This window comes from Streptomyces sp. NPDC085927 (assembly GCF_044540975.1).
Taxonomy (GTDB): Bacteria; Actinomycetota; Actinomycetes; order Streptomycetales; family Streptomycetaceae; genus Streptomyces; species Streptomyces hirsutus.
This window is the reverse complement of the sequence record NZ_JBITSN010000024.1, coordinates 29883-70691: the sequence shown is the minus strand read 5'-3', so window position 1 is coordinate 70691 and position 40809 is coordinate 29883. Positions and strand designations below refer to the sequence as shown.

38 protein-coding genes, 1 pseudogene and 1 riboswitch are annotated in these 40809 nt (G+C 73.3%); of the genes and pseudogenes, 21 read left to right on the top strand and 18 right to left on the bottom strand.

Translation table 11 applies throughout. The annotated features are described in order from the left end of the window. Nucleotides 1-179: 179 nt before the first annotated feature. The 9 genes and pseudogenes from cobC to ACIF80_RS35410 all read right to left on the bottom strand — a co-directional run bounded on the left by cobC (nt 180) and on the right by ACIF80_RS35410 (nt 10563). The gene (cobC, locus tag ACIF80_RS35450) at nt 180-1223 is read right to left on the bottom strand and encodes an Rv2231c family pyridoxal phosphate-dependent protein CobC (RefSeq protein WP_399812569.1); all 1044 of its coding nucleotides are present in this window, start codon (nt 1221-1223) and stop codon (nt 180-182) included. Between the two features lie 43 nt (nt 1224-1266). Beyond that, a pseudogene (locus ACIF80_RS35445) lies at nt 1267-1665 on the bottom strand (cobalamin biosynthesis protein); the annotation flags it as partial. A 38-nt stretch (nt 1666-1703) separates the two neighbouring features. Continuing rightward, a complete protein-coding gene (locus ACIF80_RS35440) occupies nt 1704-3134 on the bottom strand; it encodes a cobyrinate a,c-diamide synthase (protein WP_399812582.1) in 1431 nt (476 codons plus the stop codon). After that, entirely contained in the window at nt 3131-3730 is a 600-nt protein-coding gene (cobO, locus tag ACIF80_RS35435; RefSeq protein WP_399812567.1) for a cob(I)yrinic acid a,c-diamide adenosyltransferase, read from the bottom strand. The genes ACIF80_RS35440 and cobO overlap by 4 nt, the downstream gene beginning before the upstream one ends. Beyond that, the gene (locus ACIF80_RS35430) at nt 3730-5763 is read right to left on the bottom strand and encodes a putative cobaltochelatase (protein ID WP_399812565.1); all 2034 of its coding nucleotides are present in this window, start codon (nt 5761-5763) and stop codon (nt 3730-3732) included. The genes cobO and ACIF80_RS35430 overlap by 1 nt, the downstream gene beginning before the upstream one ends. Before the next feature lie 145 nt (nt 5764-5908). Next, the gene (locus tag ACIF80_RS35425; protein ID WP_399812579.1) at nt 5909-7444 is read right to left on the bottom strand and encodes a cobyric acid synthase; all 1536 of its coding nucleotides are present in this window, start codon (nt 7442-7444) and stop codon (nt 5909-5911) included. A 20-nt stretch (nt 7445-7464) separates the two neighbouring features. Next, complete coding sequence (locus tag ACIF80_RS35420; protein WP_399812562.1) at nt 7465-8451, bottom strand: cobalamin biosynthesis protein; 987 nt, start codon at nt 8449-8451, stop codon at nt 7465-7467. A 124-nt stretch (nt 8452-8575) separates the two neighbouring features. Continuing rightward, nucleotides 8576-8707, bottom strand: a riboswitch (cobalamin riboswitch). A 324-nt stretch (nt 8708-9031) separates the two neighbouring features. Beyond that, a complete protein-coding gene (locus tag ACIF80_RS35415) occupies nt 9032-9253 on the bottom strand; it encodes a hypothetical protein (RefSeq protein WP_399812560.1) in 222 nt (73 codons plus the stop codon). A 32-nt stretch (nt 9254-9285) separates the two neighbouring features. Continuing rightward, nucleotides 9286-10563, bottom strand: coding sequence for an anion permease (locus ACIF80_RS35410; protein WP_399812558.1), 1278 nt, complete (start codon nt 10561-10563; stop codon nt 9286-9288). Between the two features lie 207 nt (nt 10564-10770). Here ACIF80_RS35410 and ACIF80_RS35405 point away from each other — a divergent pair, with 207 nt between their 5' ends. The 3 genes from ACIF80_RS35405 (at nt 10771) to ACIF80_RS35395 (ending at nt 14655) form a co-directional block, all read left to right on the top strand. Continuing rightward, nucleotides 10771-11520, top strand: a complete 750-nt coding sequence (locus ACIF80_RS35405) for a class II aldolase/adducin family protein (protein WP_399812556.1) — start codon at nt 10771-10773, stop codon at nt 11518-11520. A gap of 185 nt (nt 11521-11705) precedes the next feature. Then, nucleotides 11706-12860, top strand: a complete 1155-nt coding sequence (locus ACIF80_RS35400; protein ID WP_399812554.1) for an alpha/beta hydrolase — start codon at nt 11706-11708, stop codon at nt 12858-12860. Between the two features lie 313 nt (nt 12861-13173). After that, complete coding sequence (locus tag ACIF80_RS35395) at nt 13174-14655, top strand: hypothetical protein (RefSeq protein ID WP_399812552.1); 1482 nt, start codon at nt 13174-13176, stop codon at nt 14653-14655. Between the two features lie 166 nt (nt 14656-14821). Here the strand turns inward: ACIF80_RS35395 and ACIF80_RS35390 are convergent, their stop codons facing one another. Next, complete coding sequence (locus ACIF80_RS35390) at nt 14822-15235, bottom strand: VOC family protein (protein ID WP_399812550.1); 414 nt, start codon at nt 15233-15235, stop codon at nt 14822-14824. A 254-nt stretch (nt 15236-15489) separates the two neighbouring features. Between ACIF80_RS35390 and ACIF80_RS35385 the strand changes: the two genes are divergently transcribed. From ACIF80_RS35385 to ACIF80_RS35375, 3 genes are all read left to right on the top strand, one after another. Then, nucleotides 15490-17088 carry an ABC-F family ATP-binding cassette domain-containing protein gene (locus ACIF80_RS35385; RefSeq protein ID WP_399812548.1) on the top strand — a complete coding sequence of 533 codons (1599 nt, stop codon included), beginning with the start codon at nt 15490-15492 and terminating at the stop codon, nt 17086-17088. A gap of 385 nt (nt 17089-17473) precedes the next feature. Continuing rightward, nucleotides 17474-17695 (top strand): helix-turn-helix domain-containing protein, encoded by a 222-nt coding sequence (locus tag ACIF80_RS35380; protein WP_018567695.1) that lies wholly within the window; start codon nt 17474-17476, stop codon nt 17693-17695. 146 nt (nt 17696-17841) lie between these two features. Continuing rightward, nucleotides 17842-18645, top strand: a complete 804-nt coding sequence (locus ACIF80_RS35375) for an enoyl-CoA hydratase/isomerase family protein (RefSeq protein WP_399812546.1) — start codon at nt 17842-17844, stop codon at nt 18643-18645. Nucleotides 18646-18670: 25 nt separating this feature from the next. Here the strand turns inward: ACIF80_RS35375 and ACIF80_RS35370 are convergent, their stop codons facing one another. Further along, nucleotides 18671-19456 carry a nucleopolyhedrovirus P10 family protein gene (locus ACIF80_RS35370; RefSeq protein WP_399812543.1) on the bottom strand — a complete coding sequence of 262 codons (786 nt, stop codon included), beginning with the start codon at nt 19454-19456 and terminating at the stop codon, nt 18671-18673. An 88-nt stretch (nt 19457-19544) separates the two neighbouring features. On the opposite strand from ACIF80_RS35370, the gene ACIF80_RS35365 reads away from it, so the two are divergent. The 12 genes from ACIF80_RS35365 to ACIF80_RS35310 all read left to right on the top strand — a co-directional run bounded on the left by ACIF80_RS35365 (nt 19545) and on the right by ACIF80_RS35310 (nt 28972). Next, nucleotides 19545-20039: an Asp23/Gls24 family envelope stress response protein gene (locus tag ACIF80_RS35365; protein WP_399812540.1), complete on the top strand. Its 495-nt coding sequence runs from the start codon at nt 19545-19547 to the stop codon at nt 20037-20039. 70 nt (nt 20040-20109) lie between these two features. Next, on the top strand, nt 20110-20295 hold the full coding sequence (locus ACIF80_RS35360; protein ID WP_399812537.1) for a hypothetical protein: 186 nt from the start codon (nt 20110-20112) through the stop codon (nt 20293-20295). A gap of 5 nt (nt 20296-20300) precedes the next feature. Further along, a complete protein-coding gene (locus ACIF80_RS35355) occupies nt 20301-20684 on the top strand; it encodes an Asp23/Gls24 family envelope stress response protein (RefSeq protein ID WP_399812577.1) in 384 nt (127 codons plus the stop codon). Beyond that, nucleotides 20681-21313, top strand: a complete 633-nt coding sequence (locus ACIF80_RS35350; protein WP_399812534.1) for a DUF6286 domain-containing protein — start codon at nt 20681-20683, stop codon at nt 21311-21313. The genes ACIF80_RS35355 and ACIF80_RS35350 overlap by 4 nt, the downstream gene beginning before the upstream one ends. Continuing rightward, a complete protein-coding gene (gene amaP / locus ACIF80_RS35345) occupies nt 21310-21897 on the top strand; it encodes an alkaline shock response membrane anchor protein AmaP (RefSeq protein WP_399812532.1) in 588 nt (195 codons plus the stop codon). The genes ACIF80_RS35350 and amaP overlap by 4 nt, the downstream gene beginning before the upstream one ends. Before the next feature lie 343 nt (nt 21898-22240). Next, complete coding sequence (locus ACIF80_RS35340) at nt 22241-23161, top strand: ribokinase (protein ID WP_399812530.1); 921 nt, start codon at nt 22241-22243, stop codon at nt 23159-23161. Continuing rightward, complete coding sequence (locus ACIF80_RS35335; RefSeq protein WP_399812528.1) at nt 23158-24162, top strand: ABC transporter permease; 1005 nt, start codon at nt 23158-23160, stop codon at nt 24160-24162. Before ACIF80_RS35340 ends, ACIF80_RS35335 begins: the two co-directional genes overlap by 4 nt. 133 nt (nt 24163-24295) lie before the next feature. Beyond that, a complete protein-coding gene (locus ACIF80_RS35330) occupies nt 24296-25315 on the top strand; it encodes a sugar ABC transporter substrate-binding protein (protein WP_399812525.1) in 1020 nt (339 codons plus the stop codon). Then, a complete protein-coding gene (locus ACIF80_RS35325; protein WP_399812523.1) occupies nt 25312-26832 on the top strand; it encodes a sugar ABC transporter ATP-binding protein in 1521 nt (506 codons plus the stop codon). The genes ACIF80_RS35330 and ACIF80_RS35325 overlap by 4 nt, the downstream gene beginning before the upstream one ends. 33 nt (nt 26833-26865) lie before the next feature. After that, the gene (gene rbsD / locus ACIF80_RS35320) at nt 26866-27321 is read left to right on the top strand and encodes a D-ribose pyranase (protein ID WP_399812520.1); all 456 of its coding nucleotides are present in this window, start codon (nt 26866-26868) and stop codon (nt 27319-27321) included. Between the two features lie 77 nt (nt 27322-27398). Then, nucleotides 27399-28115 carry a deoxyribose-phosphate aldolase gene (deoC, locus tag ACIF80_RS35315; RefSeq protein WP_399812517.1) on the top strand — a complete coding sequence of 239 codons (717 nt, stop codon included), beginning with the start codon at nt 27399-27401 and terminating at the stop codon, nt 28113-28115. A gap of 95 nt (nt 28116-28210) precedes the next feature. Continuing rightward, nucleotides 28211-28972, top strand: a complete 762-nt coding sequence (locus ACIF80_RS35310) for a GntR family transcriptional regulator (RefSeq protein ID WP_399812514.1) — start codon at nt 28211-28213, stop codon at nt 28970-28972. Nucleotides 28973-29013: 41 nt separating this feature from the next. Here the strand turns inward: ACIF80_RS35310 and ACIF80_RS35305 are convergent, their stop codons facing one another. Genes ACIF80_RS35305 through ACIF80_RS35295 form a run of 3 tightly spaced genes read right to left on the bottom strand, consistent with a single transcriptional unit; the run spans nt 29014 to nt 32435 of the window. Continuing rightward, nucleotides 29014-29769 carry an SDR family oxidoreductase gene (locus ACIF80_RS35305; RefSeq protein ID WP_399812512.1) on the bottom strand — a complete coding sequence of 252 codons (756 nt, stop codon included), beginning with the start codon at nt 29767-29769 and terminating at the stop codon, nt 29014-29016. A gap of 5 nt (nt 29770-29774) precedes the next feature. Beyond that, nucleotides 29775-31568, bottom strand: coding sequence for a glycoside hydrolase family 15 protein (locus ACIF80_RS35300; RefSeq protein ID WP_399812509.1), 1794 nt, complete (start codon nt 31566-31568; stop codon nt 29775-29777). A 60-nt stretch (nt 31569-31628) separates the two neighbouring features. After that, nucleotides 31629-32435, bottom strand: a complete 807-nt coding sequence (locus ACIF80_RS35295) for an SURF1 family protein (RefSeq protein ID WP_399812506.1) — start codon at nt 32433-32435, stop codon at nt 31629-31631. Nucleotides 32436-32660: 225 nt separating this feature from the next. Here ACIF80_RS35295 and ACIF80_RS35290 point away from each other — a divergent pair, with 225 nt between their 5' ends. Next, a complete protein-coding gene (locus ACIF80_RS35290; protein WP_399812504.1) occupies nt 32661-32912 on the top strand; it encodes a hypothetical protein in 252 nt (83 codons plus the stop codon). A 29-nt stretch (nt 32913-32941) separates the two neighbouring features. Here ACIF80_RS35290 and ACIF80_RS35285 read toward each other — a convergent pair whose 3' ends face one another. From ACIF80_RS35285 to ACIF80_RS35270, 4 genes are all read right to left on the bottom strand, one after another. Then, entirely contained in the window at nt 32942-33928 is a 987-nt protein-coding gene (locus ACIF80_RS35285; protein ID WP_399812501.1) for a DEDDh family exonuclease, read from the bottom strand. A gap of 207 nt (nt 33929-34135) precedes the next feature. Continuing rightward, nucleotides 34136-35143, bottom strand: coding sequence for a CopD family protein (locus tag ACIF80_RS35280; protein ID WP_399812498.1), 1008 nt, complete (start codon nt 35141-35143; stop codon nt 34136-34138). Nucleotides 35144-35256: 113 nt separating this feature from the next. Next, nucleotides 35257-36732, bottom strand: coding sequence for a CoA transferase (locus ACIF80_RS35275; RefSeq protein WP_399812496.1), 1476 nt, complete (start codon nt 36730-36732; stop codon nt 35257-35259). A gap of 120 nt (nt 36733-36852) precedes the next feature. Then, nucleotides 36853-38415, bottom strand: coding sequence for a S8 family peptidase (locus ACIF80_RS35270; RefSeq protein ID WP_399812493.1), 1563 nt, complete (start codon nt 38413-38415; stop codon nt 36853-36855). A 266-nt stretch (nt 38416-38681) separates the two neighbouring features. Between ACIF80_RS35270 and ACIF80_RS35265 the strand changes: the two genes are divergently transcribed. Further along, entirely contained in the window at nt 38682-39038 is a 357-nt protein-coding gene (locus ACIF80_RS35265; RefSeq protein ID WP_399812491.1) for a DUF485 domain-containing protein, read from the top strand. Further along, nucleotides 39035-40663, top strand: coding sequence for a cation acetate symporter (locus tag ACIF80_RS35260; protein ID WP_399812488.1), 1629 nt, complete (start codon nt 39035-39037; stop codon nt 40661-40663). Before ACIF80_RS35265 ends, ACIF80_RS35260 begins: the two co-directional genes overlap by 4 nt. The last annotated feature ends 146 nt before the right edge of the window (nt 40664-40809 follow it).

The window sequence follows — 40809 nt, the reverse complement described above, 5'->3', positions numbered from 1 at the left end:
GGGCGCCCCCCCCCCCCGGGGGGGGGGGGGGGGGGGGGGGGCCGGGGGGCCGGGGGGGGGCCCCCCCCCCCCCCCCCGGGGGGGGGGGCCCCCCCCCCCCCCCCGGGCCCCCCCCGACGGCGATGTGGCGGCCCGGGGCCGGCGGATGAGGGCCGGGCCGCTGCCGTGTGCGGCTCGGCTCAGCTTGCGTCCAGGGCCCGGCCCAGCGCCTCCAGGAACGCGTCCGTCGTCCCACGGTCGCGTACCGCGACGCGCAGCCAGCGCTGGTCGAGGCCCGGGAAGGTGTCCCCGCGCCGTACCGCGAAACCGAGTGCGCGCAGGCGTTCCCGTACGGCCGCCGCGTGCGGGAGCCGGAGGAGGACGAAGGGGCCCTCGGCGCCTTCCACGGCCCGTACCCCGCGGTCGGCGAACTCCCCGAGGCCGGTGAGGAGACGGGAACGGTCCGCGGCGGTGCGGCGGGCCGCCCCGTCCGCCTCCGCCAGGGCCCTGGGCCCCACGCACGCCTCCGCAGCCGCCAGCGCGGGCGTGGACACCGGCCACAGGGGCTGCGCCCGTGACAGCAGTTCGATCGTCTCCGGCCCGGCCAGGACGTACCCGATGCGCAGTCCCGCCAGGCCCCACGTCTTGGTGAGACTGCGCAGGACCACCAGTCCCGGTACGTCCGTCCGTCCGGCCAGCGCCTCCCGCTCGCCCGGCACCGCGTCCAGGAACGCCTCGTCCACGACCAGGGTCCGGCCCGGCCGGGCGAGCCGGGCGATGCCGGCGGCCGGGTGCAGTACGGACGTCGGATTCGTCGGGTTGCCGATCACCACCAGGTCCGCGGCCTCGGGGACCGCGCCGGGATCCAGGCGGAAACCGTCCTCCTCCCGCAGCAGCACCCGGTCGACCGTGTGCCCCGCGTCCCGCAGCGCCGCCTCCGGCTCGGTGAACTGCGGATGCACCACCACCGGCCGGCGCACCTTCAGCGCCCGCGCCAGCAGCACGAACGCTTCGGCGGCCCCCGCCGTCAGCAGCACCCGCTCCACCGGCAGCCCGTGCCGCGCCGCCACCGCGGCCCGCGCCGCCCGCCCGTCCGGGTAGGCGGCGAGGCCGGCCACCGACCCGGCGATGTGCTCGCGCAGCCACGCCGGGGGAGTGCCCGAACGGACGTTCACGGCGAGGTCGACCAGCGCGGAGCCGTCGTCCCGGACCTCGGCGTCCCCGTGGTGTCGCAGGTCGTGCATGCTGTCCTCCGGTTCAGTTCGCAGGGGAGCGCGGGTGCGTGTGCTGTGCCGGCCGCCGTACGACGGCACAGGTCGCCCTCGCCGGCTGCCCGTCCGCGCGCTCCGACTTGCGCTTGGGCACGAGGAGTTCGCCCCCGCCGGCCAGCGCGGCGGCCTCCGCGACCGACGGGGTGCCGACGGCGGCCAGCGGCGCGTCGGACGGGTGGGGCACCTCGACGCGCGCCAGTTCCTCGGAGCCGTGGACCACCAGGGGCACCCCCAGCCGCCGGGCGGCCTCCACGATGCCGGGCTCCTCGGCCTTCGCGTCCCCGGTGGCCAGGTGGGCGAGCGACGCGGAGGACAGCCCGGCGTCGCGCAGGGCCGCCTCGATCAGAGCGAGCAACTCCTCGGCCGGGACGCCCTTCGAGGCACCGACCCCGACGACGAGGGACGGCGGCCCGAGGCCGGCCCCGTGCGCGCGGCCGCTCGTCCCGCCGCCGCTCATGAGGTCCGGCACCGCTCCACGAACCGGCGGGCCACGCCGGGCTCGCCCGCCCAGTGCGTGTGCAGATAGCTGGCGTGCACACCGCGCCGCACGAAGCCCTCGACGCGGGGTGCCGGTGTCCGCACGCCCCACGCGGGTGCGTCCCCCGCGCCGGGTTCCACGACGGTGCGGTGGAACTCGTGACCCCGCATCCGCGTCCCGGCCGCGGCCAGCACGCTGTCCGACACGGCCACCGCGTCCCGGTAACCGAGGGTGAGCCGCCCGGTCATCCGCGCGGTGGCGTCCAGCACCCCGCACATGGGCAGACCGTCCAGCTCCCGGCACAGATACAGCAGTCCCGCACACTCGGCGGCCACCGGAGCACCGCTCAGAGCGAGTTCGGCGACGGCCTTCCGCAGCGGCTCGTTGGCCGACAGCTCGGTGGCGTACATCTCGGGGAACCCGCCCCCGACGACCACTCCCCGGGTCCCCTCGGGCAGTTCCTCGTCCCGCAGAGGATCGAAGACGACGACCTCCGCCCCGGCAGCAGCGAGCAGTTCGGCATGTTCCGCGTAGGAGAACGAGAACGCCGCCCCACCGGCAACGGCGACCACCACCGGCCCGTCCGGGAGCGCAACCCCCGGGGCCGGGACGGGAAGGGGCGGCGGGGGAGAGGAGACAAGGGCCGCCGCCGCGTCCCACTCCGCACACGGCAGGTCCCCGGCCCCGTGAGCCAGCGCGACCAACGCCTCCAGGTCACACCCGGCGGCCACCTGCGCGGCCATCGCCGCGACCGCCTCCACCGCACTGTCCCGCCGCTCGGCGACCGGCACCAGCCCCAGATGCCGCGAGGGTGTGCCGACCTGCGGGGCCCGCCGCACCACACCGAGCACCGGCACCCCCGACGACTCCAACGCCTCCCGCAGCAAGGCCTCGTGACGGTCCGACGCGACCTTGTTGAGGATCACGCCCCCGATCCGCACCTCCGGATCCCACGTCACGAACCCGTGCACCAGCGCCGCCACCGACCGGGACTGCGACGACGCGTCCACGACCAGCACCACCGGCGCCCGCAGCAGTTTCGCCACCTGGGCCGTGGACGCCAGCTCCTCCTGCCCCGCGGCCCCGTCGTACAGCCCCATCACGCCCTCGACGACCGCGATGTCGCACCCGCGCGCCCCGTGCAGGAACAGCGGACCGATCAGGCCGGGCCCGCACAGGTACGCGTCCAGGTTGCGCCCCACGCGCCCGGTGGCCAGCGAGTGGTACCCGGGGTCGATGTAGTCCGGCCCGACCTTGTGCGGGGACACGGCCAGTCCCCGCGCGGCGAGCGCGGCCATCAGCCCCGTGGCGACGGTGGTCTTGCCGCTGCCCGACGAGGGCGCGGCGAGGACCAGCCGGGGCGGCGCCACGGAGGCCTGTGCCGACGACGGCACCGACGCCCTCACCACTCGATGCCCCTCTGCCCCTTCTGCCCCGCGTCCATCGGGTGCTTGACCTTGGACATGTCGGTCACGAGGTCGGCGAAGTCCACGAGCTTCTCCGGCGCGTTCCGCCCGGTGATCACGACGTGCTGGGTCCCGGGCCGCTCACGCAGCACCGACACGACCTCCTCGGTGTCGACCCAGCCCCAGTGCATCGGGTACGCGAACTCGTCCAGCACGTACAGCCGGTACGTCTCGGCGGCCAGGTCCCGCTTGACCTGCTCCCAGCCCTCCCGGGCCTTCTCCTCGTTGTCCTGCTGGGCATCCCGCTGAACCCAGGACCAGCCCTCGCCCATCTTGTGCCAGTCGACGCTGCCTCCCTCGCCGGAGGCGCCGAGCACCCGCAGCGCGTTCTCCTCGCCGACCTTCCACTTCGCCGACTTGACGAACTGGAACACCCCGACCGGCCAGCCCTGGTTCCAGGCCCGCAGCGCCAGCCCGAAGGCGGCCGTCGACTTGCCCTTCCCGACGCCCGTGTGCACGACGACCAGCGGCCGGTTGCGCCGCTGGCGCGTCGTCAGCCCGTCCTGCGGTACGACATTCGGCTGTCCCTTCGGCATTACGCCACCCTCCTCGTTCCGGCACCCTGCACATCCCTGACCAGCCCGGCGATCGAGTCCGCCCGCAACTCGTCCAGCGTCACCGCCGTACCGCCCAGCTCACCCGCGAGCTGCCCCGCCAGACCCAGGCGCACCGGCCCCGCCTCGCAGTCCACCACCACGGAGGCCGTCCCCTCGGCGGCGAACAGCCGCGCCGCCCGCCCGGCGAGGGCGACCGGTTCGGGGCCACCGGTGGCCCGCCCGTCGGTCACCATCACGACCAGCGGCCGCCGCGCCGGGTCCCGCAGCCGCTCCACGCGCAGCACGTCGTGCGCCTTGAGCAGCCCTGCCGCGAGCGGTGTACGCCCGCCGGTCGGCAGCGACTCCAGCCGGGCCGCCGCCGCGTCCACGGACGAGGTCGGCGGCAGCACCACCTCGGCGGCCGCCCCGCGGAAGGTCACCAGCCCCACCTTGTCCCGCCGCTGGTAGGCGTCCAGCAGCAGCGACAACACGGCACCCTTCACGGCGCTCATCCGCTGCCGCGCGGCCATCGACCCGGAGGCGTCGACCACGAACAGCACGAGATTGGACTCGTGGCCCTCCCGCACCGCCTGCCTGAGATCGTCCCGCCGGACCACCAGTCCCGGGCCGCTGCGCCCCCGCACCCGCTGATGCGGCGCCGCGGCCTGCACGGTGGCAGCCAGATGCAGCTTGGTCAGCGCGCCCCGAGGCCGGCGCGCCCCCGTGGTCCGCCCGCGGTCGGTCCGCGCCCGCGACCGCCGCCCGGCGGCACCCTCACCGATGCCGGGAACACTCAGCACCTTCGTGCGGAACGGCTCGGAAGCACGCGCCGGGGCCTGCTCGCCCGCGCCACCACCGGGCCCCGCCTGCGGCTCCCCGGCCTCATCGGCCTCGGACCGCCCGGCGACGTCACCGTCGCCGGGCGGGCCGTCGTCGGGCTCAGGCTGCCCGCCGGGGCCACCGCCAGGACCCGGACCGTCGCCGTCCCCGTCGTCTCCCGCCTCGTCCCCGTCCCCGTCCTGCCCGCCGAACTGCGCCAGCGTCTCGTCGAGCTTGTCCTCGTCGAGCCCGGGCGCGTCGAACGGGTTGCGCCGCCGCCGGTGGGGGAGGGCCAGCAGCGCGGCCTGCCGTACGTCCTCGGCCAGTACGTCCGTCCGCCCGGCCCAGGCCGCCAGCGCCGTCGCGGTGCGCGCCATCACGATGTCGGCACGCATGCCGTCCACCTCGAAGGCGGCACAGGTCGCCGCGATCTGCCGCAGCGCCGCATCGCCCAGCCGCACCGACGGCAGCAGCTCCCGCGCCGCCATGATCCGCTGCCGTACGGCGGCCTCCTCGCCGGCCCAGCGCGCGGCGAACTCCTCCGGGGCGTCGTCATAGGCCAGCCTGCGCCGCACGACCTCCACCCGCTGGTCCGGCTCCCGCGAGGCCTTGACCTCCACGGTCAGTCCGAACCGGTCCAGCAACTGGGGTCGCAGCTCGCCCTCCTCGGGATTCATGGTCCCGACGAGCAGGAAGCGCGCCGCGTGCCGTACGGAGACACCCTCGCGCTCGACGTACGAGGCGCCCATGGCGGCCGCGTCCAGCAGCAGGTCGACGAGATGGTCGTTCAGGAGATTGACCTCGTCGACGTACAGGATCCCCCGGTGGGCGCCCGCGAGCAGACCCGGTTCGAAGGCCTTCACCCCCTCCGCGAGCGCCCGCTCGATGTCGAGGGCGCCCACCAGCCGGTCCTCGGAGGCGCCGACCGGAAGCTCGACGAGGGCCGTGGGGCGCCGCGCCCCGGGGCGGGACTCGTGCGGTCCGTCAGGGCACGACGGGTCCGGGGCCGCGGGGTCGCAGGAGAACCGGCAGCCGGGTACGACCTCGGTCTCCGGCATCAGCGCGGCCAGCGCCCTGACGGCCGTCGACTTCGCGGTCCCCTTCTCCCCCCGCACGAGGACGCCGCCCACCCGCGGTGACACCGCGTTCAGCAGCAGGGCCAGCCGCAGGTCGTCCTGGCCGACGACGGCGGTGAAGGGATAGGGCGTACTCACGCGGTGATCACTCCTTCGGATGGTGTCCGACTGTTCAGCCCGGCCGCGGGCCGCGGGACCGCCGGGATCGAAACCCGCTCTCCGCCGGCCCGGGGGCGGCACTCCCGGAGCCCCGCCGCGTCGACGGCCGACGGCGGCGCGGCGCTCATGCGGGCGCTCCCGGCGGAACGAACGGCAGCCCCGGCGGGGCGCCGGACTCGATGAGCCGCCACAGCGCATCCGTGTCCGCGTGCTCTTCGATCAGATCGCCGAGCCGGTCGAGCTGCTCCTCGCGCAGCGCGGCGAACGAGGTGTCGGGGGCCGGTACGAAACGGCGTCCCGCGGCGGCGGCCACCTCGCGCAGGAAGGCCCGGCGGAAGCCGTCCGACTCCAGCGAACCGTGCCAGTGCGTGCCCCAGGTCTGCCCGGCCCGGCAGCCGTCCAGGCCGTGTCCGCCGTCATCGGAGATGAACGCCGTACCTCCCCGTACGTCGGCGACCCCGTGATGGATCTCGTAGCCCTCGACGGGCTCCCCGAGGGCCTTTCCGACGGGCCGCTCGAGCGTCTTCTCCCGTGCGAAGCGCACCCGTACGGGCAGGATCCCGAGCCCGTCGACCCGGCCGGCGCGGCTCTCCACGTCGTCCTCGATGCGCTCGCCGAGGATCTGGAAGCCCCCGCAGATCCCGAGCACGGGCCGCCCCTCGGCCGCCCGCCGCCGCAGGGCGTCCGCGAGCCCGCGCTCCCGCAGCCACTGCAGGGCCCGTACGGTGCCGCGCGTGCCCGGCACCACCACGAGGTCGGCGTCGGCCAGTTCCTCGGGCCGGTCCACGAAGCGGACCACGACCCCCGGTTCCGCGGCCAGCGCGTCCACGTCGGTGAAGTTGGACATCAGCGGCACCGCGCACACGGCGACCCGCAGCACGTCCTCGCCGACCGGCGCGGCGACCGCGGACTCCCGTACGGCACCCCGCAGGGACACCGCCAGTCCGTCCTCCTCGTCGATGCCGAGCCCGTGCCGGAAGGGCAGCACGCCGTACGTGTGCCGCCCGGTCAGACCGTGCAGCATGTCCAGGCCCGGCTCCAGCAGCGAGACATCGCCCCGGAACTTGTTCACCAGGAAGCCGGCGACCAGCTCCTGGTCCTCGCGCGACAGCAGCGCGACGGTGCCGAAGAAGGAGGCGAAGACCCCGCCGCGGTCGATGTCGCCGACGACGAGGACGGGGAGCGAGGCGTTCCTGGCGATCCCCATGTTGACGATGTCGGTGCGCCGCAGATTGATCTCGGCCGGGCTGCCGGCCCCTTCGCAGATCACCGCGTCGTACGTGGCCCGCAGCTGCGCGAGGGAGTCCAGCACCGTGCCCAGGAGCTGTTGTTGCCGCCCGCCGTGGTAGCCGCGCGCGCTCAGCTCACCGACCGGCCTGCCCAGCAGCACGACCTGGCTGCTCCGCTCCCCGCCCGGCTTGAGCAGCACCGGGTTCATCAGCGCGGTCGGCTCGACCCGGCAGGCCTGGGCCTGCATGGCCTGCGCCCGCCCGATCTCGGCGCCCTCCCGCGTCACGAACGAGTTCAGTGACATGTTCTGCGCCTTGAACGGCGCGACCTTGACGCCCTGCCGCACCAGCCACCGGCAGATCCCGGCGGCCACCACGCTCTTGCCGGCGTCCGACGTCGTACCGGCGACCAGCAGCCCGCCGCCCCTCATACCGGCCGTGGCACCGCCCGTCATGCCGTACGCCCCTTTCGGCGCGCCTTGGGGACGGCCCGCACGACGGCCCGTACGCCGATGCGCGCGCCGACGCCGACGCCGAGTGCCAGCCGGCCGACGCGCTGCGAGAGCCGTACCGCGCGGTCGATGTCCGCCACGGTCACGGCACGGCCGCCGCCGTTGAGGACGGGCCGGTGCTCGACCCGCCCGGCGTAGGACAGCGTCCCGCCGAGCCGCACGCCGAGCGCGCCCGCGAAGGACGCCTCCACGGGTCCGGCGTTGGGACTCGGATGCTTCGCGGCATCCGCGCGCCATGCCAGGACGGCACCCCGCGGATCCGGCCCGGCGACCGCGGCGAGTACGGCGGTCAGCCGCGCCCCGGGCCACCCGGCGACGTCGTCGAGGCGCGCGGAGGCCCAGCCGTACCGCAGATGCCGGGGGGACTTGTGACCGACCATGGCGTCCAGGGTGTTGACGGCCCGGAACCCGAGCAGCCCCGGCACACCGGCGGCGGCACCCCACACCAGGGCGCCCACCACGGCGTCGGAGGTGTTCTCGGCGACGGACTCCACGACCGCGCGGGCGATCCCTTCGGCGTCCAGCGCCTGCGGGTCCCGCCCGCACAGGTGCGGCAGCCGCGCCCGCGCCGCCTCGATGCCCTCGGCGGTCCCGGACTCCAGGGCGCGCCCGATGGCGCGGGCCTCCCGGGCCAGCGACGTCCCTCCGACGACGGCCCAGGTGGCCACGCCGGTCAGGGCGACGGAGGCGGCGGGGGAGGACCGTACGCAGCGGGCGGCCAGGCTCCCCAGAGCGACGGCCCCGCCGACGCAGACGGCGGTGTGCAGCGCGCCCCGGCCCCGGTCGTCCTGCCACAGCACCCGTTCCACGGCAGCCGCGGCCCGCCCGAAAGCGGCGACCGGATGCCCTCGGCGGGGATCGCCGAGAAGCAGGTCGCCGAGGAGGCCGGCGGCGGCACCGTACGCGAACTCGCGATCGGCACCCATGGGCTCAGCCGGTGAGGGATCCGGCGGGAACGGCCGCCCCGGACCGGGGCGGAGCATCGCTGGTCGACCTCAACAGGCAGCCGGGCATGGCGGTATGTCCTCACTCAGGGTGTCCACGCCCTGGTTCGACGAGACCGGCGGTGGGAGTTCCTGGCTCCCGGGGTCGTGCACCCCGGTGACAGTGGCGGGACCGCGCCGGATTCGCACCGGCTTCCTCTCCTGCCGCCGTAATGGCTCCGGCAGTTCACCACGGTCCGGAAGAACCGTCAACTTGCCTTTGACCTGCGAGGCTGAAGTGTGCTGAGGCCCACAGAGGGGTTCCGGAAGGTGAACCGCGGGCAGGGGGTTCCGCGGCGCGACAAGCAGTTCGGAACGGTCGGCAGACGCTCCGGAAACAGCCGGCGGAGATGGTCAGGGGCCGGCCGGCGGACGGTCCGGGAAACGCGGAACGGGCGGTACGGAGGCAATGTGCCCCGCACCGCCCGCCGGACGGACGACATGGCCCCGACCGGGACGCCGGCCCGGGACCTGCCCCGGAATCAGGCGCCGTCAGGCGAACCGGACAGCCGTCGGGCAGTCGTCAGGCCATGATCAGGTAGATCCCGTACGCCACCGCCGCCGCGCAGGCCGCGAAGCAGGCGTAGGCGCCGGTGATCGCCAGGACCGTGGACTCGCCCTGGGCGGCGGCCCGTTCACGGCGGGACAGGCCGGTGATGCCCAGGGTGAACAGGGCCACCAGGGCCACGGTGACCACGAGGCTGACGCCGAAGACGGAACCGAGGGCCGCCCAGTCGATCTTCATGGTGCTCTTCTCCTACGTGTCTTCCTGCGGGGTCAGACCGTGGTCCTGGCCGGAGGGGCCATCGGGTCGGTGGGGGCCGGGATGGTGGCCGAGAGCTCCTCGGCCACGGGGCCCGCCGGCGGGGGAGCCACCGCGGCCATGGCCGCGGTCACGACGCCGCTCTGCTCCTCGCCGGTGGCCCCGGAGGCGCCGGGGCCGTCGGTGTCGTCGGTGTCGTTGACGTTGGTGTGGTCGACGACCTCGCGCCGGGAGATCTTCCAGATCGCCGCGCTGGAGGCGATCAGGAAGACGGCGACGAGGGCGGTGCCCCAGCTGCCGAAGCCGCAGACCCACTCGGCGACCGCCGCGACCAGGGCCGCCGCCGGCAGCGTCAGACCCCAGGCGACGAACATCCGGGTGGCCGTGGACCAGCGGACCACGCCGCCCTTGCGGCCCAGGCCCGCACCCATCACGGAACCGGAGACGGAGTGCGTGGTGGACAGGGAGAAACCGAGGTGGGAGGAGGCCAGGATGACCGTCGCGGCGCTGGTCTGGGCGACGAAGCCCTGCTGCGGCTGGAGGTCGGTCAGGCCCTTGCCCATGGTGCGGATGATGCGCCAGCCGCCGAGGTAGGTGCCGAGCGCGATGGCGATGCCCGCGGAGACGATGACCCACATCGGCGGGTCCGAGTCGGGAGCCAGGGCACCGCCGGCGACCAGGGCCAGGGTGATGATGCCCATCGTCTTCTGGGCGTCGTTGGTGCCGTGGGCCAGGGAGACCAGACCGGCGGAGGCGATCTGTCCGGCCCGGTACCCCTTCTCGGAGGACTTGCTGTCGGCCGACTTGCGGTTCATGCGGTAGGTCAGCCGGGTCGCGAACATCGCGGCCAGGCCGGCGACCAGCGGCGCGGCGATCGCGGGGATCAGCACCTTGGTGACCAGGACGTCGCCGTGCACCGCGCCGAAGCCCGCCGAGGCGACGGTGGCGCCGATCAGGCCGCCCATCAGGGCGTGCGAGGAGCTGGACGGCAGACCGACCAGCCAGGTCAGGAGGTTCCAGAGGATCGCGCCGACCAGTGCGGCGAAGATGACCTCGGGACGGATGCCGGCCTCGTCGACGAGGCCCTTGGAGATCGTGTTGGCGACCTCCACGGAGAGGAAGGCGCCCACCAGGTTGAGCACGGCGGACATCGCCACCGCAACCTTGGGCTTGAGGGCACCGGTCGAAATGGTCGTCGCCATCGCGTTCGCGGTGTCGTGGAAACCGTTCGTGAAATCAAACGCAAGTGCGGTTACCACCACAATCGCGAGGATCAGCGAGAAGCTTTCCATTTACCCAGGCAATCGTTCGAAGTCATTGGCGCGTTGAACGTAGGTAACTTGGATGAACGGAAGATGAACTGGGATGGGCGTCAGGGTGACTGTGATGAAGCCGACTGTTCCACAACGGGCCGAGGACGGCCGTGAGCAGTCGCGGAGAGTCGTGGGAGCCGGCGGGACGCCGTTGAGGAGACTCCGGTCACCCGGCAGGATCGCGGCATGACCGAACGACAGGGGGACCGGCGGGCCGCGGAGGACGGAGCGCGCGCCGAGGACCGCCCGCAGCGCGCGGGAGAACGGCGGGAGCGCCGGGCCGGGGCCGTGAGCGGCGAGGAGGCGCACGCCTGGGCCGCCCTCGTCGGGGCGGCCCGCCGGACCGTCTCGGACGGGCTCGTCGTCGGAACCTCCGGCAACGTCTCGGTGCGGGTCGGGGCGACCGTACTGGTCACACCGTCGGGAGTGCCCTACGACCGGCTGACGCCGGACGACGTCACCGGCGTCGACCTCACCGGCCGGCAGGTGCTCGGCACCCTGGTCCCCACCAGCGAGCTGCCCATGCATCTCGCGGTGTACCGCACGACCGGCGCCCGCGCGGTGGTGCACACGCACGCCGTGCACGCGACCGCCGTCTCCACGCTCGTCGACGAACTCCCGCTGATCCACTACATGGCCGCCGCGCTCGGCGGACCCGTCCGGGTGGCTCCCTACGCGACGTACGGCACCGACGAGCTGGCCGGGAACATGCTGCGCGCCCTCGAGGACCGTACCGGCTGCCTCCTCCAGAACCACGGCACCGTCACCCACGGCACGACCCTCGACCAGGCCTACGACCGCACCGCCCAGCTGGAGTGGATGTGCAGGCTCTGGCTGACCGCCTCGTCCGTCCCCGGCCGCTCCCCGAACCTCCTGTCGGCCGGGCACCTGGCGGAGGTCACCGACCGCCTGCGGAGCTACGGACAGCACGGCTGACCCGCCCGGCCGGTGGGCGGGTCAGCCCTTGACCGGTCGACACCGTGTGGTGTTGACCGGTCAACACCGTGTGTCCCGGCGTCCCGGTTCCGGTGCCTTGGTGCCCCGCGCCCGGCGCCCGTCGGCCCGGGCCCCCGGCCGTCGCTGGGGTGGCCGGTCGGCCGGCCGGCCGGGACACTGGGTGGGTGCGTACTGTCAGAGCGACGGCCGCTGCCGTCACCGCCGTGATAGGGGCCTCCGTCGCCACGGTGGCGATCGGCCGGCTCGCCAGCGACGCCGCCCTCAAGGCGCCGCCGGGCAGACCCCTGCCCACCGAGCCCCGGCTCACCGTGCACGGCACCGCCGCCGGCCAGGTCACCCTCACCCGGCACCTCGCCACGCTGCGGCCCGGCCGCTACGGCCTCTCCGGTGACGGCATCCACGCGATCGTCGGCCCCGTCCTGGAGGGCGTTCCGGACTCCGCCGACACCGTCGTGCGCCGCCTGGAACGCGTCGTACGGGGCACCCTGGAGCCCGGCGACCGGGCCTGGCTCACCCCGAACCTCTACGTCGGCGACCCGGGGACCGCCCTGGGCCTGGACCACACCGACGTCGAGGTCCCCGGCGAACTCGGCCCCCTCCCCGCCTGGTTCGTCCCGGACGTCCGGGACACCTGGGTGCTCGCGGCGCACGGCCTCGGCGCCACCCGGGAACACGCCATGAACCTCATGGAGTTCCTGCACCGCCACCACTTCCCGGTGCTCGCCCTCGCCTACCGGGGCGACCGGGGCGCACCGCGCTCGCCCGACGGCCTCAACCACCTGGGCGAGACCGAGTGGCGCGACCTCGACGCGGCGATCCGGTACGCGGTGGACGCCGGTGCCCGGCAGGTCGTCCTGCTCGGCTGGTCCACCGGCGCGACCATGGCGCTGCGCGCCGCCGCCCGTTCCACACTGCGCGACCACATCGCCGGGCTGGTCCTCGACTCCCCGGTGCTCAGCTGGGAATCGACGCTGCGCGCCCTCGCCGCGGCCCGCCGCACCCCCGGAGCGCTGCTGCCGCTGGCTGTCCGCGCCGCCCAGGGCCGCACCGGCCGCCACGGCGACCACCACGGAGGCCGCCACCACGGAGGCCGCCACCGCGGCACCCCGGGGCCGGAACGCGTGGGCATTCCCACCCTGATCGCCCACGGCCCCGGCGACATCGTGGCCCCCTGGCAGTTCTCCCGCCGCCTGGCCGCCGCCCAGCCCAACACGGTCACCCTGCACACGGTCGCGGACGCGCCGCACGGCGCCATGTGGAACGCCGACCCGCACACCTACGAAGAGGCACTGCGCCGCTTCCTCACCCCTTTCATGTGACCGCCGCTTCCCTGTGACCGCCGCGCGGCCCGTCCCGCCGCGCCCGTCCCGTCCGCCTCATCCGTCCCGCCGCGCCCGTCCCGTCCGGTCCGCCGAGCCGCCCCGCCCGACCCGGCGTGCCGGCCCGCGCCCACCGGCCCCGCGGGCCGTCGCCGGGGATTCCGTTCCGCGGCGTGTTCCCGGCGTGTTCCCTCCCGGCCCGGGCCCGTTTTCTTCCTCCTAGGGCCCCCGCGGCCCCGTGCATCGGCCCTGCCCCTCGCCGCCCGTGACATTCCGTTTGGGTTTTCGGACCGTCAACCGCGAGACTGCACCCGTGACGTCCCGTATCCCGCGCGACTCCAGGCTTCGACTTGTCCGCCCGCGACCCCTGGCCGCCGCCCCCAGGGCGATGAACCAGCAGCGCTCGCGCCGCCCTGCGCCACGCCCGCCGGAAGGCACACCGGCCCCCGCGGAGCTGGCCCGAATGGCGCGCTCCGGTCTGGCCGGCGCGGCCCGCGTCGCCCGCTGGGCCGACGCCGCACTGGGCCCCGGCCGGGGCAGCGCCACCGCCGCCGGCCGGGCCATCCTCTCCGACGCGACCGTCGAATGGGCGGCCGACGATCTGGGCCTGACTCCGGCTCAGGTCCGCGCCGACTGGGACACGGCCCGGCTCGCCGGCCTGATCGAGGTGCACGGCGACACCGCCCGCCCCGGCTGGCGGCTGCGCGCCTGGGACCGTGACGACAGCGCCGTCCTGCGTGGCTGGGTCGCCCTGTTCGACGCCTGGTCGCTCGCCCACCCGGAACCCGAGGACCACGGGCCCGCCGCCGTGGGCGAGGTCGTCTCGGCCATGCCGCAGGTCCTCTCCTTCCTCCAGCTGTCGGCCGGCCCGGTCCCCGTCCCGCAGCTCCTCGACCTCCTGCAGCAGCGGGTCACCGAACTGCGTACGGAGCGCTGCGAGGTCGACTACGGGCCCCGCCCCTCCGGCACCGCCCACCCCGAGCCAGAGCCAGAGCCCGCGCCCGCGCCCGAGCCCGGGCTCGGGCTCGGACCGGCCGCGCCCGCGCCCACCCTCGCCGGGCCGGGTGCCGACGACGTCCCGCTCGCCCCGCTCCTCGACTGGGCCCTGCGCGCCCTCGCCGCCGTGGGCGCCCTCACCTACGGCGAGGGACAGGCCACCCTCACCCCCCTCGGCAGCTGGGCGGTCTGGGTCAAGCTGGAGCAGATCTGCGTCGCCGCCCAGAGCCCCGCCGGGAACATCGAGCAGGGCGCCGAGGACATGCTCCGCGGCTGCGCCCAACTGCGCCCCAACGCGGCACGCGCCGAGTACCGCGCCTGGCTCGCCGCCCGCCCGGTGGGCAGCGCGGTCACCGAACTGCTCAACGCCGCCCGCGGCGAGGACGCCCTGCTGCGCGGCCTCGCCTTCGAGGCGCTGCGGGTCGTGGGCGCCCCCGCCGAACCCGAGGTCCGCGCCGTGCACGACGAGCCGACGCTGCGGCCCTACGCCCTGCTGTGGCTCGCCGAGCACGAGGGCGCCGACCCCGAGGACGCCCACGAGGTCCTCACCCGGGCGGAGGCCACCTGGCTGTGGGTGGACACCGCCGCCGCGGTCGCCGACCACGGGGAGGCCCCGCTGCTGGTGCGGCATCTGGAGTCCGCGGTCCAGCCCACCGTCCACGCGCTGCTGAACGAGGTGCGCGCCGTCGGACACCCGCGGACCGTCCAGGTCCTGGTCGCCCTGGCCGCCGCGCACCCCGACCCGGCCTTGGCCAAAGCTGTCCGCCGGGCTGCCTTCCAGGTGCACACCGGAGGCTGACCCCGGCCCCTCGCACGAACCGCCCGCGCCCCGCAGGACCAGCCCGCCCCCCGCAGGACCGGTACGACCCGAACGGCCCCCGCGGGACCGCCCGCGCGGTCCTGCGGCCCTGCGGGGGCGGCCCCGCCGTTCCCGGCCCCTCGGCGCAGCCCTCTCCGCTCCCCGTTCACGCCCCGGTCTCGGGCGCGTACGTGCCGAAGCTCCAGATGTTGCCCTCGAGGTCGCGGGCCGTGTAGTCCCGCGAGCCGTAGTCCTGGTCCGTCGGGGGCATCACGATCTCCGCGCCCTGTTCCACCGCCCGCCGGTGATGCGCGTCGACGTCGTCCACGACGACGTAGACCCCGACCGGACCCGAGCCCTCCATCGCCTTGTCGAACGCGCTGCCGGTGCCCCTGGAACCCAGCATCACCGCGCCGTTGCCCTGTACCAGCTCGGCGTGGGCCACCCCGCCGCCCCCGTCCTCGTACACCGACAGCTCGGTGAACCCGAAGGCCTCGGTGAGCTGCCGGATCGCCGCCTTCGCGTCCGTGTACAGCAGGGTCGGAAAGATGCTCGGACGCCCGCCGCCCGTGCCTGCCATGGTCATCACTCCTCGTGTCCCACAACCGGACAATCGCCGGAAGATCGCCAGAAATTCGACCCGGCGCTCAGTGTGACACCCGCCACCGACAACACCGCCCGGTCCGGGAGGGCGTCCTGCACCGCACACCCACGGCGCCGGAAAAGAGGTTGCGCGGCCCCGTTAGAATGGCTTCCATGGCCATTCTCCTCGCGCATTAGACGGCGGGAACGCCCTCAGCCGCCCACCGCCACCCAACGCCCTGGAGCCTGTCCGTGATCTCCGCCTCCGGCATCGAGCTGCGCGCCGGTGCCCGTGTCCTCATCGAGAGCGCCACCTTCCGCATCGCCAAGGGCGACCGCATCGGCCTGGTCGGCCGCAACGGCGCCGGCAAGACCACCCTCACCAAGGTCCTCGCCGGCCAGGGCGTCCCCGCCGCCGGCAACGTCACCCGCTCCGGCGAGGTCGGCTACCTCCCCCAGGACCCCCGCACCGGCGACCTCGACGTGCTCGCCCGCGACCGCGTCCTGTCCGCCCGCGGCCTGGACACCCTGATCCGCAAGATGCGCGAGAACGAGCAGCGCATCGCGAACGGCCAGGGCACCACCCGTGAGAAGGCGCTGAGGCAGTACGAGCGCCAGGAGACCGAGTTCCTCACCAAGGGCGGGTACGCCGCCGAGGCCGAGGCCGCCACCATCGCCGCCGCGCTGAACCTGCCCGACCGGGTGCTCGGCCAGCCGCTGCACACGCTCTCCGGCGGCCAGCGCCGCCGTATCGAGCTGGCCCGCATCCTGTTCTCCGACGCGGACACCCTCCTGCTCGACGAGCCGACCAACCACCTCGACGCCGACTCGATCGTCTGGCTGCGCGACTACCTCAAGACCTACCGCGGCGGCTTCATCGTCATCTCCCACGACGTAGACCTGGTCGAGACGGTCGTCAACAAGGTGTTCTACCTGGACGCCAACCGCTCCACGATCGACATCTACAACATGGGCTGGAAGCTCTACCAGCAGCAGCGCGAGGCCGACGAGAAGCGCCGCAAACGCGAGCGGCAGAACGCCGAGAAGAAGGCCGCCGCCCTCAACGCCCAGGCCGACAAGATGCGCGCCAAGGCCACCAAGACCGTCGCCGCGCAGAACATGGCCCGCCGCGCGGAGCGCCTGCTGTCCGGCCTCGAAGGCGTCCGCCAGGCCGACAAGGTCGCCAAGCTGCGCTTCCCCGAGCCGTCCCCCTGCGGCAGGACCCCGCTGACCGCCGAGGGCCTGTCGAAGTCGTACGGCTCGCTCGAGATCTTCACCGATGTCGACCTGGCGATCGACAAGGGCTCCCGCGTCGTCATCCTCGGCCTCAACGGCGCCGGCAAGACCACCCTGCTGCGCCTCCTCGGCGGAGTGGAACAGCCCGACACGGGCGCGGTCGTACCCGGCCACGGGCTCAAGCTCGGGTACTACGCCCAGGAGCACGAGACCCTCGACCGGGACCGCACGGTGCTGGAGAACATGCGCTCCGCCGCACCCGACATGGACCTCGTCGAGGTCCGCAAGGTGCTCGGCTCGTTCCTGTTCTCCGGTGACGACGTCGACAAGCCCGCCGGTGTCCTCTCCGGCGGCGAGAAGACCCGCCTCGCGCTCGCGACCCTCGTGGTCTCCTCGGCGAACGTGCTCCTCCTCGACGAGCCCACCAACAACCTCGACCCGGCCAGCCGCGAGGAGATCCTCGGCGCGCTGCGCACCTACAAGGGCGCCGTGGTTCTGGTCACGCACGACGAGGGCGCCGTCGAGGCGCTCCAGCCGGAGCGGATCATCCTGCTGCCGGACGGCATCGAGGACCTGTGGGGCGCCGACTACGCGGACCTCGTCGCCCTCGCCTGAGCGGCCCCCGGGGCCTGGGGCCCCAGGCCCCGGACCGCCGGCCTTGCCGGTCGCAGGCCTGATCCACCGCGTATGGATCATTCGGCCCATCGGTGATCCCTCATTCGTGTGAGATCTCCTCGTACCCAGGTGTGTCCTGCACGGATTTCGCGGCCGAGCCCCCGATCGCCCGGGGCTCGGCCGCCACGTCTTTCTGACCTGGCATTTCGCGGCGGAGCGCGTCCGCGGGTGTGGTCGGCACCCCGTGGAATCGCTCATTCCGTATGTGGGGATGCACTCCTGTCGTCACAACCTTGTCGCACGGACCTTGCCGAATGGGTGGCCATCGGGCCCGAGAGGGGTGATCATGAGGAGACCAGAGCGCACTTCCCATGAGGAGGCACGGGTGGCCGAGACTCTGAAGAAGGGCAGCCGGGTGACCGGCGCCGCGCGCGACAAGCTCGCGGCAGACCTGAAGAAGAAGTACGACGCCGGTGCGAGCATCCGGGCATTGGCCGAGGAGACCGGCCGCTCGTATGGCTTCGTGCACCGCATGCTCAGCGAATCGGGCGTCACGCTCCGAGGGCGTGGCGGGGCGACCCGGGGCAAGAAGGCCGCTTCGGCCTGACCCCCGGCGCCCACGATCCGAGGTGGCCACCCGGTCGGCCGACAGGCCGGGCGGGTGGTTACTGTGCAGTCACTTAGCTGTGCCGCAGGGCGGGCCCGGTCCCGCCGTACGGTACGGAGGACGACCGCACCCATCGGAGGCGCCCCATGGCTTCGCCCGCCCAGGACCTTGGTCCCGTACTCGACAAGGACGGCGTACGGCTCACCGTCGACGACGCGATCGCCACGGTGACACTGACCAACCCGGCCAAGCGCAACGCGCAGAGCCCCGCTCTGTGGCGTGCGTTGACCGAGGCGGGCCGGCTGCTGCCGGGTTCCGTGCGGGTCGTGGTGCTCCGCGGTGAGGGCAAGTCCTTCTCCGCCGGTCTCGACCGCCAGATGCTCACCCTTGAGGGAATCGAGGGCGATCCGTCGTTCGTCGAGATGGCGCGCGGCAGCGAGGCCGACCTCGACGCGACCATCGCCGCCTACCAGGAGGCGTTCACCTGGTGGCGGCGCAGCGACATCGTGTCCATCGCAGCCGTGCAGGGGCATGCCATCGGAGCCGGTTTCCAGCTGGCCCTCGCCTGCGACCTGCGGGTCGTCGCCGACGACGTCCAGTTCGCCATGCGCGAGACCGGCCTGGGACTCGTCCCGGACCTGACCGGCACGCACCCGCTGGTCGGGCTCGTCGGGTACGCCCGCGCGCTGGAGATCTGCGCGACCGGCCGGTTCGTCACGGCCGAGGAGGCCGTGAACACCGGACTCGCCAACATCGCCGTACCCGGCGACGAACTGGACGGAGCGGTGCAGGACCTCGCGGCGGCGCTGCTCGCCGCGCCCCGGGACGCGGTGATCGAGACGAAGGCACTGCTGGGCGGGGCCGTGGAGCGTACGTACGAGGAGCAGCGGGTCGCCGAGCGCGCGGCCCAGGGCCGCCGGCTGCGGGACCTGGCCGGTCTCGGCGAATGAGCGGCCTGTGACGCGCTGAGGAGCGTCAGTCGACCGCTGTGACCAGGACCGCCACCGTCGGGCGGTCCGGCAGGGCGGCCGACACCGCCGCACGGACCGCCCGGGCCACGTCCAGGGCCCGGTGGTCCGCCCCGACGGCGAGGTCCACGCGCGCGTGACGGCCGGTCAGGGCGACACCGTCGGGCGTCTGCGGCGACGGCGCGAGGTGCACCGCCCGGCCGAGCGCGCCCGTCAGCCGGGACACCCCCGGTACGGCGAGCGCCGCGGCGGCGACCCGGTCCTCGTCGGACCCGCCACCGGACTCCGGTACCTCGGTCGGAGTACCGCCCCGGCCCTCGAACGGAGCATCGCCAGGCCCGTCCGCCGCGCTGCCCGGCCCGCTCTCCGCCGCCGGGCCCGCCGGCCCGGCCTCCGCGTCCAGCAGCTCCGTCACCCCCAGGTCCACCTCCGTCACCACCAGCCCGATCCGCTCCGCCGCGGCCCGCGACAGCACCGCCCGCAGCCGGTCCGCCGTCACCGGAAGAGGCTCCGCCGCCGTGGCCGCGAACCGGGCCGTCACCCGCAGCGAGCCCGGTGGCAGGGCACTGGGCGGTGCGGGCACCACCGGCTCGACGGCCTCCTCCGGAGCGGCGAGCGCGATCCGCAGGCCGTCCAGGCGAATGCCCGGCTCGGCCCGCGCCACCGCGCGTCGCAGAACCGTCCCGGCGGCCCGCTCGAAGATCCACGCGCCGTCGCGCGGTCCGCCCAGGGGCAGAAGCCTGCCCAGTCCCAACTGCTGCCGCACTGTCCGAGTCCATCGGTCCGCCGTCATTCCTCCAGCCTGCCGTATCCCTGGCGCGCAACCACGCATCGGCGCATACGGTGGTCCTGTGGACGACGATCGGAAGGGACGTACGGCGATGAGCGACATCACGGACGGCGGCTCGACGCGGGCCGCCGACCTCGAGAAGACCGGGCCGGACACCTCCGCGCGCAGAGGTCCGGGCGCCCGGCGCGGCGGAGGCGACCCCGCCACGCGCGGCCGCACCACGATCGCCGACGGCGTCGTGGAGAAGATCGCGGGCATGGCGGCGCGGGACGTGCTCGGCGTGCACGCCATGGGCAGCGGCCTGTCCCGGACCTTCGGGGCCGTGCGCGACCGGGTGCCGGGCGGGTCGAAATCGGTGACCCGTGGTGTGAAGGCCGAGGTCGGTGAGGTGCAGACCGCGCTCGACCTGGAGATCGTCGTCGACTACGGCGTGTCCATCGGCGACGTCGCCAGGGCCGTACGGGAGAACGTCATCGCGGCGGTCGAGCGGATGACCAGCCTCGAGGTGGTCGAGGTCAACATCGCGGTGAGCGACGTGAAGCTGCCGGACGAGGAGGACGAGGAGCCGGAGAGCCGCCTCCAGTGAGAAACCGGGCGGTGAACGGGGGCCCGGGACCGCGAGGACGGCGAACCGCTGAGCAACTGAGGAGCGCACCATGAGCATGGCCGTGGTCGGCATGATCGCCGGCATGGCACTGGGCTTCGCCGGCTACTTCGGCGGATTCGGGGCCTTCCTGCTGGTGGCGGCCCTGGGGGCCGTCGGTTTCGTCGTCGGACGGTTCCTCGAGGGGGACCTGGAATTCGGCGACTTCTTCCGTTCCCGTAACGATCGGCGGCGGTGACACCGGTGGTACCGGTGAGCACGGCGGAGGGTGAGACCGGCGGCGCCCCGGGCCTCGTGCCGCCGCGCGAGCGCGGGGCCACCCGGATCGCCGACCGGGTGGTCGCGAAGATCGCCTCCCAGGCGGCCCGCGAGGCGGTCGGACCGCTGCCCCAGGACGCCGAACGGCCGTACGCCACGGTCGTCGTCCACCACGACGACACCGCGCGGGTCAGCGTCCACGTCGAACTCGGTTACCCCGGCGACATCGGCGGCCGGTGCGGCCAGGTGCGCCGCCGGGTGATCGAACGGGTGTCCGGGCTGACGGGCATGCAGGTACCGGAGGTCGCCGTCCAGGTGGAACGGCTGCACCCGGCGGCGCTCGACGAGCCCCACGGGAGGACCCGATGAGCGGATCCGGGCCCGGCGAAGTCGCCACGGGCACCGTCCTGGAGAAGACACGGCCGCCCGCGCCGGACGACGACGCCGTGGGCAGCGGTGCCCGGCGTTTCTGGTCGGCGCGCAGGATTTCCGCCGGCCTGCTCGCGCTGCTGCTCCTGGTGGTGGCGGCGCTGTTCCTGTACGACATCGCCGCGGTGCGCGCCGACCGGCCCGCGATGAGCTGGCGCCGGGAGCTGACCGACCAGATGGCCGGGCGGCCCCTGGACGACATCTGGGTGCTGCTGGGCGCCGGTGCCGCCACCGCCCTCGGACTCTGGCTGCTCCTGCTGGCCCTCACCCCCGGGCTGCGGTCCCTGCTCCCGATGCGCCGCACCCACCCCGACGTACGCGCCGGTCTCGACCGCGACGCGGCGGCGATGGTGCTGCGGGACCGGGCCATGGAGGTCCCCGGGGTGCGGTCGGTACGCGTACGGGTGAAGCGCAGGCGGGCCGACGTCCGCGCGGTGTCGCATTTCCGTGAACTGGACGACGTACGGGCCGACCTGCGCGAGGTGCTCGCCGACACGGTCGGGCGCATGGCGCTGTCCCGGCCCCCGGTGCTGGCGGTACGGGTGCGGCGTCCCGGCCGGAAGGGGTGAGAGCGGTGATCAGAGTCGTCAACCGTGTCCTGCTCGGGATCGTGGGCCTGCTGCTGGTGGCCCTCGGCGGGTCCGTCCTGGCCGTGGGCCTGGGGGCGCCCGCGCCCTCCTGGTGGCTGCACGACGGACGGCACGACGTCCTGCTGGACGAGGCCGAACGGACCCGGTGGCGGGACGAGGGCTGGTGGTGGCCGGTCGTGATCGCCGCGCTCGCCGTCCTCGTTCTGCTCCTCCTGTGGTGGCTGGTCGCGGTACTGCGCAGGCGACGGCTCGCCGAGGTGTTCGTCGACACGGGTGACGGTGACGACGCGGTGCTGCGCGGCCGGGCGCTGGAGACCGCCCTCGCCCAGGAGGCGGGCCGGCTGGACGGCGTCGAACAGGCCCGTGTACGGCTGACCGGCCGCCGCGGCATCCCGCGGACCCGCGTCCGCCTCCTCCTGGAACCCCACGTCGACCCCGGCACCGTGCTGGACACCCTCACCACCGGAGCCCTGGCCCACGCCCGCGAGTCCGCGGGCCTCCCCACCCTCCCGGCCGAGGTCCGCCTCAGGGCGGTCAAACACCACGCCGAACGGGTCAGTTGAGCGCTTCGGCGCGTTCACCGGTTCTCCGCGAAGACACGCGGGCACACCGGGGGCATCCCGCTCCCGTCGGCCTGCCCGCGAGCGGGGCAGGCCGTTCGGTGACCTCCCCCCAGGTGCACCGGCCCCACCCGGGCGCACCGGCCCCACCCAGGCGCACCGCCCTCCACCCGGATGCACCGGGCTCCACCTGAGCCCGCGGCGTACACCCGCGCCGCCCCTTGAGGGCTCCGTCATCCCCGATGTTGGCTCAGAAGACGCTTCTCTGTAACCGTTGACTATAGACATCACTGTACATACGCTCACCCTCATGTTCACGGTTGTCCCTATGCAATGAGGTGGGCGCATGGTCAAGGTGGCGGTTGTCGGAAGCTATGGGGCTGGGCTGACCATGCGGTTGCCCAAGTCGCCCGCCGCAGGTGAGACCGTCTCGGGCGGGGTGTTCTCCCCGGGGCCCGGAGGCAAGGGAAGCAACCAGGCCATCGGTGCCGCACGGCTCGGCGCACAGGTCTCCCTGCTGACGGCGGTCGGCGACGACGACTTCGGGCGGGCCGCCCGCGCACTGTGGCGCGAGGAAGGCGTCGCGGCGGACCACGTCCTGACGGCCGGCGCCCCGACGATGGTCGGCTTCATCCTGGTCGAACCGTCCGGGGAGAACCGCATCAGCATCGCCCCCGGCGCCCTGGACGAACTGGACGCGGCCGCCGTGGAGTCGTTCCACGCCGAGATCGCCGCCGCCGACATCCTCGTGGTCTCCATGGAGATCCCCGAGGCGGCCGTCGCCGCGGCGCTGCGCGCGGGCCGCCGAGCGGGAACCACGACACTGCTCAACCCGGCCCCCGCACGCCCGCTGCCCGACGACCTCTGGCCGCTGATCGACGTGATCACTCCCAACCAGACCGAGGCCCCCGTGCTCCTCGGACTCCAGGAGGGACACGGACTGGACGACGAGGAACTGACGCGCCGTCTGTGCGCGCTCACCGGCGGCGCCGCGGTCCTGACCCGGGGCGGAGAGGGAGCACTCGTCGTACAGGCGGGAGTCACGACACGGATTCCGCCGCACCCGGCCAGGTCCGTCGTCGACACCACCGGAGCGGGCGACTCCTTCACCGCCGCGCTCGCCGTCACCCTCGCCGAGGGGCGCCCTCTCACCGAGGCGGCCCACATCGCCGGGGTGGCCGGCGCCCACACCGTGACCATCGCCGGGGTCATTCCCGCGCTGCCGACCCGAGACCGGCTGAACGCCCTGATTGGAACCGAACGATGACCACGACCACCGCGCCCGCGCAGCGGGAGTTCGCACTTCCCCTGCGCAGAATGCTGCACGCCCGTGAGTCCGGTGTCTTCGCCGCGCTCGTCCTGCTCTTCGTGCTGGGCAGCATCCTCTCGCCGAGCTTCGCCCAGTCCGACAACCTGCTCTCGGTCGGTCAGCAGGTGTCCCAGATCGGCATCATGGCCATCGGCGTGACCTTCGTGATCCTCAACGGAGAGATCGATCTCTCCGTCGGTTCCACCTACGCCCTGTCGGCGATCTCGACCGGCATCCTGATCTCGGACGGCTGGAGCTGGGGCCTGGCGGCGTTCGTCGGACTCGCCGTCGGCGCGGTGGCGGGACTGTTCAACGGCCTGGCGGTGGTCGTGCTCGGCGTGCCGTCGTTCATCGTCACCCTCGGCACGCTCAGCGTGTTCCGCGGCATCGCACTGCTCATCTCCGACGGCGCCCCGATCTCCCTCAGCTCCTCGCAGGCGGGCGTCGCGGACTTCAACCTGCTGGGGCAGGGCCTCCTGTTCGGCGTCATTCCGATGCAGTTCGTGTTCTTCGCCGTCATCGCCGTGATCGGCGCGGTACTGCTGTCCCGTTCCCGCTTCGGCTTCAACACCTACGCCGTCGGCGGCAACCAGGAAGCCGCCCGGCTCGTCGGCGTCAACGTCAAGCGGGTCAAGCTGACCGCGTTCGTCCTCTCCGGCTTCACCGCCGGACTCGCGGGCGTCCTCGGCCTGTCCTTCCTGTCCTACGTCCAGGGCGTCACCGGCCAGGGCATGGAACTCACCGTGATCTCCGCGGTCATCATCGGCGGCGCCGCGCTGTTCGGCGGCTCCGGCACCATCTGGGGCACCGTCATCGGCGTCGCCTTCATCGGCCTGCTCCAGAACATCCTCAACGTCAAGGGGATCTCCTCCTTCTGGCAGACCGTCGTGACCGGCCTGGTCATCGTCGCCGCGGTCGCCGCCGACACCTGGCAACGCCGGCGCAAGTCCCGCGCCTGACCGCCGCCTTCCTCCCTCCCCGTCCAGGCCCTCCCGGCCGCGCACGCCCCCGGCCGGTCGCACCGCCGCGTCCGCCGCCAAGCGTCCCCGGGCCGCCGCCCCCAGTGACACCCCGTGACAAAGGAGTCTTGCCGTGTCCTCTCGTCCCACCCTCAGAAGCCTCGTCGCCGTGGCCACCGCCACCACCGTCCTCGGCCTCACCGCCTGCGGCGCCGTCACCTCTGCCGACAGCGCGGGTTCCGACGGCGGGTTCAAGCTCGCCGCCCACGTCCAGCAGCGGATCGACGACGGCGAGCCGCTGCGGATCAAGCTCAGCTACCACGACCCGTCCCTGGCCTTCGCCACGCCCATCGGCGCGGGCATGAAGAAGGCAGGCAAGGAACTCGGCGTCGAGGCGAGCCTGATCGGGCCCACCGGTGGCGACGCGGCCAAGCAGGTCTCCGAGATCCAGACACTGCTGCAGCAGAAGGCCGTCGACGGCCTCGCCGTCTCCTCCGCGTCCAGTGACGCCCTCAAGCCCGTCATAGCCCAGGCGTACAAGGCCGGTGTCCCCGTCGTCTCCTTCAACACCGACAACCCGGACTCGGAGCAGATGGGCTTCGTCGGCCAGGACCTCAAGGGTTCGGGCAAGGCGCAGGCCGAGCGGCTCCGCAAGGACCTCGGCGCGAACGCCAAGGGCAAGGTCGTCGTCTTCTCGGTGGACACCGGAGCCGGCTGGTCCCACGACCGGTTCAGCGGATTCAAGCAGGGCCTGTCCGGAAGCGGTCTGGAGATCGTCGGCCCGGTCAACGTCGGAAACGAGCCCAGTGCCGCGTACAACACCGTCGAGTCCACGATGTCCGGGCAGTCCGGCGTCGTCGCCGTCGCGGGCCTCGACTGCTGCTCCACGACCGCCGCCGCCAAGTGGGTGGCGGGCGCGAAGAAGCAGGACACCATCACCGTCGGCGGTTTCGACCTGCTGCCGCAGACCGCCGAGTACCTCCAGAGCGGCGTGGTCGACTTCACGATCAGTCAGAACCCGAGCGAGCAGGGCTACCAGGCCGTCAAGGTGCTCCACGACTTCCTCGACGAGGGCACGGAGATCACCGGCGTGAACACCGGGGCCCAGTTCGTCACCCGGGACAACCTCGGTGAAGCGACGGTGGAGAAGTGACCGCCGCGTCCCAGGCCGCCACGGCCGTCGGGATACGCGGACTGTCCCGCAGCTTCGGCCCGGTGCGCGCCCTGTCCGACGTCTCCTTCGACGTCCCCGCCGGCGAGGTCACCGCGCTGCTCGGGGAGAACGGCGCGGGGAAGTCCACCCTGCTCAAGATCCTCGCCGGTCTCCAGCCGCCCAGCGAGGGCACCGTCACCGTCTTCGGGGAGCGGGTGACCTCCTTCGACCCCAGCACCATGCTGGACCGGCACGGCGTCGCGATCGTCCCCCAGGAGCTTTCGCTGCTGCCCGACCGCAGCGTCGCGGAGAACGTCCTGAGCGGTATGGAACCGGGAAACCGCTGGTTCCCCTCCCGCGGCCGGATGGCGGAACGCACCGCCGAGATCCTGGCCCGCCTGGACCTGGCCCTGGACCCCTCCACCCCCGTCGGGTCGCTGGACCTGGCCACCCAGCAGCTCGTCGTGGTGGCCCGGTCCGTCGCCCGGGGCTGCCGGGTCCTGATCCTGGACGAGCCGACCGCCATGCTCACCCCCGCCGAGGCGGAGCGGCTGTTCACCCTGATGGACGGCCTCAAGGCGGACGGCACCACCCTGCTCTACGTCTCCCACCGCATGCCGGAGGTCTTCCGGCTGGCCGACCGCATCGAGGTGCTGCGCGACGGTTCCCACGTCGCCTCCTGGCGGAACTCCGAGACCACCCCCGACCAGGCGGTCGCCGCCATGGTCGGCCGCCGCCTCGGCCACTTCGAACGGCGCCCCGACCACCGGCCCGATCCCGGCGTCGCGCCCGCCCTGCGCCTGACCGGGCTGACCGGCCGCCGGCACCGGGACGTGTCCCTGGAGATACGGCCCGGCGAGATCCTCGGAGTGGCCGGACTGCCTGACTCCGGGCGGGTGGAACTGCTGCACAACATCTTCGGCGGCGACCGCGGCACCGGCGGCGAGGTGGAACTCCTGGGCGAGCCCTACCAGCGGCGCCACCCCGTCGCCAGCGTCGGCCGCCGCCTGGCGTTCGTCCCCGGCGAGCGCCGCGCCCAGGGCCTGCTGACGACCATGAGCGTCGGTGACAACATCGGCGCGCTGACCACGGAGCGGCTCAGCCGGTTCGGACTGCTCCGCCGCGGGGCCCTCAACCGGGAGGCCACCGGACAGGCACAGCGCATGCGGGTCAAGACCGCCACCATGGAGCAGCCCATCACCAGCCTGTCCGGCGGCAACCAGCAGAAGGTGGTCCTCGGCCGCTGGCTGGCGATCGACCCGGCCGTGCTGATCCTCGACGAACCCACCCGCGGGGTGGACGTCGGAGCGAAGGCGGAGATCTACGAGCAGCTGTTCGGGCTGGCGGAGAAGGGCCTCGCGATCCTCTGCTCCTCCTCGGACCTGCCCGAACTGCTCACCCTGACCGACCGGATCGTGGTGATGAGCGAAGGCCGCGTCGCCGGCGTCGTGCCGTCGGCCGAGGCGACCGAGGAATCGATCATGACCTTGGCGACCGGAGCGGTGCCGGCCGCCTGAGCACCAACTTCCTCACCACAGAAGGGAACGACCATGAAACGACACGGCATCCTCAACGCCGAACTGAGCGGGGCCCTGGCCACCCTCGGCCACACCGACCTGCTGCTGGTCGTCGACGCGGGCTTCCCCGTCCCCCGGGACGCCCACCGCGTCGACCTGGCGATCGCGGAGAACCTTCCGGATCTGCGCACCGTGCTCGGCCTGATCGCGGACGAACTCGTCGTCGAGGGCGTGGTGCGGGCCGAGGACGTCCCCACCCGTCACCCCCGGCTCGACGCATGGCTGCGCGAGAGGTTCTCCGGGGCCGAGTTCACCACCCGGCCGCATGCCGAGGTGCTCGGCGAACTGGCCCGCCGCGCCAAGGTCGTCGTCCGCACCGGCGCCTTCGAACCCTGGGGCAACATCGGCCTGTTCTGCGGAGTCGACGCGCCCCGCTGGTTCGACAAGGAGGACGTCGACGTTCCTCCGGAGTACGCCTCCAAGCTCTGATCCCCCCGGGATCCGACGTCGCGGGCGCCGGACCGTTCCGCCGCCCGCACCACCCCCACCTCTCAGGGAGACAATCCGTGTCCGAGACAGTGACGACGCCCGCCGCCGAACCGGCGCTCAGCCCGGCCGAGCTCGCCCCCTACATCCAGCACACCCGTATCGAGCCCGACGCCACTCGCGACGACATGGTCGCCCACGCGCAGGAGGCCGTCACCTACGGCTTCAACGCCGCGATGGTTCCCGCCTCCTGGCTCTCCGTCGTGGTCGCCGAACTGCGCGGCACCGGTATCGAGGTCGCCTCCGCCCTGGACTTCCCCACGGTGGGCGTCATGACCAGCGCGGGCAAGGCGGCCGAGGCGGCCGAGATAGCCCGGCTCGGCGCCACCCAGCTCGACATCGGCGTACAGGTCGGCTGGCTCAGGAGCGGCAAGTACGATGAGTTCCGCGAGGACATCGCGGGTGTGGTCCGCGCCTTCGGAGGCCCCGTCAAGGTCATGCTGGAGCTGCCACTGCTCAGCGCGCAGGAGAAGGAGGCCGCCGTCGAACTGGCCATGGAGGCCGGCGTCGCCTACCTCAAGAACGCCAGCAGCGGACAGATCGAGACGGCCGGCCCGGACAGCGTCCGCTACCTTGTCGACCGGGCCCGTGACGGCGTCCGGGTGAAGGCGTCGGGCTCCATCAAGACCTACCGCCAGTCCCTGGAACTCCTGCGTGCCGGCGCCTCGTTGCTCGGTACGAGTGCCGGGAAGTCAATCGTCACCGACACCGGCGACGACCACACCGTCAGCTACTGACCAGCCGCCGGGCGGCTGTGACCGACCAGCTGCCGTGCCCCGGCCCCCCACGGCCGGGGCACGGCGCATCCACCGTGGAGAGGAGACGCGTGACCGTGACGGCCGACGAAGGGGGTCTTCCGGGCATCCGGCGCAACGTCCCCACCGCGATCCACGTGCAGATCTCGGAACACATCCGACTGCGCATCGCGAGCGGTGAGTGGCCGGCGCACTACCGGCTCAAGAGCGAGCCCGAACTGGCCCAGGAGTTCGGCGTCAGCCGCGGCACGGTGCACCGCGCCCTGACGACCCTCATCGAGGAAGGGCTGCTGAGGCAGGTCCGCGGACGCGGCACCTTCGTCACGTCCACGGTCATCGAACCGTCGATCGCCCAGAAGCTGAGCACCCTCTCGGAGGACTTCGCCAGCCAGGGCGTCGTCGCCACCACCGAAGTGCGGGAGTGTTCCCTGATCACCCCGCCCCGGCCCGTCGCGGCCCTCCTCGACCTGGCCTCCCCCGACGCCCAGGTACTGCGGCTGGTGCGGGTGCGCAGCATCCCCGAGGGCCCGGTCGCGCTCCTGTTCAACTTCGTGCGCGCCGACCTCGCGCCCGGCATCGAGCGGGCGGACTTCACGTCCTCGAGCCTCTTCGGCGAGCTAGAGGGCACGTTCGGTCTCCGGATCGCCACCGCCCGGCGCACGTTCAGCGCCGAGGCGGCCACCGAGGAGACCGCCCGTGCCCTGGCCGTGGAACAGGGCAGCCCGGTGCAGTACCTCCAGCAGGTCACCTATCTGGAGGACGGGCGGCCGGTGGAGTACTCCGACGTGTGGATCCACAGCGGCCGACTGCGCGTGACCTCACTCCTGCTGCGCCGCTGACCGGACCGCTCCGCGCGGCCCCGTCTCCTTTGGAACGGTCCTCAGAACCCGTGCCGTACCCCGCCGTCCACCGGGACCATGACGCCCGTGACGTAGGAGGCGGCCGGGGAGAGGAGGAAGGCGGCGGCGCGGCCGAACTCCGCAGGGGTGCCGTAGCGGCGCAGCGGGATGCGGGACTGGGCCGCCTGGCGGGTGGCCTCCGGGTCGGCGGAGAGGGAGTCGAGCTCACGGACGCGGTCCGTGTCGATGCGCCCCGGGAGCACCCCCACGACACGGATGCCGCGCGGGCCCAGCTCGTCCGCGAGGGACTTGGCGAAGCCGGCCAGCCCCGGGCGCAGCCCGTTGGAGATGGTCAGGCCGGGCAGCGGCTCGTGCACCGAGCCGGACAGCACGAAGCCGATGACCCCGCCCTCGCCCAGCTCCGCCGCGGCGGCCCGGGCCAGCCGCACCGCGCCCAGGAACACCGACTCGAACGCCGACCGCCACTGCTCGTCGGTGGTGTCGGCCACGAACCCGGGCGGAGGACCGCCCACGCTGACGAGGATGCCGTCGAAACGGTGGAACCGCTCACGCGCGGTCGCGATCAGCCGCGCCGCCGCCTCGGGGTCGGCGTTGTCGACCGCCACGCCGACCGCGTCCGGCCCCAGCTCGGCGGCCGCCTCGGCGACGCTCTGCTGCTCCCGTCCCGTGACGATCACCTTCGCGCCGTCCGCGACCAGCTCGCGCGCGGTGGCGTTGCCCAGCCCGCGGGTCGCCCCGGTGACGACGTACACCCGGTCCTTCAGTCCAAGATCCATGGCCCCTATCCTGCCTCCTCGCTTCCGAACAGGGCGAGAGCGGTGTTCACCAGACCGATGTGACTGAACGCCTGCGGGAAGTTGCCCAGCAGCCTCTTGCCGACCGGGTCGTACTCCTCCGCCAGCAGACCCACGTCGTTGGCGAGTCCCAGCAGCCGTTCGAACAGCTCGCGCGCCTGAGCCGTGCGGCCCGTCATGTGCAGGGCGTCCGCGAGCCAGAACGAGCACACCAGGAAGGTGCCCTCCACACCGGGCAGGCCGTCGACGTCGTTCCGGTCCGGGGTGTAGCGGCGCACGAGCCCGTCCTGTCCCAGCTCCGTGTGGATCGCGTCGACGGTACCGAGTACCCGGGGATCGTCGGGCGGCAGAAAGCCCACCCGGGGGATCAGCAGCAGCGCGGCGTCGAGTTCCCGCGAGCCGTAGGACTGGGTGAAGGTGTTCCGCTCGGGGTCGTACCCCTTCTCGCACACGTCACGGTGCACCTCGTCGCGCAACGCGCGCCAGTCCTTGAGATCGCGCTCGACGTCGTCATCGAGGTCCGGGTTCTCCTCCAGGAGGCGCACGGCGCGGTCGGCGGCCACCCACACCATCACCTTGGAGTGCACGAAGTGCCGCCGGCCGCCGCGTACCTCCCACAGCCCCTCGTCCGGCTGCCGCCAGACCGACCGGAGGAAGTCCAGCAGCACCCTCTGCAGCGCCCACACGTCCGGGTGCGGGGACAGGCCCGACCGTCGGGCCAGTGCCAGCGAGTCCACGACCTCGCCGTACACGTCCAGCTGAAGCTGGCTGACGGCGTCGTTCCCGACCCGTACCGGAGTGGCGCCGTCGAAGCCGGACAGCCACGGCAGTTCGGTCTCGGGCAGCCGCCGCTCACCCGCCACCCCGTACATGATCTGAAGATCCGCCGGGTCGCCGGCGACCGCGCGCAGCAGCCAGTTGCGCCACGCCTCCGCCTCGTCCTGGTAGCCGGCCGCCAGCAGCGCGTTCAGGGTCAGCGTGGAGTCGCGCAGCCAGCAGAAGCGGTAGTCCCAGTTGCGCACCCCGCCCGGTTCCTCCGGCAGGGAGGTGGTGGGCGCGGCGACGATGCCGCCCGTGGGCGAGTAGGTGAGCGCCTTGAGCGTGATCAGGGACCGCACGACCGCGTCCCGGTGCGGCCCGTCGTAACGGCAGCGGGACGCCCACGCGCGCCAGTCGGCGATGCTGTGCCGCAGCGAGGAGTACGGATCCACCAGCGGCGGGCGCGGCTCGTGGGACGGGTGCCAGGTGAGGACGAACGCGACCCGCTCGCCCGGCGCGACCGTGAACTCGGAGTGCGTGCCGCGGTCCTCGCCCCAGGTGGGCACCTCCGGCACACTGCGCAGCCACGCCGAGTCAGGCCCGGCGACCGCCACCCGGTGGCCGTCCGCCCTGCGCACCCAGGGCACCACCGAGCCGTAGTCGAAGCGCAGCCGGAGCGTGCTGCGGACGGTCACCTCGCCGCGGACGCCCTCGACGATGCGCACCAGGTCGGGCGCGCGGTCGCGCTGCGGCATCAGGTCCGTGACGCGCACCAGGCCCTCGTCGGTCTCCCACTCGGTGTCCAGGACGAGGGTGTCCCGGCGGTAGGCGCGGCGCGTGTACCGCTCGGCGCCCACGGGCGCGATGCGCCAGTGACCGTTGTCCTCGTCGCCGAGCAGCCGGGCGAAGCAGGCGCCGGAGTCGAAGCGGGGCAGGCAGAGCCAGTCGACGGAGCCGTCCGCGCCCACCAGGGCAGCGGTCTGTTCGTCGCCGATGAGCGCGTAGTCCTCGATACGGTGCACGAGGTGCGGATGCCCGGCCACCGGGTGCGGCAATCAGGGCGGAGCCGGGTGAGTGAGGAGCTACACCGCCGCGGGCTCGGTGTCCTGCGCGCCCGTGGCGTCCGCCTCCCGCTCCGCCTTCTCCGCCCGCTCCCGGGCCTCGCGGCGGACGAGGACGACCCAGCCCACGGGGACGCCCGCGGCGAACAGCCACCACTGGACGGCGTACGCCATGTGGGGGCCGATCTCGTCGTGCTCGGGCGAGGGGACGGGCTCCGGGGTGTCACCGCTCGGCCCGGGGTCGGTCAGGTCGACGTAGCCGCCGAGGACCTGCTTGCCGAGCCGGTCGGCCTCCAGCTCGCTGTTGATCAGCATGATCTGCCGGTCCGGCAGGCCCTGGAGGTTCTTGATGCCGCTGTCCTCGGTCGTCTGGTCCTGCATCAGCCGCCCGGTGATGGTGAGCTCGCCCTCGGGCGGGGCGGGAACCTCCGGGAACGCGGTCTGGCTCGGACCGTCCGCGGGGATCCAGCCCCGGTTGACCAGCAGGACCTTGCCGTCCTCGAGGACGAAGGGGGTCAGGACGTGGTAGCCGACCTCCTCGTCCGCGTTGGTGCGGCGGCGCACGACGACCTCGTCGGAGGCGTCGAAGCCGCCCTTCGCCGTCACCCTGCGGTACAGGTGGTCGCCGTCGACCTTCGCCCCGGGCGCGGTCAGCGATTCGGCGGGCACCGGCTTCGCCGCCAGGGAGTCGGTGATCACCTGGTTCAGCGCGACCCGGCGCTCGTGACGGTGCAACTGCCAGAAGCCCAGCTCGACCATCGTCGGGATGAGCACGAGCGCCAGCAGGGTGAGAATCACCCACTGGCGGGACAACAGGAAGCGGTACACCCCACGACCGTACAACCAGGGCCGGGGGGTGCATTCAGGCGGGTACGTCCTCACACCCGGTCGACGGTCCCGCCCGGCCCTCACCGAGGACCGGCCGCACGGGAATCCTTGAGCCGGGGGAGCCGAAGCGACTCCTTCCGGGGCCGCTGCGCCGACCGGGTAGAACCTCCGGGCAGCAGCCTCCTCGGCTTGCCAATGCCCCACCTGGCCCCAACGATGCGGTTTATGACACGTTGCGAAGTGTGCGGGAACGACTACGCGCTGGCCTTCACCGTCACGACCCAGGACGGTTCCGCCCACGTATTCGATTCGTTCGCCTGTGCGATTCATCGCATGGCCCCGATCTGTGAGCACTGCCGGGTGCAGATCATCGGCCAGGGCGTCGAGGCCGACGGCCACTGGTACTGCGGAGCGCACTGCGCCCGCGCGGAGGGGAAGGCCGGCATCGTGGACAAGGTCGGCAGCGTGAGCGGCTAGGGCCGGTCCGGCGGGCCGGGCGTCCGGGGTCAGCCCTCCGGTGCGGGCTCGACGTCGCGCAGCAGTTGTCCGAACGCCGCCTCGTCCATGACCGGGGTGCCGTACTGCCGGGCCTTGACCACCTTGGACGTGCCCGAGTCCGGATCGTTGGTGACCAGGAGGCTGGTCAGCCGGGAGATGCTGGTGGCGACATGCAGCCCGGCCTCGGCCGCCCGGTCCTCCAGCAGGTCCCGTTCCACGGAGGTGTCGCCGGAGAAGGCGACCCGCATGCCCTGCTTGAGGGGCCTGCCCGGTTCGTACCGGCCCGGGTTGGGGTACGGGCACGCCGGCCGCTTGCGGGACGGGCGCCAACCGGTGGGCCGGTAGCCGCCCCCGCGGCCCGCCTCCTGCCCGGTGCGGGGCCGGTCCGTCCACTCCGTCAGCGGCAGGCACTCGTGCAGCGGCAGCCGGACGCCGCGCGCCGCCGCGGTCCGCAGGCTGGGCCGGAAGGCCTCCGCCAGCACCCGCGCGTCGTCCAGCGCGTGGTGCGCGCGCTGCTGGACCACGCCGAAGTGCGCGGCGAGCGACTCCAGTTTGTGGTTGGGCAGCGGCAGCGCGAGCTCCTTGGAGAGGGCGATCGTGCACAGCCGCTGCTTCACCGGCGCCTGCGCACGGGCGCGCGCGTACTCGCGGGCGATCATCTGCCAGTCGAAGACGGCGTTGTGCGCGACGAGCACCCGGCCCTCCAGCCGGGTGGCGAACTCCCCGGCGATGTCGGTGAAGAGGGGCGCCCCCCGGAGCGCCTCGCGCGTCAGACCGTGGATCCACACCGGGCCGGGGTCCCGCTCCGGATCGACCGTCGTGTACCAGTGGTCCTCGACCTCACCGCGCGCGTTCAGCTGGTAGACGCCCGCCGAGATGATGCGGTCGTCCCGGGCGAGCCCCGTGGTCTCCACGTCGACGACCGCGTATCCCTGCGGATACGTGGCCGGCCACGCGGTGGGGGAGGACGCTTCGGTCGTGAGGTCTTCGAGCATGGTTCACGAGGATACGGGCCCCCGCCGACAGCCCTGCCCGTCAGGCATCGCGCGAGGCACGCCTGTTCGGTGCCGGGAATGTTCGGAGAGGTGGGCCGGGTACCGCCTCCGGTGCACACCGCGGCCGCGCTCGTCCTCACGGGCGGGAACCGCACCCGCCCGGGCGTCCGCGCCCATGGGCGGTGGGAGACCCCCACCGCCCGCCCCTCACCAGCGGATCGGCACCGGCAGCGCCGTCAGGAGGCCCGACACCGCCACCACCAGGGCCAGAACGTACACCTCCGCCCGCGCGGGACCACCGGCGCTCAGCGGATCGGCCGCGCGGGCCAGCCGGATCCTGGCCCACAGGGCGAGGGCCGCGACCCCGGCCATCAGGATCACCTTGGCGAGCAGGACACGCCCGTACGCCGTGTCCGTCAGCTGCTCCAGGACCGACTCCGGCGGCATCCGGCGCAGCGAACTGCACACCCCGGTCGCCGTGATGGCGACGAGCAGAACGGCCGCCACGCGCGCGTACAGCCCCAGCAGCACGGCGCCCGCCGGCGAGCCCCGCCACGCGCGCATCGTGCGCAGCGCGTACAGCAGGCCGCCCACCCAGAGCGAGGCGCAGATCAGATGGATCAACGTCAGCCCGGAGCCGATCAGCGGGGTGTACTCGGTCTCGGGATGCGCGCGCAGGGCCTCGGCGACGACGATCGCGGCCAGCGGCCAGACCTGCGTACCCGGACGGCCGGAAGCGGCGCACAGGGCCGCGGCGAGGAACGCGTTGACCTCCAGGAGGGCGAGCTTGCCCTCCCGCGAGTCGTACAGGCTGCCCACGTCGATGGCGGCGAGGCTGTCGGGAACCAGGTTCCCGGTGGCCACGACGCAGGCGAGCCCGAGAGCGGCCACGAAACCGACGGAGTTCGCGACGGTGGACCAGCCGCGCGGCACGGCCGGGGGAGCGTCGGGCACGGAACGCAGCAGCCGTCTCACGAACAGCTCGCCGACGGGTACGGCCAGCGCCGCGAACAGCACCGTCCGGAGCAGGGCTATGCCACCGGTGCCGGGCGCGGCGGCCTCACCGGTGCCGTGCAGGGCCGGGGACGGGCCGAGGAGCGGTATCAGCGCGGCCAGCGCCACCAGTACGAGGACGGCGACGGCCGGGCCGGCGCCGGGACGCTGCGCGCCCCTGTGCGCGCCGGTCGTCCCGGACGTGGGGTTTGTCAGAGTCACCCCAGGATCTTCACAAGCGCTCACAGAACGGGCAAGCACGGGATGGAAGGCAGGGGCGCTTTTCCGGTCAAGGCCGCATTTACCGCCCCGGCCGGCTGCCGTCACCGGCGCCGTCACCCCCACCGGGCCGCGTCGGCACCCCACGGCCCGGGCGGACGGCTCCAGTCACGGGGGCCGTCGGTGAACGACACCGGGGACCGGGCGTACCGCAGTCTTCCCAGGGCGCTGTCCGTCTCCGTGAGCCAGTCGTCGGCGGACCCGCCCGCGCCCGCGCCCGGGGCGGAGGCGGAGGCGGGGCCGGGGGCCGCCGCGGTCCGCTCGCCGCCCGGCCCACGCGTGGGCGCGGCCCCCTCCAGCAGCCAGGCCGCCGTCCGCGCCAGCGCCAGCCGGACGAACCGGCTGCCGCCCTCGTCCGCCTGCTCGGCCAGCGCCCGCAGCACCGCCGCCGCCAGCAGATACCCGGTGCCGTGGTCGAGGGCCTGCGCCGGGAGCACCCCCGGCCGTCCGGCCGAACCCTCGCTCACCGCGATCCCCGTGGCCGCCTGCACCAGACTGTCGAAGCCGCGCCGGTCGCCCCACGGCCCGTACGCCCCCCACGCCGACAACTGGGCCACGACCACTCCGGGCCGGCGCTCGGCCAACTCCTCGGGACCCAGCCCCAGGTGGTCCAGGGACCCCGGCCGGTACCCGGTGACCACCACGTCCGCCGCCGCGAGCAGTTCCTCGAACGTGTCCCGGCCGGCCGGCAGATCCAGCAGGGCCGAACGCTTCCCGAATCCCGTGTCGGTGTGCTGGTCGGGGAGTTCGGGCAGCCCCGGCGGGTCCAGACGCAGCACGTCCGCGCCGAGCAGGGCGAGCGTGCGGGTGGCGACGGGGCCCGCGACGACCCGGGTCAGATCCAGCACCCGCAGCCCCGCGGCGGGCAGCAGGGGATCACGGTCCACGGGGGTGAGTGTCCGCGCGGGGGCGGAATCCAGCCGCCCGCGCTCCACCAGCGGGCGCCGCGCCACCGCCGCCGCCTGCTCGTGCGACGCCCACTCGGCGGGCGTCCGCAGCGCGACGGCGAGGCCCCCGGCGGCGTACACGGTCTCCTCGGCCTCCGCGGCCGACCGCTCGGCGAGCGCCGCCGCCACCGCCTCCGGGTCGTCGGACGTACCCAGCGCGGCGAGCAGCCGGGCCCGGTGGTGCGGGTAGTTGGCGTGCGTGCGCACCCATCCGTCCGCCGTGCGCCAGAAGCGCGACAGCGGGGCGAAGGACACCGGAGCCCGCCCGTCGACCAGCAGATGCCGCTCACTGACGAACGCCGCCGCGACCGCTCCGTCGTCCACCCGCACGGCGGGCACTTCGAGGCCCGGGGGGCGGCCGGGACGAGCGGGCCCCGCCCGACGCGCGCCCAGTTCGGCCGCGGCCAGCGCGCACGCGCCCACGCAGGCGCGCGCCACCTCCCGTACCGGCAGCCGCGCGGGAAGCGCCCCGGACCGCTCGACGGTCGTCACGCGCGTGAGGAGAGCCGGGTCTCCGCCCACCGAGGACCAGGCGGCGGCGAGTCCGGGGCGGGAGCCGGGGGCGGGGCGGTCGGTGTCGGTCATGGGTGCACTATGCGGTATCGGCCGGCCGGCAGCGGAGGGGGCCGGACGAATGACCGCCCGGCCCCCTCTCACTCACCCACAGGCCCCGCAGGACGAATAACGCGTCACCGCGTCACCGCGTCACCGCTTCACCGCGCGCAGCGCGTCGACGATGCCGGAGCCGTAGAAGCCGTTGACCCGGCTGCCGCCCTCGCACGTCGCGTCCTGCACGCCGTCGCCGTTCTGGTCGTACGACTCCGGGCAGCCCGGGTTGTTCGCCTGCGCCTTCAGCAGCGCCTGCAACTGGGCCGGGGGCGCCCACGGGTACCTGGACTTCAGCAGCGCGGCGACACCGGCGACGTGCGGCGCGGCCATCGAGGTGCCCTGCAGGAAGGCGTACTCGCCGTTCGGCATGGTGGACAGGATGCGGCCGTTCTTCGACGGGGTGTCGGGCGTCTGGTAGCGCCCGTCGCCGCCGGGCGCGGCCACGTCGACGACCCCCTTGCCGTACGTGGAGTAGTACGACTTGAGGTTCTGCACGCCCGTCGCGCTGACCGTGACCACGCCCGGGAGCTGGGTCGGCAGGTCGAAGCACTCGGACGGGTCGATGGTGCGCTCGACCGGCGTGGTGTCGTTGGGGCTGGAGGCGTCGTCGATCGCGTCCGCGGCCAGGTCGTGGTTGGAGTTGCCGGCCGACGAGACGTGCAGGGTGCCCTTGAACTGGGCGTACTTCTGGGCCCGGTTGACCGCGTCGACGATCGCCCGCTGGTCCGGGTCGTCCATGCAGTTGTAGAGCCACGGGTCGACGTAGTAGCTGTTGTTCGTGATCTCCACGCCGTGGTCGGCGGCGAACACGAAGGCGCAGACCACGTTCTCCGGGTAGAACAGCCCGTTGTCCGGGTCGCTCACCTTGATGGACGAGACCTTGACGCCGGGCGCGACACCGGCGACGCCGATGCCGTTGCGGGCCGCGGCGATCTCACCGGCCACGTGGGTGCCGTGGTAGTCCTCGTCCGTGTACGGGCGCCAAGCGCCCTCACTGGTGTCCGCCTTGCCGCCGACGCAGTTGGCCGACTGGGCGGCGGAGAAGTTCGGCTCGAGGTCGGGGTGGGAGTCGTCCACGCCGGTGTCGATCACGGCGACGGTGACCTTGCGGCTGCCCGGGTTGATCTGCGCCGCCTTGTCGGCGCCGATCGCGCGCAGGTCCCACTGGTCGGCCTCGAGGGGCTCGCTGTTGGGGGTCCGCGCGGAGACGGCCCGTGCCCTGGCGGCCTCCTCGGCCGTCACGTAGTCCGCCGCGCCCTCGTCCGTCGTCCCCGCGGGGACCAGCGGGGCGGTGCGGGTCGCACCGGCCGACTGCACCCCGCGCACGGCGCGCATCTCCTGGGCGAAGCCGGGGTTCGCCGAGTGGACGACGATCACACCGATCCGGTCGTACGTGACCACGACGGTCCCGCCGGCCGCGGCGACCGCCTTCTCCACCGACGCGATCGTGCGGCGGTCCGTCCTGGTGTTGACGACGTACGCCAGACCGGGGGCGTCCGTCGCCCGCTCCGTCGCCTGCTCGTTCGCCCGTTCAACTGCCGCCGACGCCGCCTGCGGAGCCGCCGAGGCCGTCGCCGGCAGGAAGCCGAGCGAGACGGTCAGGGACAGCGCGACGGGCACGGCGAGGGCGAGCCGGCCTCTGGAACGCAGATGAGCCATGGGATCTCCACATCATCCGGAAACAAAACCGGCCCGAGGCACAGATGGTGCTCGGGCAGGTACATGACGGGTGGTGCAGAGCGAAGCTATCCCGCGCGCTCGCCGGCCAGCAACGTTTTCCCGGCCGTGTCTTCGGCGAACGTCCGCACAAAAGAAGCACGCGGGGTTGAACCGGTCCTCGCGTGGCGCCGTGACGTTGTGCAGGGAGCGCGAGGACACTCGCCCCCGTCCCCGTCCGAACCGCATCCGTAACGCGAGGAGACTTCGTGGCCGCCGAAGCACCGCCCCCCTCAGCAGAGCAACACAAACTCCCCACGCCCGAGGAGTTCACCGAGGTGCAGGAGAGCGCTGAGTTCGGTGAACTGCGCCGCTCCTACCGCTCCTTCGCCTTCCCCCTGACCGTCGGCTTCATCGTCTGGTACCTGCTGTACGTGCTGCTCTCGAACTACGCGGGCGGCTTCATGGGCACCAAGCTGTTCGGCAACATCAACGTCGCCTTCGTCTTCGGTGTCCTGCAGTTCGTCACCACGTTCTTCATCGCGTGGTGGTACTCGCGGCACGCCGCCACCCAGCTCGACCCCAAGGCCGAGGCCATCAAGACGCGTATGGAGGGTGGCGCATGAGCCCCTCGATCACCCACATCCAGCTCGCCGCGAACGAGGCGAGCGAGCACCGCCCGCTCATCATCACCCTGTTCGCGCTGTTCGTCCTTGCGACCCTCGGCATCACCGTGTGGGCGGGCCGGCAGACCAAGGACGCCGCCGACTTCTACGCGGGCGGACGCCAGTTCAGCGCCTTCCAGAACGGGCTCGCGGTCTCCGGCGACTACATGTCGGCCGCGTCCTTCCTCGGCATCGCGGGCGCCATCGCCCTCTTCGGCTACGACGGCTTCCTCTACTCCATCGGGTTCCTCGTCGCCTGGCTGGTCGCCCTGCTCCTGGTCGCCGAGCCCCTGCGCAACTCCGGCCGCTACACCATGGGTGACGTCCTCGCCTACCGCATGCGCCAGCGGCCCGTGCGCACCGCAGCCGGCACCTCCACCATCGTCGTGTCGATCTTCTACCTGCTGGCCCAGATGGCGGGCGCCGGCGTGCTCGTCTCGCTGCTGCTCGGCATCACCTCCGACGCCGGCAAGATCCTGATCGTCGCCCTGGTCGGCGTCCTGATGGTCGTGTACGTCTCCATCGGCGGCATGAAGGGCACCACCTGGGTGCAGATGGTCAAGGCCGTGCTCCTCATCGGCGGCACCATCCTGATCACCTTCCTGGTGCTGCTGAAGTTCAACTTCAACATCTCCGACCTGCTGGGCAAGGCCGCCGACAACAGCGGCGCGGGCGCGTCCTTCCTGGAGCCCGGTCTGCAGTACGGCGCGAGCGGCACCACCAAGCTGGACTTCATCTCCCTCGGCATCGCCCTGGTGCTCGGCACCGCCGGCCTGCCGCACATCCTGATCCGCTTCTACACGGTGCCCAACGCCAAGGCCGCCCGTAAGTCCGTGAACTGGGCCATCGGCATCATCGGCGGCTTCTACCTGATGACGATCGCGCTCGGCTTCGGCGCCGCGGCGCTCATCTCGCGGGACGAGATCATCGCCTCGAACCCGTCCGGCAACACGGCCGCACCCCTGCTCGCCCTGCATCTGGGCGGCGTCGACTCGACCTGGGGCGCGATCCTGCTCGCCACCATCTCGGCGGTCGCCTTCGCCACGATCCTCGCCGTGGTCGCCGGTCTCACCCTCGCCTCGTCGTCCTCCTTCGCGCACGACATCTACGCCAACGTCATCCGCAAGGGGAAGGCCACCGGTGCGGAGGAGGTCCGCGCGGCCCGCCTGGCGACCATCTTCATCGGCGTCGTCTCCATCGGTCTGGGCGCCCTCGCCCGCGACCTGAACGTGGCCGGTCTGGTCGCACTGGCCTTCGCGGTCGCCGCCTCCGCCAACCTGCCGACGATCCTCTACAGCCTGTTCTGGAAGCGGTTCACCACCCAGGGCGCCCTGTGGTCGATCTACGGCGGTCTCACCGTCGCGGTCGGCCTGGTGCTGTTCTCGCCCGTCGTCTCCGGCGACCCCACGGCGATGTTCCCCGACGTCGACTTCGCCTGGTTCCCCCTGAAGAACCCGGGCATCATCTCCATCCCGTTCGGCTTCCTGATGGGCTGGCTCGGCACCGTCCTGTCGAAGGAGGAGCCCGACGCCAAGAAGTTCGCGGAGTTGGAGGTCCGGTCGCTGACCGGCACCGGCGCCCACTGACCGGCCCGATCGCTCCCCCCTTCCGGGGGGGGGGGGGGGGGGGGGGGGGGGGGGGGGGGGGGCCGGGCCGGGGGGGGGGGCGGGGGGCGGGGCGGGGCGGGGGGGGGGGGGGGGGGGGGGGGGGGGCAGCAAGAACGAGCAGGGTG

Coding starts and splice junctions, on each gene's coding strand:
- cobC (WP_399812569.1), bottom strand. CDS start 1,223: ATGCACGACCTGCGACACCACGGGGACGCCGAGGTCCGGGACGACGGC.
- cobO (WP_399812567.1), bottom strand. CDS start 3,730: ATGCCGAAGGGACAGCCGAATGTCGTACCGCAGGACGGGCTGACGACG.
- ACIF80_RS35425 (WP_399812579.1), bottom strand. CDS start 7,444: ATGAGGGGCGGCGGGCTGCTGGTCGCCGGTACGACGTCGGACGCCGGC.
- ACIF80_RS35420 (WP_399812562.1), bottom strand. CDS start 8,451: ATGGGTGCCGATCGCGAGTTCGCGTACGGTGCCGCCGCCGGCCTCCTC.
- ACIF80_RS35415 (WP_399812560.1), bottom strand. CDS start 9,253: ATGAAGATCGACTGGGCGGCCCTCGGTTCCGTCTTCGGCGTCAGCCTC.
- ACIF80_RS35410 (WP_399812558.1), bottom strand. CDS start 10,563: ATGGAAAGCTTCTCGCTGATCCTCGCGATTGTGGTGGTAACCGCACTT.
- ACIF80_RS35405 (WP_399812556.1), top strand. CDS start 10,771: ATGACCGAACGACAGGGGGACCGGCGGGCCGCGGAGGACGGAGCGCGC.
- ACIF80_RS35390 (WP_399812550.1), bottom strand. CDS start 15,235: ATGGCAGGCACGGGCGGCGGGCGTCCGAGCATCTTTCCGACCCTGCTG.
- ACIF80_RS35375 (WP_399812546.1), top strand. CDS start 17,842: ATGGCTTCGCCCGCCCAGGACCTTGGTCCCGTACTCGACAAGGACGGC.
- ACIF80_RS35370 (WP_399812543.1), bottom strand. CDS start 19,456: ATGACGGCGGACCGATGGACTCGGACAGTGCGGCAGCAGTTGGGACTG.
- ACIF80_RS35365 (WP_399812540.1), top strand. CDS start 19,545: ATGAGCGACATCACGGACGGCGGCTCGACGCGGGCCGCCGACCTCGAG.
- ACIF80_RS35360 (WP_399812537.1), top strand. CDS start 20,110: ATGAGCATGGCCGTGGTCGGCATGATCGCCGGCATGGCACTGGGCTTC.
- ACIF80_RS35350 (WP_399812534.1), top strand. CDS start 20,681: ATGAGCGGATCCGGGCCCGGCGAAGTCGCCACGGGCACCGTCCTGGAG.
- ACIF80_RS35340 (WP_399812530.1), top strand. CDS start 22,241: ATGGTCAAGGTGGCGGTTGTCGGAAGCTATGGGGCTGGGCTGACCATG.
- ACIF80_RS35335 (WP_399812528.1), top strand. CDS start 23,158: ATGACCACGACCACCGCGCCCGCGCAGCGGGAGTTCGCACTTCCCCTG.
- rbsD (WP_399812520.1), top strand. CDS start 26,866: ATGAAACGACACGGCATCCTCAACGCCGAACTGAGCGGGGCCCTGGCC.
- ACIF80_RS35305 (WP_399812512.1), bottom strand. CDS start 29,769: ATGGATCTTGGACTGAAGGACCGGGTGTACGTCGTCACCGGGGCGACC.
- ACIF80_RS35290 (WP_399812504.1), top strand. CDS start 32,661: ATGACACGTTGCGAAGTGTGCGGGAACGACTACGCGCTGGCCTTCACC.
- ACIF80_RS35285 (WP_399812501.1), bottom strand. CDS start 33,928: ATGCTCGAAGACCTCACGACCGAAGCGTCCTCCCCCACCGCGTGGCCG.
- ACIF80_RS35275 (WP_399812496.1), bottom strand. CDS start 36,732: ATGACCGACACCGACCGCCCCGCCCCCGGCTCCCGCCCCGGACTCGCC.
- ACIF80_RS35270 (WP_399812493.1), bottom strand. CDS start 38,415: ATGGCTCATCTGCGTTCCAGAGGCCGGCTCGCCCTCGCCGTGCCCGTC.
- ACIF80_RS35260 (WP_399812488.1), top strand. CDS start 39,035: ATGAGCCCCTCGATCACCCACATCCAGCTCGCCGCGAACGAGGCGAGC.